Here is a 40,739-nt window from a genome sequence, read left to right as displayed (position 1 = left end):
TCTTCAAAGAAATCTTTAAAAGAAAATATAGTTTGTTTATGAAGAAATTACTAGTAACTTCAATCTTTTGTTTCTCTTCATTATTTACCGTTGCCCAATCGGGTTATGAAATTACCATCAATCTAAAGAATGCTCCTGATACATTAGCGTATCTTACCTATTACCAATTTGACAAAACGTTAATCAAAGATACCTGTACCAATATCGAAAACGGGAAAATCGTTTTTAAAGGAAAAGGAAAACTCGATAAAGGAATTTACTCTTTAGTAAGCCAAGCCAAAAGCATCTACTTTGATTTCTTCATAGATGATAACACCCAAAAACTGGAACTCAAAACGGAAGCGAGTCCTAATATTGGAAAAGAATTAACAGCACTTAATTCGCCATTGGAAAATGATTTCTTTAGCTATGTGCAATATATAAACCAACAAAACAAAGACTTTCAGACCTACAAACAAACTGTAAAATTAGTTACCAAAAAAGATACACTTGCACTAAACAGCAGACAAAAAGAGATCGAAAAAAGCATTAACGATTTTGAAGAGAAATTCATAGCCGATCACAAAGGAACTTATATTGCTGATGTGATGAATTTGAAATCAGAAAAACTACTCAAAGACATACCAAAAGCTTCAAATGGAAGACCTGACAGTATTCAGGTATACAACTATTACAGAAAACACTATTGGGACAATGTTGATTTCAAAGATGACGGTGTTATTAGAAATCCATTTTTTAACACTAAAATAAAAAGATATTTCGAATCGGTTGTCGTTATGCATCCCGACTCTATTAGTGTTGAAATTGATAGAATCATGAACAAAACCAAACCCGGAAGTCTGACCTACAAACTTCTATTGGCGCATTTTACGTACACCTATGAAACCACGAAAATTATGGGATTTGACAAAGTTTTTGTGCATATGTCTGACAACTATTTTAAAACCGGAAAAGCAAATGGCATATACGATGATGAAGATGTGGTACAAAAAATCATCAAACGTGCTGATAAATTGAAACCCTTATTAATTGGAGCTACTGCCCAAGATTTATTTATGATTAGAGCTGAAGATTTCCCGAAGATGAAAGCTATGGGATTTGAAGATGCTAAAAACAGTGAAGAAATGACCAATGTTTACTATAAAAATGTTGATCAAGTTTCTAAAATGTACGTCAAGTTAAGCGATGTCAAAGCCGATTATACAGTCCTTCTTTTTTGGGATGTTGATTGTGGTCATTGCCAAAAAGAAATTCCCGTATTGTTGGAACAATATAATGAATTATTAAAAGAAAAGAAAGATATAAAAGTATTTAGTGTTTATATGCAACACGAAGGCGACAAGTATTTGAAATATATTGATGAACACAAATTACCTTGGATAAATGTTTATGATGGAGCACACTACAACAATGCAGTTGAAAAATATGATGTTTACTCCACACCGGTAACTTACATACTAGATAAAAATAAAGTTATTAAAGCCAAACGAATTGATGCCAATCAATTAAAAACGATAATTAATGCTATAGAGTATGAATCAAAAAAAGGAAAATAAGCTATTCTTCTGAGTTAATATACTTCCCTTTTCTGCTGCCTTCATACATTTCGTACTTCACCAAACGTGCTTCTAGACTTCCGTTAAAAAGTTTTATTTTACGTGAAGGTCGAAGTCCGACAAATTTCATAGCTTCCAAATTCGCTGTGATAAACCAAGCATTGGTATTCGGATATTTATTCTTCAACGTATCTCCAATTTCTCTGTAAAAACGTTCCAACTCTATAGTTAAACGTTCTCCATATGGCGGATTGAAAACCATATGCAATGGTCCAGTGTTTTCCTTTTTACTTTCAAAAAAATCACCTTGAATGATGCTTATATAGTCTTCTAGATTGGCATTTCGAATATTGTCTTTCGCCTTCTGAACAGCGCTTGGCGCCTTGTCGTAACCAATTACAGTATGGTGAAACTCTTTGGTGCGTTTCATTAATGCATCAATAATTTGATCAAACAAATCGTTATCCCAATCGTCCCATTTTTCAAAAGCAAATTCTTTTTTGTTGATATTTGCAGGAATATTACAAGCAATCATGGCAGCTTCAGCTAATAATGTTCCCGAACCACACATTGGATCTAAAAAATCAGAGCTTCCATCCCAGCCCGAAAGCAAAAGCATTCCAGCAGCTAAAACTTCATTAATTGGTGCAATATTCGTTGCTGTCCTGTAACCACGATGGTGCAGTGAAGCTCCCGAAGTGTCAAGCGCTACAGAAACCTGATCTCTGTCAATGTGGATATTAATTCTTAAATCGGGAAAATCTTTATCAATGCTTGGGCGTTGTCCAGTTTTCTCACGAAATTGGTCAACGATGGCGTCTTTAGCTTTCTGGGAAACAAACTGCGAATGCTTGAAATTATCCGAATGAATTGTTGTGTCAATTACAAAAGTTTGGTTTTCAACAATATAATTTGACCAATCAATACCTTGTATACCTTTGTATAAATTTTGGTCATTTGTGGCTTTAAAATAGTAGATAGGCTTTAAGATCTTTAAGGCGGTTCGCAAAGACAAATTGGCTTTATACATAAAGCCTTTATCTCCTTTGAAACTCACTGCACGCGTTCCAATTTCAACCTCTTGTGCGCCTAATAGTTGTAATTCTTTGGCAAGTATTTCTTCAAAACCAAAAAAGGTTTTAGCAATCATTTTAAAATTCTCCATGGTCAATTTTAATTCAAACTTTAAATTTGAAATTCATCAGCAAAAATACATTAAATTTGCGCGTTCAGAATTCATTTGAAAAGAATAAATGTCAGAAGCGATAAAACCAAAAACAATAAACGCCAAACCACAAATAAATACTTGGTATGCTGACTGGTTTGACACACCTTATTATCACATACTATACAAAGACAGAAATTACCGTGAAGCTCAGCTTTTCATGGATAATCTTACGCATTATTTAAACTTGCCGGAAAAAGCAAAAGTTTTGGATTTAGCTTGTGGCAAAGGAAGACATGCTATTTATTTAAACCAATTAGGTTTTGATGTTGTTGGTGCTGATTTATCTGAAAACAGTATTGCAGAAGCTAGCAAGAATAGCAATGACACATTGCATTTCGTGGTGCACGACAAACGAGAACCTTATGATGAAAAGTTTGATGCAATATTTAATTTATTTACCAGTTTTGGCTATTTTGAAAACAAAGAAGATGACATTAAAACTTTGATAGCAATCAAAGAAAGCCTCTCAGAATATGGTTTTGCAGTGATTGATTTTATGAATTCACAAGTGGTAATTGACAATTTAATTCCAGAAGAAACCAAAGAAGTAGATTGTATTACTTTTCATATCAAGCGCTTTTTAAAAGATGGTTTTATTATTAAAGAAATTGATTTCGAAGATAAGGGAGAACAGTTTCACTTCACAGAAAAAGTTAGAGCTTACAAACTTGAAGATTTCCAAACTATGATGAATGAAACCGGGATTTATTTGTTGGATACTTTTGGTGATTATAAACTAAAGAAGTTCCACAAAAATACAAGTGAACGTTTAATAATGATTTTTAAATAAAGTGGTTATGGTTATTTGTAGATTTGGTTATTTGAAAGCCAAATAATCAAATAACCGAATAAACAACAAATGAATTACTTACTACCTTTACTGTCAGTACTTATTGGTTATTTAATTGCCGTATTGCTTAAGCCAAAAGCAAAGCAAAATCTAAAACTGTTATTGGCATTTAGCGGTTCGTTTTTACTATCGTTAACTGTAATACATTTGCTGCCCGATGTATATGAAAGTGACAAAAATAGCGTTGGGATTTTTATCATGTGTGGAATATTATTCCAAATTATTTTGGAGTTCTTTTCCAAAGGTGCCGAGCACGGTCACGTTCACGGGCATGACAAACTCACACAAATGCCTTGGTTACTATTTATCAGTTTGTGTATTCACGCTTTATTAGAAGGTTTTCCTGTGGGACGACATCATGATTTGGCTTACGGAATTGCTATTCACCACTTACCTATTGCCATTATCTTAACAACATTTTTCCTGAATGCTCAGTTGAATAAAGTAGCGCTTTTCATTTTCATGTTGACGTTTGCCATAATGACGCCATTAGGCACATTGGTTTCCGACAGTTTTCCTATACTTAACGAATACTACACTCAAATAACCGCTGTTGTCATTGGTATATTATTTCACATTTCATCAACCATTATCTTTGAAAGCAGCGAAGGACATAAGTTCAATATCGCTAAAGTTTCGATGATTATTTTGGGAATTGTATTGGCGAGTTTTTTGTAAAACTCAGTATCTTAGCAACTCAGAACCTTAGCAACTCAAAAATGTCTTTCACCAAAACCACCGAACAATCCTCACATTATGAACATTTAGAAAAAATGTCGGTAGCCGATTTGTTATACAATATCAATAAAGAAGATAAAACCGTTCCACATACTGTAGAAAAATCATTACCACAAATTGAAGATTTAGTTACTAAAATTGTCGAGAAAATGAAACTCGGTGGACGACTTTTCTACATTGGCGCCGGAACTTCGGGAAGATTGGGAATAGTAGATGCCTCAGAATGTCCGCCAACCTTTGGTGTTCCGTTTGATTTGGTTAACGGACTTATAGCTGGTGGAGACAAAGCTATTCGCCGTGCGGTAGAAAATGCCGAAGACGACAAACTTCAGGCCTGGATTGATTTACAAGAACATGGTGTGACAACTAATGATGTCGTTATTGGTATAGCTGCTTCGGGAACAACTCCTTATGTTATTGGTGGATTAGAAAAATGCAATTCAAAAAATATTTTGACGGGTTGCATCACCTGCAACGAAGGAAGTCCGATAGCCTTGACTGCAAAGTTTCCCATAGTAGTAGTTGTTGGTCCTGAATTCGTAACTGGAAGTTCTCGAATGAAAGCCGGTACGGCTCAGAAATTAGTTTTAAACATGATTTCTACCACAACAATGATTCAGCTAGGAAAAGTCAAAGGCAACAAAATGGTGGATATGCAATTGAGCAACGACAAACTTGTGGATCGCGGGGTGAAAATGATTATGAGTGAAATTCCGATTAGCTATGAAAAAGCGGCTGAATTACTAAAAGAATTTGGCAGCGTTAGAAAAGCAGTTGATAATTACAATAAATAAACTCAGATTTACAGATTGGCACAGAAAATTTGCAGTATTCTGTAAAATCTGTGTTTAAAAGAAATATACAATGAAAAAATTACTTCTTGCATTTACATTATTAATTGGATTTACAGCATTTTCGCAAGGACTTACATTGGGAAAAGAGCCTTCTAAAGAAATTAAATTAGAAAAAGGAAGATTTTATATTGATGGAACTCAAATTCCAAGCTATCAGATGAAAAAGGTTTTTGCTTCTAATATTCATTCATTAAATCTCTACAAAAAAGCAAAAACAAAAGAAACTCTTGGTGGAACACTTTTCGGTTTAGGAGCAACTGTTTGTGTTATTGATTTAGCTGTTGGCTTATTCTCAGATGTAAAATATCCAACAGCCTTAACCTATGCAGGTTTAAGTGCTGTAGCTATATCTATTCCAATACTTTCAGGAAGAGCAAAAAAAATGGAAGAAGCAGTTAAAACCTATAACGATGAACTCAAAGATTCGGGTTCGACTGATTTTGACTTAAACGCTTTGGCAAATCAAAACGGTATCGGAATTCAAATAAAATTTTAAAATGCCCATCAATAAAAAACTTTTAGACAAAGCCATCAAATATTTGCTATACGCCTTGCCTCTGATGTTCATTGGTCCAAGCTTGATTTATAATGCTTTTATCAATAAACACAATGTGTGGCATTATTTGGTTTTAGCTTTTGGAATTATGTTCTGTTTTTTAGCTGTCTATTTTATGTTCAAAGGAATAAAAATGTTAACAGATTCACTTTTTAATCATGATAAATAATATCTACATAGAAAGCATGAAAAAATTATCAATGCTCCTACTTACAATTTTACTAGTTTCCTGCAACAACCACGAACGCAACTGCAAAGATTTCAGAACCGGAAAGTTTGAATTCACACAAAATATTGATGGTAAAAAAAATACGTCTACTTTTATCCGAACTGAAAAACTACAAATCGAGACTTATAATGGAAAAACTGATACGGCTTCTGTGCGTTGGGTAAATGATTGCGAATTTATTTTACAAAAACTACATCCCAAAAACATGAAAGAACAAAAGGCTATCAGCATGAAAATCTTGTTTACTGAAAAGAATAGCTATACTTTTGAATACGCCTTTGTGGGAAGTAATAATAAACAACGTGGCATAGTAACAAAACTCGAATAACAAAATTTAACCGAAATCCAGGACGCAGACGACACGATGCTTTTGCGAATTGTCGAATCAATTGTATGGTTCGTAGCGACTAGAGCGAATCAACAACCGAAGAAAATAAAACTAAAATAATAAAATGGATATCTTATTTACGCCAAATGCATTACTTGCACTATTAACATTAACCTTTTTGGAAATCATCCTCGGAATTGATAACATTGTCTTCCTTTCTATAGTTTCCGGAAAATTAAATACGGAAGACCAACCGAAAGCACGACGCATTGGTCTTTTATTAGCAATGGTTTTTAGAATAATTTTATTGTTCGGAATAACTTGGGTTTTAAGTTTGCAAGACACGCTATTTTCAATTGATTTAGGTGCTTTTTTTCAAGCACATGTTACAGGGCAAAGCTTAATTATTTTTGGTGGTGGATTATTCTTGTTATACAAATCTGTTTCTGAAATTCACCACAAACTTGAGGGAGAAGAAGAAGGAACAACCGGAAAAGCAAGTAATAGTTTGTCGAAAGCCATCATTCAAATTGCATTATTAAACATAGTTTTTTCGTTTGATAGTATATTAACAGCCGTTGGAATGGTTAGTATGAAAGAACCTATAGAAGGTGGTTTTGGCTATGAAGGTGCCTTGATTATCATGATTTTATCCGTTGTTATTTCTATAATTATCATGATGGTTTTTGCTGGTCCAGTTTCCAAATTTGTAAACGAGCATCCAACGATACAAATTTTGGGTTTGTCGTTCTTAATACTTATTGGAGTAATGCTTTTAGCAGAAGGTTCGCATTTAGCACATTTCCGATTTGGCAATGATGTAGAAGTGACTAGTATTCCAAAAGGATATTTATACTTTTCAATTTTCTTCTCCTTGTTCGTTGAATTCCTGAATCTGAGAATGAAGAAAACCAAAAAACCTGTCAAGCTTCATAACAATAAAATAATTGATAAGGATTTGACAAATACTGATATTACGGATTAAAAATTAAAAACTCCTCTCAATTACGAGAGGAGTTTTTGTTTTCATTTGTCTTTCCCGCTCAGTTTGGATAGTTTTGTATTTACGCATTAGCAAAAATGACAAGAATGTTATTCTAAAGACAACGTTATCTGCCCATCATCTCCCGTTTCTGTTTGAATATCATCAGACATTTCGGTTTCTTCTGTTCCTTCTATTTCTTCAGACTGCTCCGGTTCCGGTTCTTCATATGGTAATGGCTCTAACAAATTCACCTGTTTCAGTTTATCAGTTGTTAGTTGATTTCCTAATGCTTTAATTCCTTTTACCGCAATGAATTCTTCGAGGTTTATTGTCTGATTGTCTTTCTGTACACCTTTTACTTTGGCATAAATAATTTCAGCCATTGGTCGCCAATCAGTTGAAACGATTTCTAATTGGGATTTTTCGTGTTCGGTGATAAATATTTCTTCTTTGTTTTCATTTTCGACTAAGAAACGCTTAATAAAATAACGCTCTTTATCTCCGTCGTAATAAATCGCAGAAATAGGTTTGTTTGGATTCCACTTTTCCATCACCACGATATCTTCATCAAAATGCGTGGTAAGTTCCGGAATAATAGTTTTTAGTTTTCCTGACTGATTGATAAGTAACAATCTATCGTTTGGCCTGAATTCACCTAATAACTCACCTCTTCCATCTACATTCAAACGTTGCACCGTATCATCAAACCAAACTTTTCTCGGGCGCAAAGTCGAAATTCCTTTTTCCTTTAATTCGATTTTCTTAATTGGATATTTGGTTACAGTATTGCCACGCGAAGCTCTTCCTTTAATAGCAATATCAGCAAAATCTAAATCCCATTTCAGTTTTTTAATACTTCCTACCTGACGCAGTAAAACCGTAATAACTTCGGCTTCACCATTTGGATTATGTGAAAAATACAATACTTGCGAACCGGCTTTTTCCTGAGTCAAATCGTAAAACTTATCTCGTGTAACTCCTGAAACATTAAAACGCTTGATGAAAGTCGAGCCATTTTTTCCGTCACGATAAATCATGTTGTAAATGGTACGTTTGTCGTTCTTATCAAAAACTGCAATGTGAATAATGTCTTTACCCACAAACTTCTTGTCATCTACTTTAGAAATCATCATTTTTCCATCGCGCAAGAAAACAATCACATCATCAATATCGGAACAATCGGCAACATATTCATCTTTCTTCAAACCAGTTCCAAAGAAACCTTCTTCTTTGTTAACATAGAGTTTAGTGTTTCTTAAAACTACTTTAGTGGCTTCGATATTGTCAAAACTTCTAAGTTCCGTTTGTCGTTCACGTCCTTTTCCATATTTGTCTTTTAGCTTTTGGAAAAAGTCGATAGCAAAGTCAATGATATTATTTAGATGATGTTTCACTTCTTCCATTTCGGCTTCCAATTTGGAAATCGCATCATCTGCCTTATCAGAATCGAAACGCGTAATACGAATCATCGGAATCTGAGTCAGTTTTTGCAAATCGTCATCATTTATTTCTCGTACGAATGATTTCAAAAATGGTTTGAATCGTTCATACATATAGACGTAAAGCGCTTCTCTATCAGAGTATAATTTGAAGTCGATATACATTTCTTCTCGAATGAAAATCTTTTCGAGTGTAGCAAAATGCCATTTGTTTTCAAGTTCGTCTAACTGAATTTCGAGTTCTCGTTTGAGCAATTCAACGGTTCGTTTTGTTGATATTTTCAACATTTCTGAAACGCCAATAAACAATGGTCTGTGATTCTCAATCACACAGCCTAAAGGTGAAACTGAGGTTTCGCAAGCGGTAAAAGCGTACAACGCATCAATGGTTTTATCAGGAGAAACACCAGGTGGAAGATGAATTAATATCTCTACTTCGGCAGCCGTATTGTCTTCTATTTTTTTAACTTTTATTTTTCCTTTCTCATTGGCTTTTAATATACTATCAATTAGTGTTGAAGTATTGGTTGAAAAAGGAATTTGGGTAATTACCAAGGTTTGTTTATCTAATTGACCTATTTTAGCACGAACACGAACTCGCCCACCGCGAAGTCCATCATTGTAATTAGAAACATCGGCAATTCCAGCTGTTGGAAAATCAGGATAAAGTGTAAATGGTTTGTTCTTTAGAACTTTAATAGAACAATCTATCAATTCGTTATAATTGTGTGGTAACACTTTCGTTGATAAACCAACGGCAATTCCCTCAGCACCTTGTGCTAAGAGCAACGGAAACTTAACTGGAAGATTTATGGGTTCCGCACGTCGACCGTCATAGGACATTCCCCATTGGGTGATTTTTGGAGAATATAAAATATCGTGGCCTAACTTAGAAATTCGTGCTTCAATATAACGAGAAGCAGCTGCACTATCGCCAGTGAGAATGTTTCCCCAGTTTCCTTGCATATCGATAATTAAATCCTTCTGCCCGATTTGCACCATCGCGTCACCAATACTGGCATCTCCGTGAGGATGATATTGCATAGTGTGCCCAACAATGTTCGCGACTTTGTTATATCGACCATCATCCAATTCTTTCATCGAGTGCATAATGCGACGCTGCACCGGTTTGAAACCGTCTTCAATAGCAGGAACAGCTCGCTCGAGAATTACATAGGAAGCATAATCGAGAAACCAATCCTTGTACATTCCGGTAACTTTGGTAATGGTATCTTCCGGATTGTTTTCATCTTGGTCGTAAAAATGATCTCCCGAAGACTTGAGGTCTTCGAAACCTTCTTCAAAAGTATCTTCTGACGATTGGATGTTGTCGTTCTCTTCTTCGTTTGGGATAATGTCGTCGTCTTCGTCGTCTTTCATTTATGCAGATTATTCAATACTAATTCGTAATTCGTATTTTTTTAATTCTTATCCACCACATCCAATTCCACTTTCAAATTATTGATAATAAAAACCTGTCTGTCCGGAGTATTTTTACCCATGTAAAATTCTAATAAGGTTTCTATTGATGTGGCTTTGTCTAACATTACAGGATCAAGTCTTATGCTTTCACCAATAAAATGTTTGAACTCATCAGGTGATATTTCTCCCAATCCTTTGAATCGCGTAATTTCCGGTTTTGGTTTTAGTTTTTCTATGGCATCAATACGTTCCTGATCTGAATAGCAATAGATGGTTTCCTTCTTATTTCGCACACGGAATAATGGCGTTTGTAAAATATATAAATGTCCGTCCTTAATCAACTCAGGAAAAAACTGCAAGAAGAATGTAATCAAAAGCAATCGAATGTGCATTCCATCGACATCAGCATCAGTAGCGATTACGATATTATTATAACGTAAATCGCCCATATCTTCTTCAATATCTAAAGCAGCTTGGAGTAAATTAAACTCTTCGTTTTCGTATACAATTTTCTTTGACATTCCATAAGAATTCAAAGGCTTTCCACGTAAACTAAAAACCGCTTGTGTATTTACATCACGACTTTTGGTAATGGAACCAGAAGCCGAATCTCCCTCAGTGATAAAAAGCGTACTCTCTAAACTTCTCGGGTTTTTGGCATCGGTTAAATGTACCCTGCAATCGCGCAGTTTTTTATTGTGTAAACTTGATTTCTTGGCTCTGTCTTTTGCCAGTTTACGAATTCCTGAAAGTTCTTTACGCTCGCGTTCGGCTTGTAGAATTTTGCGCAATAATAAATCAGCAACTTCCGGGTTTTTATGTAAATAGTTATCGAGTTTAGTTTTGATAAAATCATTAACAAACGTGCGCACCGATGGCCCTTTCGGACCAATATCTGTAGAGCCTAATTTGGTTTTCGTTTGACTTTCAAAAACAGGTTCTTCCACTTTTACTGCAACAGCTGATACAATAGATTTACGAATATCAGAAGCTTCAAAAGGTTTGTTATAAAACTCTTTTATGGTTTTGACAATCGCTTCACGAAAAGCTCCTAAGTGCGTACCTCCTTGTGTGGTGTTTTGACCATTTACAAACGAATGATATTCTTCTGAGTATTGCGATTTACTGTGTGTTAAAGCAATTTCGATATCATCACCTTCTAAGTGAATCACCGGATATTGCATATCCTCTTCTGTAATCGTTTCTTCTAATAAATCTTTTAATCCAAATTCGGAGAGGTATTTTTCACCATTATAATAAATTGTTAAACCGCGATTTAAGTAACAATAATTTTTGAGCATCTTGATGATGTACTCATTTCTGTATTTATAGTTCTTGAAAATCGTTTCATCGGCAACGAAAGAAACTTTTGTTCCTCTTCGTTTAGTGGATTCGACTACCTCTTCTTCAATGGTTAAATTTCCGGCGGAAAACTCAGCCGCTTTTTGTTGGTTGTCACGAACTGATTCAACACGGAAATAATTTGACAGCGCATTAACGGCTTTGGTACCGACTCCATTCAAACCAACGGATTTCTTAAAAGCTTTAGAGTCGTATTTTCCACCTGTATTCATTTTGGAAACCACGTCAACCACTTTCCCTAATGGAATTCCACGACCATAGTCGCGCACGGTAACCATTTTGTCTTTGATGGTAACTTCGATTACTTTTCCAGCTCCCATTACAAACTCATCGATACAGTTGTCGATTGTTTCCTTAAGAAGAATGTAGATTCCATCATCGGGAGAAGAACCATCACCGAGTTTTCCGATGTACATCCCAGGTCGCATCCGGATGTGTTCTTTCCAGTCTAGTGAACGAATATTGTCTTCGGTATATTGATTTGGCTCTTGCATTTTAGATTTATCGAATTAACATCATTCTATTCGGCCTATATTTTTGCGTAGGTCTCGTGTGGTGCTAATATATGCAAATCATAGTATTTTAAAAATGATTATTACCAAAGTTATTAAGAATGATATTAACGATAGAACTAAGCAAATAATCCAATTAAATAAAGAAAACTAAGTCTTTAATTTAATCTAAAATGTTCTTAAAATGCTTTCTTAATTTAAGATTTAATTCTTTTGGATTAAAAGGTTTTAGAATGTATTCATTAATGCCAAGAAGTGCGGCTTTCTCTAAATACCCATAAGATGCAGATGCCGTTAAAGCAATAATTGGTATAGAAACATCTTTTAATCTGATATTAATGGTTGCTTCATAACCATCCATTACGGGCATGGCCAAATCCATTAAAATTATATCGTATTTTCCAGGTTCATATTTTTCTGTAGCTAATAAACCATTTAAAGCCACATCAACTTTAACATTCCATTGAGAGAGAATCTTTTCTGCCACTTTTACATTTATCAAATTATCCTCAACCAAAAGCACTCTTAACCCTTCTAGATTCTCTTCTATGTAGTCGTGGTATAAAACATCATTTTTTAAATCCTCACTATTAGTATAGTATGGTAAATTTAAAACAAAACTAAAATTAGAACCTTTGCCAATTTCACTTTCTAATTCAATATCGGAATCTAATAATTGTAATAGTTTTTTTGAAATGACCAACCCTAAACCTGTCCCGCCAAACTTCCTAGTAGTTGTTTTTTCAGCTTGTTCAAATTTTTGAAAAATTTGATTGAATTTATCTAATTCAATACCTATTCCGTTATCAATAACTTGAATTCTAAATTTAGTATTGTTTTTACTTGTTTCTATATGGTCTACTTTTATTTTAACAACACCACCTTTAGTAAACTTAATAGCATTTGAAACTAGATTAGTTATAATTTGCCCTAATCGCAAAGGGTCGCTGATAATATTTTTATTGAAATTTTCATCAAATTCTATTTCAATTTTGTTAGAATTCTCTTCTGCATTAACTTGTAATGACTTACTAATTTGCGTGATTAATTCTTTTAAGTCAAAGGGAATATTTTCTAACTCAATTTTACCAGCTTCTATTTTATTAAAATCTAAAATGTCATTAATAAGCAGATATAAATTATGAGATGAATGCTTTAAAACTTGAATGTTTTCTTGAAAACCTGGTAATAAATTTTCTTTTTCCATAATGTAAATCATTCCGATAATTGCATTTAATGGAGTTCGAATCTCATGGCTCATTATGGATAGAAAATCGGATTTAGCTTCGTTTGCTTTTTCCGCATATAATTTAGCATCAAACAATTGACTCTCAAATTCTTTTTTTAAGTCAATTTCGTTATGCAGGATTTGCAGCAATTCAGTCAGATTATCATCCCCTAATCCTATGACACTTTCATTATTACTCAATAATTTGATAGCTTGAATTAATTCAGACTGTATCTTCTTATTTTTCTCTAATTGATCTTTAATTTCGGCATTAATTTTATTAAATTCTAAATCATTTAATCGAATAGATTGCTCGAACAATTCAGCATCCTTTTCGTAATTTTCATAGGTTTGACTTACAACCTCAATGAATTTTTGAATTGATGGATTATATTTAATAATATCATCAGATAAATATTTATTGATTTGTCTATTTAAATTTCTATTTAAATTATTGTTTGTCATAAACAGAAATAGATTTAGCTTTCGCTAATAGTCAAAATGGCTATAGTTTGATTATGTAATTCACAAAATTCATGATTTTTAATGGGTGAAATTTCACCATAAGAATAAAATCCACAAAGAAGTGTGTTTCCTGAAACTTCCTTAACGGCTTCAAATTCTTCTTCAACTCGATTTCCCAAAACAATCTTTCTTCCAACACAACTTACAATAAGAGCTAGTTCCGGATCCTTAGTATGGCTCGAAAAAGCCGCGGAAGCTGCACTATATGAAGCATCGATAAGTTTATCGAAATTACCTTTCATTAATCTCACAAAAGAACCTTGAGGAATATTTCCGGCGAAGGTCATTGATTTAGTTTTTTCGTCTATTGATAAAATTGTTCTTACAACTGGTGAAGAATCTTTGTTTTCTTTCATAGAAAGCGGAAAATACAAAGCTGAACTAGGCAAATCATCTGCATATTTACCCAAGTATTCTTTATAAATATCTAAGGCATAACGATCTCCTATTTTATATAACACATTCTTTTCCGAAAGTGTCACTTCTCTTTCGGGACCGTAATCAGTCCAACCACCTTCACAACCCGAACTAAAATTTATTGCATCCCCGTAAAGACCAATAACTACAACTTTACCTTCTTCAGCTTCCTTATTTAGACCTACAATAGTTTTTAGAAATGCAACCCTATCGCCTGCAAGACCTCCAAAAATAGGAAGTGAATAATTTGATTGCTTTCCTAACTCGTTTACTAATTCAGTACCGTTAACGTAACTACCTTCCGATAAAACCACTAATAATTTTAAGTTATCATTGAAAAGTTCGTTTTTTACTACAAGACCTAATTCTTCGATATTTTTATTTTTTAAAAGGTCAATTTCTACAGTTTTTATTGTTGATTTTTCAAATTCTATTGCAGTGGAAACAATCTTGTTTTCAACTAAGTTAAAATTAGAGATCTGTCCTGAAGTAGAACAAATAACAATTTGTGCTTCAGAATATAATTCTCTTAATTTTCTATAAGGTTGAGAGCATTCAAGTAACTCTCTCTCTCCAAAAGCTAAAACGAGATTTGCTTTTGTAGCATTAAAATCAGGTGATGTAGAAATAATTTGATTTTCACTTTGATCATCAATCAAAATTTGTTGTAGTTTCATATTAGTAGGTATTTTTTAAGATTATAAATGAACTAAAAATAATTTAACAAAAAACAAAAATTACTAAAATTTATTTGTAATTTATGTATTCTTTTTTTTAAAAATAATCCTAACTTAATAATAATCTAAACATTAAATCTAAAATGCATCACATCGCCATCTTTTACTATATATTCTTTTCCTTCTACCCTTAGTTTACCTGCTTCTTTCACTTTGGCTTCAGAACCATAATTGGAGAAATCTTCGTAAGAAATAACTTCAGCACGGATAAATCCTTTTTCAAAATCGGTGTGAATAACTCCGGCCGCTTTTGGAGCAGTATCGCCGATGTTGATTGTCCATGCTCTAACTTCTTTTACACCCGCAGTAAAGTAGGTTTGTTGTTTTAGTAATTTATATGCAGCTCTAATCAAAACGGCTGAACCGGGCTCTGTTAATCCCATATCTTCAAGAAAAACCTGACGTTCTTCATAGCTTTCTAATTCGGTGATATCTGCTTCTGCCCCAACCGATAAAATGATTACTTCTGCCTCTTCGTCTTTTACTAATTCACGAACTTGGTCAACATATTTATTTCCATTAACAGCTGCACTTTCATCAACATTACATACATAAAGTACTGGTTTGGTAGTAATTAATTGAAAATCTTCCATTAAAGCTTCTTCGTCAGCATTTTGAGGAAGCACTGTTCTAGCTGATTTTGCTTGCAGTAAAGCTTCACGAATTCTATCTAAAAAGGCTTTTTCCACTTGAGCTTCTTTATTACCTGTTTTGGCAGCTCTATTTACTTTTTCTAATCGTTTTTCAACCGTTTCTAAATCCTTTAATTGTAATTCAATATCGATTGTTTCTTTGTCTCTAATAGGATTTACATTACCATCAACATGCACTATATTATCATTATCAAAACAACGTAAAACATGAATTATTGCATTACATTCTCTAATGTTTGCCAGGAATTGATTTCCTAGACCTTCTCCTTTACTTGCTCCTTTTACCAAACCGGCAATATCAACAATATCTACAGTTGCCATCTGAACACGTTCCGGTTTTACTAATTCTTCCAATCTGTTTATTCTTGGATCAGGAACATTTACCACACCAATGTTTGGTTCAATAGTACAAAATGGAAAATTGGCACTTTGCGCTTTTGCATTTGACAAACAATTAAAAAGAGTTGATTTTCCAACATTTGGTAATCCTACAATTCCTGCTTTCATAATTCTTGAATATTTGCTTTTATCGATAGTATGTAATGCTAAAGCATTTCATCGTGATAGTAAGTTGTTTTATTAATAATTATTCATAAAAAGTGCGCAAATATAAGGTTTATATTGTTTTTAAATTCGTTATTGGAATTATTTATACGACACTAAAATCATTTAAAATATTACACTTTAAACTAAATTTAATTATTTGATATTATTTTTAATCAATAAATACGGAATAGTTATTCATTATGATGCTTCTTAGATTGGCTTAAATAAAGACTTAACTCCAAGTTCTAACTAAATTTCAATCTAAATGAACATAAAAAAACCTGAGTTTGCGCTCAGGTTTTATGATTATTCATTATGGAGGAATGCTTGCCTATTGAGAAGTGTTTCTTCGCTTTCAACATGATTATCATCAGGAACACAACAATCAACTGGACAAACAGCAGCGCATTGAGGTTCCTCATGAAATCCTTTACATTCGGTACATTTTCCAGGAACTATATAATAGATGTCATCAGAAATAGGAGTTTGTGCAGCATCTGAATCAACTTCAGTTCCATCAGGTAAAATTACTTTTCCTCTAAGTTTGGTTCCTTCTTTATATCTCCAATCATCTGCGCCTTCATATATTGCAGTATTTGGGCACTCCGGTTCACACGCACCACAGTTTATACATTCGTCAGTTATTATGATTGCCATATCTTTAGTCTTAAAGTTAGAAAGCTTAAAGTCTTAAATTACAAAAGAACATAAAAGTAAAGCGATTTGCATCTTTTGACTTTCGACTTTTGACTTTCGAGTAAATTAGCCTTATTTTTGCGCAAAATTACAATCAAAACCCTTTATAAACAAATCTAAATGAATTCTATTAACACAAAATTGTCTTTTGTTGAATTAGGAAAGTTTTTAAGTCAATTTACGTTGAACGAACAGAACCATCGCACTGATGTGCTTCATAATGATTTGTATTTTGAAAAATTCAAAGACTTGCTATCACTTTCTCAATCACATAATGGTTGGTTCACACCAGAGCAAGTTTATTTTGCTGTTGAGTCTTGGGCGAAAGCTTTACGAGAAGACAATATTAATAAATGGTTATCAGCTTATCACATCGACTACGCTCAGGGTGACAAAGCGGTAAAAACTATCGGTTTGATTCTGGCAGGAAACATTCCTTTAGTTGGGTTTCACGATTTTCTTTCGGTATTAATCACCGGACATAAAGTGTTGGTAAAAGCATCTTCAAATGACCAGCATCTTATAGCGTTTTTAGCAAATTATTTGATCAGTATTGAACCAGAATTATCAAATTATATTTCATTCACCGATGGGAAACTAGAAAATTTTGATGCTATCATAGCAACCGGAAGCAACAATACCGCTCGTTATTTTGAATTTTATTTTAAAGACAAACCTAGTATTATTAGAAAAAATAGAAACTCGGTAGCGGTTTTAAATGGAAATGAATCGCACGAAGATTTGATGGGCTTGGGTGAAGATATCTTTAGATATTTTGGATTGGGATGTCGCAATGTTTCAAAATTATTTGTGCCAAAAGATTATAATTTCGATGCTTTCTTTAAAGCAATCTATGAATATAAAGATGTTATTTTTTATGAAAAGTATTCTAACAACTATGATTATAACAAAGCGGTTTTTCTGATGAGTAATTTTAAATTACTCGATAATGAATTTCTGACGCTAAAAGAAGACGCTAGCTTTTCCTCTCCTATTTCTTCTTTGTTTTATGAATATTATGATAACATTGAGGATTTACAAAAACGGTTAGAAATAGAATCCGACCAAATACAGTGCATTGTTTCTAATAATTTGATTCCAAATTCGATCTCTTTTGGTCAAACTCAACAACCAAAACTTTGGGATTATGCTGATAATGTGGATACCATACGGTTTTTATTTTCTTTGTAAAAAACAAATTATTGTTTGAACTAAGTTCAAATAGTTTAAGTCTAGTGGGATTTTATTCCGCTTTGGAACATACAGTTCGACCTAAAATCTCGAGATTCCTCTTAGTGTAAAATGTTATAAACTATATCGTTTTCGTTAATAACATCGTCCTAATATAACCAATTTCTAAATGTTTTTTAAAAAGGTGTTTACGAAATTTGCAACTCATTTTATTAGAAAACTGTCACCATGAAAAAACATAATTACAGTGCTGGTCCATGTATTTTGCCACAAGAAGTATTTGAAAAATCAGCGCAAGCCGTTTTAAATTTTAATAATTCCGGTTTATCTATTCTTGAAATTTCGCATAGAAGTAAGGACTTTGTTACCGTAATGGATGAAGCAAGAGCGTTGGCTTTAGAACTTTTGGGGTTGGAAGGAAAAGGATATCAGGCGCTGTTTCTTCAAGGTGGAGCAAGTTTAGAGTTCTTGATGGTTCCATATAATTTAATGAAAGTTGACGGAAAATCAGCCTATTTAGATACCGGAACCTGGGCGAATAATGCAATTAAAGAAGCCAAACTATTTGGAGAAACAGTTGTTGTTGCTTCATCAAAAGAGCAAAACTACAATCATATTCCTACTGATTATTCAATTCCAGGCGATGCAAGCTATTTCCATTGTACGAGCAACAATACAATTTTTGGAACCCAAATGAAATCGTTTCCAAAAACAGATATACCTGTAGTTTGTGATATGAGTTCAGATATCTTCTCCAGAAGTTTAGATTTTACTCAATTTGATTTGATTTATGCCGGTGCTCAAAAAAATATGGGTGCTGCTGGAACAACTTTGGTTATTGTAAAAGAAGAAATCTTAGGTAAATCAGGTAGAGCAATTCCGAGTATTTTGGATTACGAGAAACATATCAAAGCGGAAAGTATGTACAATACACCTGCTGTGTTTTCAGTGTATACTTGTCTTCTGACTTTGCAATGGTTGAAAAAAATGGGGGGAATCGCAGCAATTGATAAAATAAACGAAGCGAAAGCCAACTTACTTTACTCCGAAATTGATAGAAATCCATTATTCATTGGAACAGCTGATAAAAAAGATAGAAGTAATATGAATGCCACATTCTTATTGGTTGATGAAAAAAATCAGGAGACTTTTGATAAAATGTGGAGGGAAGCTGGAATTTCAGGAATTCCTGGTCACCGTTCTGTTGGCGGTTATAGAGCTTCTATGTATAATGCACTTCCATTAGAAAGCGTTCAGGTTTTAGTAGATGTGATGAAACAACTTCAGGAAGTAGTCAGTGTTAAGTCGCAGTTAGCAAAATAATTAGCCCCGATAGTAGTGGAAATCCTTTTTTTGAGATTCCTCCTTCGTCGGAATGATATAAGTAATAAACAAAAAAGATTGAAACGGATAGCGGGATGAGCTCCTAGAAAATAATTTAATAATAATGAGCATCGAAAGATGCTGAAATAAATTCAGCATAAAAAATGAAGGTATTAGCCAATGATGGAATTTCTAAAAGCGGAATTAAAGCATTAGAAAAAGGTGGATTTGAAGTGATAACAACCAAGGTTGCACAAGAACAAGTTGCCAATTATATCAATGAACATAAAGTTTCAGTAATCATCGTTAGAAGCGCAACCAAAGTGCGTAAAGATATTATTGACAATTGTCCAAGTCTAAAAATAATCGGTCGCGGTGGGGTTGGAATGGATAATATAGATGTTGATTATGCACGTGAAAAAGGTATTCATGTTATTAATACACCGGCTTCCTCTTCCGAAAGTGTGGCCGAATTGGTATTTGCACATTTGTTTACCGGTGTTCGTTTCTTGCAGGATGCAAACAGAAATATGCCTTTGGAAGGCGATACCAACTTTGATGGTTTGAAAAAAGCCTACGCTAACGGAATTGAATTACGTGGCAAAACGTTGGGAATTATAGGTTTTGGTCGTATTGGTCAGGCTGTAGCTAAAATGGCTCTGGGTCTTGGAATGAAAGTAATTGCTGCCGATAAATTTGTGGATAAAGCTGTAGTTAAAGTAGATTTTTATAATGGTCAATTCATAAATGTTGAGTTTGAAACAGAACCAATGGAAGACGTTTTCAAACACTCTGATTTTATTACACTTCACGTTCCTGCTCAAGACGGTTATGTGATTGGTGCATCGGAATTTTTGCAGATGAAAGATGGTGTTGGTATTGTCAATTGTGCTCGTGGAGGTGTAATTGATGAAGTGACGTTGATTGAAGCTTTAGATTCAGAAAAAGTATTATTTGCCGGATTAGATGTTTTTGAAAATGAACCTAGTCCGGAAATCAAAATATTAATGCATCCGAAAATCTCTTTAACTCCTCATATTGGTGCTGCTACTTTGGAGGCACAAGACCGAATCGGAACTGAATTAGCAGAACAAGTAATCAGTTTATTGAAATCTGAGAAAGTATAATTTTATATACATACTATTTATATAAACCACGCTAAAAGCGTGGTTTTTTATATGTTAAAATAAAAAAATCAGACTTTGATTATAGTAATTTTATACCAAGTAAACAGTTGTGAAAATGATTGTAATCTCAATACTTTTAATTACCAACAAACAACAGTTGGGCAATTTGCTCCAAGACCATAAATTAAGTAGCTTTGTACAACTTTTAGAATAAATGGCAAATTTTAAAGAACGTTGGAATATTAAATCAAACTGGCAGTTATTTGTCATCATTTTGGTATTTGCAATTACTGGTTCCAGTGCTGCATATCTATCAAAACCAATACTTTTAACTTTTGGCATCAGTAAAGATAGCGTTTCAGCTTGGGAATATTATCCACTATACATCTTACTAATTTTTCCAATTTATCAAGTATTGTTGGTTGCTTACGGATTTATATTTGGTCAATTTACATTTTTTTGGGCTTTCGAAAAGAAAATGCTGAAAAGTTGTGGTTTGGGTTTTTTATTACCTAAAAAAGAAAATCCCAAATAAATTGGGATTTTCAGATATAAAAATTCTCTAACCAATAAAAAACTTTTATTTTTCTTGTTGAATTAAATTAAAGAAATCATTTCTATTTTCTTTTTCGTTAAAGATTCCTCCATATTGTATAGTTGAAGTAAAACTACTTTCATCTTTTATTCCTCTACTTGAAACACATAAGTGTTTAGCTTCCATAACTACAATAACATCCTGAGTATCTAATACTGACTTCAATTCGTTAAAAATTTGCATAATCAATCGTTCTTGAACTTGTGGTCTTCTAGAATAGTAATCTACAATACGGTTTAATTTAGATAAACCTATAACTTTTCCGCTTGAAACATAACCTATATGGGCCTTACCAATTATTGGTAAAAAATGATGTTCACAAGTTGAATTGAAGCTAATATTAGCTTCGACCAACATTTTGTCATAATGATATGAGTTTTCAAAAACAGAAATTTTAGGTTTGTTTGCGGGATTTAAACCGGAAAATATTTCCTGAATAAACATTTTGGCAACCCGATGCGACGTTCCTTTTAAGCTATCATCTGTCATGTCTAAACCCATTTCCTCCATAATAATGTGAAAATGTTTCTCGATGGTAGACATCTTTTGCTGATCTGTTTTGATGAATGCGTCTGGTCGCATTGGTGTTTCTGCAGAAGTCATTTGATGATTGTCGCCTATCAATTCAAATAATTCTTTTTCAATGGTTTTGTTCATAAGAAATATTTTTTGTTTAACAAATATACAATTTAATTAAACAAAACAATTTAATTTAAAAAACTTTTTTAAATATTCTTGGATAAATAAATCTACACGCTCTAATAAATAAAAATACTTTGTTACTTTGTGAAAAATTAATTCCATGATTATTGCTAAAAACATCCACAAATACTACGATAATTTACATGTTTTAAAAGGCGTTGATTTGCATATAAAACAAGGTGAAATAGTTTCTATTGTTGGATCATCAGGAGCTGGAAAAACTACCTTGTTGCAAATATTAGGCACTTTGGATATTCCTAAAAAAAACGACAATACATCTCTTGAGTTAAACAATCAGAATGTATTGTTGATGAAAGACAATGCATTATCTAAATTTAGAAATAAACATTTGGGTTTTATCTTTCAATTTCATCAATTGTTACCCGAATTTACTGCATTGGAAAATGTATGTATTCCAGCCTTTATTGGCGGAAATGACAAAACTACAACAGAAAAGGAAGCCAAAAAATTATTAGATTATCTAGGTTTATCAGATAGAATACATCACAAACCCAATGAACTTTCTGGTGGCGAACAACAACGTGTATCAGTTGCGAGAGCTTTGATAAACAAGCCTAATGTTATTTTTGCCGATGAACCTTCGGGAAACTTAGACACCGCTTCTGCAGAAAACCTACATCAATTGTTTTTTAAACTGAGAGATGAATTTGGACAAACTTTTGTCATTGTTACTCACAACGAAGTTTTTGCCAATATGGCTGACAGAAAACTGGTTATGAAAGACGGACTAATTGTTTAACAATATGCTACTAATTATACTAAGTTGGCTTTATATTTTTTTTTCTGCTGCAAGTTTTGGAATTACTTTTTCTAAATTATTACGCCTACAACAGTTTGATGGTGTTGTAACCATTATTTTGGGATTATTTTCAATTACGATTTTAGCTACTATTTGGGCCTTCTTTGTACCAATATCTATTGGATTTCATGTTGTTTTATTGTTGCTCTCTTTATTTTTTTGGTATAAAAACAAAACAACTTTTAATTCCATTTTTGAAAAGATTGTAATCCAAATCAAATCATTTTACTTCCCTTTTAAAATACTGTTTGTAATTAGTAGTTTATTAGTACTTGCCCAAAGCGCCACTTTGCCTTTTATAATTGACAATGAAAGTTATTATATTCAAACAATCAAATGGCTAAATGAATATGGTTTTGTCAAAGGGTTGGCCAATTTACATCTGTTCCTTGGTCAAGTTAGTGGTTGGCACATTACACAAAGTGTGTATAGTTTTTCGTTTCTATATTATAAATTCAATGATTTGAATGGCTTTTGTTTGCTTTTGGCGAATTTCTTTGCATTCCAAAAGCTGCATTCCTATTTCATCAAAGGAAACCGAATGGATTTACTCTTTGGTTTGTTACCCTTGGCATACGCATTTTTGTTTCAGTTTATCAGTTCGCCTTCTCCTGATCTTCCTGTGTATGTTTTTGCTTTTGTTTTGTTTTCAATGTATCTTCAAAATGATGTAACTAAAGATACTTTTGTTATCATTACCATTTTGACCCTATTTACCATTTTTATTAAGATTACAGCTGCTATTTTATTACTATTCCCTTTCATATTATTGCTTAAACACTTTGCTGTTTTAAAGAAACAACTGCTTTTGGTTACTACTTTGGGTAGTTTGGTTTTACTGCTATTTGTTTTAAAAAACACCATGCTTACAGGCTATCCTTTGTTTCCATTGCTTTGCTTTAGAATAGATGATCTCGACTATACGATTCCAGCCATAATTATGAATTTCTTCTTTAGTAAAAGTGTTATGCATTCTTTTTATATAGATAATGCGGCTTTTCCTAGCGCATCGCTATTGGATCTTGCTAAACATTACTTTTTATATAATGGTCTGTCGGGCTATATCGGCATTGCATCATTGTTTTCACTTTTGGTTACTCCGATTGTTATCATCAAAAAACAATTGTCAAAAGCACTTTGGACCATTTATTTTGCTTTTTTAGTATTGGCAGTAGCGCTTTGCTTTAGTTCTCCTCAGTATCGATTTTATGTTTATTTCACTTTGTTCTTTTTATTGCTATTACTTTCGTTATATATTAGTAGCCCAAAATGGATACTTCGTTTCTATATCGTAAACCAAATAATAATTGGAGTTTTGACCTTTATTCCTTTATCATTTGGTAGCTTGACAAAAAATACGCTTCTTTCTCATAACACTACATTTCATTTAAAGAATATTGTTGTACCTGAACCAAACTCTAAATGGAAACCCGAATATAAAGGTGGTAGCATCGGTAACATGTCCTATCGTTCTCCGGTAGATAGTTCATTCTTTTGGGTAACAGGTAACGGAAATTTACCTTGTGTTAATGAAGTTCAACTAAAGTACTTTGAACATGGATTTTTCTATATACCTCAACAGCGGAGTACTGATTTGAATGATGGGTTTTATGCTCAAAAAATCAGTGGACATGAATAATGCTGAACTCAAAGAATTCCTTGACATAAAAGTAATTCAATACAATACTTTAGATTTTATCGATAGCGACCCCATTCAGATTCCGCATCTTTTCACATTAAAAGAAGATATTGAAATTGCAGCTTTTTTAACTGCAACCATTGCTTGGGGTAACCGAAAAATGATTATCAACAATAGCAAGCGAATGATGGAAATGTTAGGAAATTCACCTTATGACTTCATCATGTCGCACAACGATTCTCAATTAGATAAGCTCGATAATTTTGTTCACCGTACTTTTAATAGTGAAGACTTTAAAACGTTTATCAAAGCATTGCAACATATTTACATTAAACATAATGGTTTGGAAATGGCTTTCGCCAAAAACCAGACACCATTATCAATGCAACAAAGCATAGCCGAATTCAAGAAGCTGTTTTTTGAAGTGGCTCATGAACCTCGAACGATGAAACACGTATCTGATCCAATGCAGGGTTCGGCAGCCAAACGCATCAATATGTTCCTTCGTTGGATGGTTAGACAAGATAACAAAGGAGTCGACTTTGGCATATGGAAAAGCATTTCGCCTGCTTCGCTTTCGTGCCCACTCGATGTACATTCCGGAAATGTAGCGCGCAAATTAGGTTTACTTACGCGAAAGCAAAATGATGGTAAAGCCTTAGCTGAATTAGGCTCTGCCTTGCGTAAATTAGATGCTAACGACCCAGTGAAATATGACTTTGCGTTATTTGGATTGGGCGTTTTTGAAGGATTTTAATAATAACATAGTATAAAGATTACCTTAATCTCTTTTGGTAAAATGTTAATTCCAAAAGAAAAGTTATAACCGAGTGAAAAATTTTATAGTGAACCATAAGAATTAATTTTTATTTTTGAAAAGAATAAAGCGAAATAAACCTTCGTGTATACAACCTAATTTGGGTGGATAAGTCTGATTTTATCAGACTTATATAAAAGTTATATGCAACCCGTTTCCACACGAACCGTTGAAAGGAAAGAGAAAAAAAGAAAAGGAAAAGAGGAGTAACTGCTTCGCAGTTACTCCTCTTTTTTTATAGGCTATAATTCAAATTAACACTCCACCTATATTTTGCTTCTACTCTTCCGCTAGCCAAATTTTGATTTATCGGCAACATTGCATTGGCACCAACTGAAAATTTCTTTTTACCTATTTCAAACCCCAGTTTACCAAAAAGAATATCCCCCGAAGTCTTTCTGACCACTTCCGAATATTGGTGGTTACTACCATAAACCTCTCCTGCCAAACCAAGTTGAGGAGCCATGGATAGCTTCTTTTTTTCATACAAATAAAAGAATGTTCCCGAATAATTGAACTGATTCCCAAATTGGTATTGTTTGTTATTTTCCGTCTTAATTGTATAACTCAACATCGTATTCAGCCCAAAACGTTTTCTTTTTACGATATATTCTGTAGCCAAAAGATAATCCCAACTTCCTGTACCAACTTGAAAACTTGGGTTTACAGCCCCTGCGTTAGCTTCATCAAACTTGCCTGTTGGCATTTTAACACCTCCACCAACTTGTAAGGTATGAACCAAGAAAGTACTATCCTTATGGGTTTGGTACAATCGGTACATCGCCAAAACAGTTATATCTCCTATTCCGCTAATATCTTGATTTCCTGTTGCCGTTTCACGGCTGTGGAAATGATAAGGGAACAAAGCCGAAATTTGAATGTTCTTATAAACCGGAATTCTTGCCCATACCTGAACTGTATTAAAATCCTCATTATACCAAGGCGAATTACTATAAAGCCCGTCCGAACTTTTATAGTGCTGGTTAAAATATCTTATCCCAATAAAGTTTGTGTTGAGCATCGAGGCAAAACCCATACTTCCACCACTGGCAGAACAGCCACAGGCATCACACTTTGCCATTGCTGGTAAAACGTAGTTGTAATATTCCTTAAAGGGGTTTGTTCCCGAAATACTGTCTTTCTCGGTTGCATTGGCAAACTGGGATGCAATCAATAAAATTATTATATATTTTTTCATATGTTTAATTTTCAGAAAATCTAGTATCCGTCAGATACTGACTATCGGTTAATGTTTTTAAAAACGCTATGATTTTAGTTTTCTCTAACGCAGTTAATGCTATTCCTAAAGTCCCTCCATTATTCAAACTCGGGTCAAGCGTTGCCGAATTCACTATTCCAGAACTGTAATAGTCTAAAACCGCTTCGAGCGTAAAGAATCTCCCATCATGCATATACGGCTTTGTCTTCTCTACATTGCGTAAACTTGGAACCTTAAATTTATATTTATCTGCATCATTTAGTGTAACCCTATATCTGCCAACATCATTAACAATCGGATTTACAGCCAATCCATTATTCCTAAAAGAATTATCGGTAAATAAATCCGTAGCATGGCAACTCGCACATTTTTGATTAAAAATGGCATAACCATCCAATTCATCCTGTGTCAATGTTCCTCCAGCTTCATTTCTTCGGTATTTGTCAAACCTTGAATTGGAAGAAGTAACCATGACCAGAAACTGCCCCATTGCTTTAAGCATATTTTCAGTATTGATTGGCTTACCCCGAAAAGCCAAGCTAAACAATTTTCGGTATTCTGCATCTCCATTCATCATAGCTACAATCTGCGAAAAATTCCCGTTCATTTCTACTGGGTTTGTAATAGGAAGTATCGGCTGTAGGTTCAAATGTTCGGTTGCCCCATCATACATAAAAGAAGTCTGCCAACCTAAATTCTGAATAGAGGGCGTATTTCTCGTACCTGTTTGTCCATTTACACCTTGACTAACGGTATGCCCATGATGCGTAAAGGCATTCTGTTGTTCGTGGCAAAAACCACAGGAAATAGTACCGTCAGAAGACAATCGCCCGTCATAAAACAGCTTTCTTCCAAGTTCAAACCCCTTTTCGGTTATCGGATTGTTTTGTATATCATAAGCCAAAGGCGGAAAATTACTCGGAACCTTAAATGTTATGGGAACATCCACATACTTGTCGTCTTGATCAGTACAACTAAACAACAACGGCAAAATGAACAACAATATATATTTTGCTTTCATTTTTAAATGTATTATAAAAGCAGTCAGCCATTACAGCCAACTGCTTTTTAATTCAATTAGTCGTTATGAACATGATTAACCGAAAACATTTCAGGTAAGTTAGCGGTAATCTGTGTTAAAATATCGCCACTCATAATCATAGCACCCATTCCCCCCATATTGTTATCGGTCAATTTGATTTTGTTGGTACCATCAATAATTTTAGCGACATCCGCAAAAATATGAACGTCTGGAGTAATATTGGTTCTTATCAAGGCTTTATCAGGAAAATCTAAAGTAACTGTTGTGTAGTTATAATGAGCTCCCGATTTACCTGTATGAACCATAAACATGGTTGGTGTAGTAACCGTTGCAGAAGTAAACATACCTTCAAAAAGCAAATGCTTGTACCCCGCACTCCACGTCCATGCCATATTTTCATTTTGTGCAGCAGCAAAGAAATCTCCTTGCACTGTTTCGCCTAAATTGTATTGGGTTTCATCAACACCAATCCCAAATTTAATTTTAGTATAATTCCCAGCAGGGATATTCTCTAACTGTAACACCTGTGAAGCAGCATTAGCTTCGCTTACGATAAAATAACTTTGCGCTTTTGGATATACGAATACAGTACCATCTTCTTTGGTTAGTTCTATATTACTAATAATATATTTTACATCCGAAACATTTAAAGTTTCGCCTTGTGAAGTAACATTGGCTTGAGAATTAAGGATTAAATTAGAACTGCCAAAAACATTATCAAATTCTACATCTATTTTCCCTTGACCCGTAACGGCATTATTATCATCACTTGAACAAGAAACCATAGTAAGGGCTATTGCCATTATGGCAACTATATTTTTTAATTGAAATTTCATTTTTTTATTATTTAAAGTTTATAATTATTTAGTTCGAAGAAAAAATCTTCAAACAATTTTGAACATAAGCTCATCCAGTTCTCAAATAATGGAACTGTAAAAAGCACAAAAATTGTGCTGACAACTTTAAACAATACTACTCGGTGGATGAAAAACAGAACAACTATTCAAATAAGTATATAAGTTAGAATAGTTTGTATTTAATACAGGGTTTTGTGAAACTGGCATTTTAGGAAATTCAATGGTCTTTATTTCCTGAAAAAATAAAATTTCAATCTGCTTAACTACAATTTTTTTATCGGAAATAGGTTCCTCGCCCTTTGCCATCCTTGCCAACTCACTATAAAGATAACATTTACCATTACATCCTATAATCGAGTTATTTTTGTTTACACAAAGAACCTTTGAGATATAATCATAATTAACATAATACTCAACTATTGGAAACAATGGCTTGAATAAAATAAAAAATGTTACTATGAGGATAGTTTTTTTCACATCGCAAAAGTATTCTATAATTCTGTTTCTCGCAAAATTTACCCTAAATAATAAGCGAGAAAAATTCTTATAAAAATAAAATTTAATTATTTTTGAGTATTACTAATCCAAAACTTACAAACTATGGCATCTACTTCCGAAACGGGACATGCAAAGAACGTTGCAAACTTCCAAGATTTAATCGCATTCGTAACAGGTTAAGGAGCAACTTACAACCCAAACAAAAACGCATTAAAGTTACCGCAACTTAATGCATTGTACACAGCATCACAAGCAAGTATCGCCGATGTCGTTACAAAGAACACCGCCTACAATAATAAGGTCAACGAGCGAGTTCTAACGTTCAAAGATTTAAAATCGTTATCAACAAGATTAATTAACGCATTACAAACCACCGATGCTACACCAGAGAAAATTGCAGATGCAAAAGCATTCAACAAAAAAATGCAAGGCATAAGAGCCAAAGCAGTCGAAACGCCAGCCGACCCAAGCACACCATCACCAGCAACAATTTCAACAAGTCAGCAATCTTACGACCAACAAATTCAGCATTTAGCGGGTATTATTTCAGTTTTACAAACTGAACCGAGTTATGCACCAAATGAAAACGATTTGAAAATCGTAACACTCACAGCAAAACAAGCAGACTTAACCGCTAAAAATAGCGCAGTTGCAACAGCATACACTAACGTAAGCAATTCAAGAATTGCAAGAGATACCACAATTTACGGAACAGACACAGGATTATTTGACATCGCAGCCGAAGTAAAGAAATACGTTAAATCAGTTTACGGCTCAACAAGTCCTCAATTCGCACAGGTAAAAGGAATAGAATTTACCAAGAAAAGAAAATAACAAAGCGTAATACTTAAATATGGCAAGCAGAAACATAATACCACCTACCCTACTTATATTTATTGTTACCACAAGCATATATATAAGTTTCGTAGTTATGTAAATGCGTTCCGCATTTATATTTTTGTTTGTCATATTTATATTTATTTAACCACCGTTTATATTTATTGCTATCCGACTTATATTTATACCTATCCGATTTATATTTATGCCTATCCGACTTGCAAATATGGAAAGCCGAAAGAGAAATATAGCAGGACTTGAAAACAGAAGCGAAACAAGAAAAAAAAACGGGCAGCATATAACAGCAGTTTTGCGCAATGGCTGCATTATAGTAAGTTCACGTTTTTTCTTTCCGAAAAAACCATATCTTTAACCGAATAAAATCGTTCCGCTACTCGCCACTGCGCAAAGCCGCGGAACGTTATGAGCTATAGCGTTGGAAATTCGAATACAATTCATATCTTTGGTAGCATCAAATGATAGCATCAATGAAACAACCATATGAAATTACACAGAACATTTTAAAACTGATAACTTCAATTTCTGAGAAGATTGGAGAAGTAAATGCTAACTATTTAAATAAGCAATCTCCAACTCTACGCAAGCAAAACAAAATAAAGACAATTCATTCATCACTTCAAATTGAAGGAAATACACTTTCTCAAGAACAGATTACGGCATTGATTGAAAACAAAAGAGTATTTGGTCCTGAAAAAGATGTAACCGAAGTTCTCAATGCAATTAAAGTATATGAAAATTTAGAGAGCTTTAGAGCAAGTGATGAAAAATCATTTCTAAATGCGCACCAAATAATGATGAAAGGATTAATTGCTAATCCGGGAAAATATAGAAACAAAAGTGTCGGGATTGTAAAAGGTTTAGAAGTTGCGCATGTTGCGCCGCCATTTGAAAATGTTCCTTTTTTGATGAAAGATCTATTTACTTTTCTAAAAAAATCAGATGAAATTACTTTGATTAAAAGTTGTGTCTTTCATTACGAAATGGAATTCATTCATCCATTTTTTGATGGAAACGGAAGAATTGGAAGGTTGTGGCAAACAATTATTCTAATGGAAAAATATCCAGTTTTTGAGTTTTTACCTTTTGAAACCTTAATCAACAAAACACAAAAAGATTATTACGAGTCTTTAGCACTAAGTGATAAAGCTGGAAACTCAACTATATTTATTGAATATATGTTGCACGTAATTGATCAATCTCTTCGTGAACTTCTAAATTTTAAAAATCGTACGCTTCGAGAAATGGACAGGATTGAATATTTTTTAAAAATTTCATCAAACCAATTTACAAGAAAAGATTACATGAACATCTTTAAAGATATATCGACAGCTACTGCTTCTAGAGATTTGAAAAAAGCAACAGAATTAAATCTTATAACAAAGCAAGGAAAAGATAATCAGACTGTCTATAGTAAAAATAGCTACAGCTCATAACACTTTCTAAAACTCATGGCTAGTTTTCGGTAAAATGTTCGTTTACATTTCATAACTTCGCTTGGTCGGTTATGGAAAAAAGCTATCCATAAGTCGTTAGTCATAAAAATTTCTACAAATCCCATTTCTATTTAAACTCTAAATTAGAAAGATTACCTTTGCCATCACCCGAGACCAAAAATTGGTCGAACGGACGAAGTAAATTTCAATTCTAATGAGCACTTTCGAGCAATTCAATCTTCCTAAATCATTACAAAAAGCCATAGACGAATTGGGGTTAACCACTCCAACACCAATACAAGAAAAATCCTTTTCGGTAATTATGTCGGGCCGCGATGTGATGGGAATTGCACAAACAGGAACGGGTAAAACTTTTGCTTATTTACTGCCGATACTAAAACAATGGAAGTTTATAGCTACCGATACACCAAGAATTGTAATCTTAGTGCCAACACGTGAATTGGTAGTTCAAATCGCTGCTGAAGTTGAAAAACTGACAAAATATATGTCGGTTAGAACATTAGGCGTTTACGGTGGTGTAAATATCAACACGCAAAAGAAATCCGTTTATCAGGGAATTGATGTTTTGGTTGGTACTCCAGGTCGTGTAATGGATTTAGCTCTAGACAATGTTATTCGTTTTGACAGCCTTCAAAAACTTGTGATAGATGAGTTTGATGAAATGCTAAACTTAGGTTTTAGAACTCAGGTAACTTCCATCCTATCGATGTTAAAAAATAAACGTCAGAACATCTTATTCTCGGCTACCATGACAGATGAAGTTAATGATATGCTTGAGGATTACTTTGACTTTCCGGAAGAAGTTACGTTGGAAAAATCGGGAACACCCTTAGAGAAAATAGAGCAATTGGGTTACTTTGTACCAAACTTTTTGACAAAGATAAACCTGATTGTTGAGTTACTAAAAGATGACGCTTTAGAAAGAGTGTTACTTTTTGTAAACAATAAAAAAACGGCCGATTTGCTGGCTGTACAATTGGAAGAGCATTATCCTGAACAATTTGGAATCATCCATTCAAACAAATCACAGAATTACCGTCTGCAAACAATGGCATCCTTTCAAGCTGGCGAAATCAGAGGAATTGTTACTACCGATGTAATGGCAAGAGGTTTGGATATTTCGGATGTGACTCACGTTATAAATGTAGAGTTTTCGGAAGTGCCTGAACAATACATTCACCGCATTGGGCGTACCGGTCGAGCAGATAAATCGGGTATTGCGATTAGTCTAATTGGCCCTAATGAGCAGGAAATTCAAATAGAAGCAGAAATGTTGATGGATAAAGAAATCAAGATTTTAGCCCTGCCAACAACCGTTGAAGTAGCTACTCGCCTATTGGAATTTGAAAAAGACAAAAAGAAACAGAAGGTAATTTTAAAAACCAACAAACTAGAAGGTGGCGCATCATTTCACGAAAAGGCAAAGAAAAATACAAAAGTAAACCTTGGAGGTCCATCAAAAACCAAGAAAAAAACCGGAACGTCAGTTAATAGAAATATATTGAAGACAAGAGCGGCGAAGAGGAAGAAGAAATAATTGATAATTGATAATTGATAATTGACAATTGATTACTATTTTTGACACATCGCAGATGCATAGTTTACCGATAACCAAAAAACTTACCATGAGGTAAATCAAAATTAGAAATGAATTTCAAACACCCAGAAGTCCTTTACTTTCTTTTCTTATTGGTCATCCCAATTCTGGTTCATTTGTTTCAACTGCGTCGTTTCAAGAAAGAATATTTTACCAATGTACAATTCCTTAAAGAACTTTCGATACAAACCCGTAAAAGTTCGACCATAAAAAAATGGCTCTTACTTCTCACACGTTTATTACTACTAGCCTTTTTGATTTTTGCTTTCGCCCAACCTTTCTTTGCTGCTAAAGAAAGTAAAAAGAACACTAACGAAATGTATATTATTATGGATAATTCCTATAGTATGCAGGCAAAAGGCAAAAAAGGAGAATTGTTAAAGCGTGCCATTCAGGATTTACTGGAGCATACACCCGAAGTGCAGAACTTTTCTCTAATTACCAATTCTGATAGCTATTGGAATACCGACATCAAATCCATCCAAAAAGATTTACAGGATTTGAAATACAGTGCGTCGCCATTTCGTTTGGATAATTTGATTGCTAAAGTGAATGCACGCAAATCTGCTTTCAACAAAGATATCATCGTGATTACTGATGCGGTTGGTTTAGAAACCAATCAGACTAAAAGCTTTAGAAAAGAAGATAACGTTTACTTTATAATTCCCGAAGCGGAACAGAAGAACAACATTGCCATTGATAGTGTTTATATTCAACAAACATTAGACAGCTTTTATGAAATTGGTATAAAACTATCTGCAAATGGAGACGATTTCAATGACATTCCAATTGCGTTATACAATAAAAATAAGTTAGCGGCTAAAACGCTTATTAACTTTGAAACAAATACTAAAACCATCAACTTTACAATTCCGAAGGAAGATTTTCATGGTTATGTTTCCGTTGTCGATAAAGGTTTGGCTTATGATAACACCTATTATTTCAGCATATCTAAACCAAGCTTGACCAATATTTTCAGCATTGGCGATGAGGAGAAGAGTAAATATTTGGCGCGAATTTATACGAATGATGAATTCAATTACAATAATTTTCCAATTGCCAATTTAGATTACAACTTATTGGAAAAACAGGATGCGATTGTGCTAAATGAATTAAAAGATATACCTCAGGCATTACAGACTACATTAAAATCGTTTGTAACCAAAGGAGGAAATTTAATTATTATTCCGGCACAGGAAAGCAATGTGTCGAATTTGAATACGTTTATGGCCAATTTTGGTCCGCTACAATTCAAAACGGCATCTCAATCAGATAAGAAAGTAACAAAAATCAATTTCAATCACCCGCTATTTAGTTCGGTATTTGAAAAGCGAATTGATAACTTTCAATATCCGTCAACAAAGACAGCTTTTGAATTAAACAGTGCTACACCATCAATATTAAGTTATGATGATCAAAGTCCGTTTCTGACTTCTTTGCCAAATGAATTATCATCAGTTTATGTTTTTGCAGCACCAATCAACAAAACCAATAGCAATTTCCAAAACTCACCTCTAATTGTTCCAACATTCTACAACATGGCACAAAGCAGTCGAAAAACAGGTGTAAATGCGCTTATCATTGGAGAAGACCAATCTTTTGTAGTGGATGCTTTGTTATCAAAAGATGAAATTCTAACAGTAAAAAACAACGCTGAAAGTTTTATTCCGGTACAACAATTACTGAATACCAAAGTCAAAATGACTTTTAATGAAAGTCCGTCAGAAGCTGGAAATTTTGGTATCTTTAACGGATCGAATCTGGTAAAGAACATCAACTTTAATTATAATCGTACCGAAAGTAATCTGGCATTGGCAAATCCTGATGCCGCAAATAAATTTAAAGAAATTGATGATATTGAAACTGTTTTCGATACCATTCAGACCGATAGAACTGATACACAAATCTGGAAATGGTTTGTGATTTTAGCCTTACTCTTTTTAGCATTAGAAGTACTCATTCAAAAATTTGTAAAATGAACCTAATCCTCCGAAAAGCTACTATTATTGACCCAGAAAGTCCGTTTCATAATCAGACAGTCGATATAAAAATCACAAATGGGATATTCGAGAAAATTGGAGTTTCATTACCAAAATCTGCATCACATCAGGAGTTTGATCATAAAGGACTATATGTTTCACAAGGCTGGTTTGATACCAGTGTTTCGCTCGGTGAACCGGGTTTTGAAGACAGAGAAACTATTGCCAATGGGTTAGAAGTAGCTGCCAAAAGTGGATTTACCGGCATAGCTTTGCAACCCAACTCCTATCCTATTATAGACAATCAATCACAGGTACATTTTGTTAAGCAGAAAGTTAAAGGTTTTGCTACTGAATTATTTCCGATTGGTGCTTTGACCAAAGCCAGTGAAGGAAAAGATTTAGCAGAACTCTTTGATATGAAAAACGCTGGAGCTGTTGCTTTTGGAGATTATAATAAGAGTTTGTCGAATGCGAATCTGATGAAAATAGGATTGCAATATGTACAGGATTTTAACGGATTAGTAATAGCTTATTCACAAGATGAAAATATCAAAGGAAATGGTGTTGCCAATGAAGGTATTATTTCGACACGATTAGGATTAAAAGGAATTCCCAATCTGGCTGAAGAACTAATTGTTGCCAGAAACCTATTCTTACTGGAATATACTGGCGGAAAATTACATATTCCAACGATATCCACAGCCAAATCTGTAGCGTTAATCAAAGAAGCTAAGAAGAAAGGACTAAAGGTTACATGTAGCGTTTCGGTGCATAATTTGGTTTTAACAGACGAAAAACTAGAAGGTTTTGATTCGAGATATAAAGTATCGCCACCATTGCGAAACGAAGAAGATAGAAAAGCTTTGCTTGAAGGTGTTATAGATAATACGATTGACTGCATCACTTGCGACCATAATCCGATTGACATTGAAAATAAAAAGATGGAATTTGATTTAGCTAAAAATGGAACCATTGGTTTAGAAAGTGCATTTGGAGCATTGCTAAGCGTATTGCCTTTAGAAAAAATAATAGAAAAATTAACTTTCGGTAAAGCTATTTTAAATATTGAAAATCAAGAAATTGCAGAAAATAATAAAGTTTCTATTTCATTATTTACCACTGACGATAATTGGACATTTGACGCATCACATATATTATCTAAATCAAAAAATTCGGCTTTCTTAGGTCAACCAATGAAAGGAAAAGCAATCGGTATCTACAATCAAGGAAAATTAGTATTAGCATAAAAAGATTATGGAAAATTCAAGTAATATAAAGAATACTGCAATTATAGCATACTTAACCATTATTGGAAGTGTAATTGCCATTTTTATGAACCAAGAAGAAAACAAAAGCGAATTTGCTACTTTTCATATTCGACAAGCTTTAGGATTGTTTATTTCGTTCTTTTTGTTGGGCTATTTTGTAGGTTACGCCGACAGTTGGACCGCTACATCAGCATTTTATATTTTTTATTTTATCCTTTGGATTTATGGGTTTGCAGGAGCTTTGCAAGGTCAGAAAAGATTGTTGCCATTAGTTGGCACTTTTTTTCAAAATTTATTTAAAAACTTGTAACAATAAACAAAGATTGTTACAAATGGTGCAAACCAATTTCAGATGAAATATTATTACTTCTTTTTTTTACTAGCCTCAAGTTTTCTAAACGCCCAATCGTTTTCAATCAACGGTAAAATCACACTCGAAAATAACGAAAAAACTGCCGTTACTTCGATATTTCTTTATCCAGAAAACAGTCAAACACTTGTAAAAGCAGTGGTTACTGATAGTAATGGAAATTTTATATTTTCTAATATAAAAACTGGAAATTACTTAATCAAAATCAACTATGTAGGTTATCAAAGCTATAATTCTAATGTTTTCTCAATTACTGACAAAAACATTGAATTGCCTCTTATAGCATTGCAAAAATCGACTGAAGTTTTAAAAGAAGTAGTTATCAAAAAACAGAAACCCATGGTTCAAGTGCTTGCTGACAAAACTGTTTTTAATGTTGAAAATACAATTAATGCAACCGGAACTTCGGGATTTGAATTATTGCGTAAAGCTCCAGGCGTTGTAATTGATAACAATGACAATTTGATTGTAGAAGGTAAATCAGGTGTGTTAATTTATATCGATGGAAAGCAATCGTTTCTATCAGGTGCTGATTTAAGTAATTATTTAAAAACAATTCAAGCTACTGATATTGAGGCAATAGAGATTATTACACAGCCTTCTTCAAAATATGATGCGGCTGGAAATGCAGGAATTATTAATATTAAGCTTAAAAAAAATAAAAACTTTGGCACTAATGGCAGTGTAAGTTCTGGATATAATATTGGCAGATTTGGCACATCTCTAAATTCGTTATCTTTTAATAACAGAAATAAAAAAAATAACTTTTATGGTAATTATAGTAACCGATTTGGAAAAAATTATAATTTCATAAATCTTAATCGACTTCAAAGCAATATCCTTTTTGACTCTAGATCTTCGAGTGTAAATGAAACAAATGCTAACAATATAAAATTAGGTTATGATTATTATGCCAATTCAAGAAACACTTTTGGCATAGTGTTAAGCGGTAATTTTAATAATGGTATTAATAACGGAAAAACAAGAACTCCAATTAGATCTTTTACAGCTTCAACAATCGATAGCATTTTGGTTGCCAAAAGTGACAGTTATAATAAAAATTACAATTTGTATTCTAATATTAATTATAGATTTCAAGATACTACTGGAACCTCTTTTAATGCTGATTTTGATTATGGAAAATACAATAGTGACAGAACAAATTATCAACCCAATTTTTATTATAACAATGACGAAAGTACGATATTGAGTCAATCTATCAATTCGCAAAACACGCCTATTACTATTGACATATTTTCATTAAAAAGTGATTACGAGCAAAGATTATTTAAAGGAAAGTTTGGAACTGGATTTAAAACATCTCTTGTTAAAACAGATAATACCTTTGAAGTATTTAACTATCCTGATGGTTTGCCAATTTTTAATTCACAGTTAAGTAATCGATTTGAGTTCAATGAAAACATTAATGCTGTTTATGTAAATTACAATCGACTTTATAAGAAGTTTAATTTTCAATTTGGGTTAAGGGTAGAAAACACAATTTCAGACGGAAATTTAATTAGTACACAACAAACATCTAATCAAAGAGTAAAAAGAAGCTATACTGACTTTTTTCCCAGTGGTGGAATTACCTATCAAGTTAATGATAGAAATAGCCTTGCTATACTTTATAGTAACAGAATTGAAAGACCAAGTTATCAATCGCTTAATCCGTTTGAGTTTCAAATTGACGAATTGTCTTTTCAGAAAGGAAATCCATTTTTAAGACCACAATACACTACAAACATAAAAATAAACCATACTTATAAATATACTTTGAATACCTCATTAAGTTATAGTTATATCAGTGATTTCTTTGCTCAAGTAACTGAGGCTGAAGGCGACACTAGAAACTTTTTAATTACAAGAAATGTCGCCAATCAGCAAATTATTAATCTTGGAATCTCTTACCCTTTTAAAGTCAAAAAATGGTGGAGTGTTTACATGTCAGTTAACGCATATCAAAGCAAATACATGGCAACTAATGATACCTTTACTGGCATTACTCAAGAAACCTTAAGTTTGTATGGTCAAAACAATTTTTCATTACCAAAAGACTTTAACTTAGAAATTTCAGGTTGGTTTAGTTCTCAATCGGTTTGGGGTGGAACCTATAGAACTAGGAGTTTAGGTTCATTAGACATCGCTATTCAAAAACAATTTTTGAGTAAAAAGTTGACAACTAGATTAGCATTTTCTGATGTTTTGTTTACATCTCCATGGAGAGCTAATGCAACATTTCCTAATTTAGTTATTACAGGTGATGGTGGAAATGACAGCCGACAAGTCCGATTTAATTTGAGTTATAATTTCGGAAGTGAGCAAATTAAAAAATCTATAAATAGAAACTCTGGATTAGAAGACGAAAAAAATAGAATTGGAAATTAATATTATGAATTTAACCTTATATTATTTAGTTAAAGAACCAAAAATTAAAAAAGATAAAAATCCTTTACTTCTATTGCTTCACGGTTATGGTAGTAATGAAGAGGATTTATTCTCGTTTGCTTCTGAACTTCCTGAAGAATATTATGTGATTTCTGCACGTGCGCCATATGATATGATGTATGGAAGTTACGCTTGGTATGCCATTAATTTTGATGCCGATGAAAATAAGTTTTCAGATATCGGACATGCAAGAACATCAAGAGATATTATAGCTAATTTTATCGATGAATTGGTCGCTAATTATCCTGTAGATTCTCAAGATGTTGCATTGATTGGTTTTAGTCAGGGTGCAATTTTGGGTTATGCCATCGCGTTATCTTATCCTGAAAAAGTACAGCGATTAGTAGCCATGAGTGGATATTTAAATATAGAAATTGCTATTGATAACTTCAAGAACAATGATTTTAGTAATCTAAAAATATTTGCTTCACACGGTTCAGTTGATCAAGTAATACCGGTAGAATGGGCAAGAAAATCGATACCTCAAATAGAAAATTTGGGAATTCCGATAGTGTATAAAGAATATCCTGTGGGTCATGGAGTTGCACCGCAAAACTTCTTTGATCTTAAAAATTGGTTGCAATCTTAAAACACAAAAAAAAATCTTGAAAATCAGGACCTTTTTGTTATTGTTCGGTATCAGTTTCTATTTCCTTCTTCCCTATTTCGCCATCGCCCGAAAACATAGTTACTGCTCCTTTTTTAAGTATATAACCATTCGATGGCACAAGCTGCCAGTCTTTTAAAAACCAAGGTTTTCCTTTTAAAACTCTTGTTAAAATTATAGATGTAGTATCTTTTGGAAGGAAAACTTCTGCCGAACTAGCATCTTCATTAAACAATACATAAGCGCTTAAAGTTTCGTCCTGATTATTTGGTTTGTCAACTGGATTTAACTGAATGCCGGAAAAACCTTTTATACATTCTTTATTCACTTTTGACCAAACATAACCTGCAGAAGCCAAACAACCGTTTTCATCTTTATCATTAACTATAATAGAGTCTTTTGATGTTTTATCAACATTCGTGTTCTCATCTGCATCGTCATTTTGGTCGATTAGTTTGCATGAACTAACGAACAATACTATAATTAAAAACGTAATTATTTTTTTCATATTTAGTTGAGTCAACTGCTAATTTAAATTGGCCGGGTATAAATAAGAATTCATAATCTCAAATGAAATACTGCCATTGTTTTCTACAAAATATTTCAACAAAACTTCTCCCCATAGTTCTCCATTACTATAATTAGCAATGATCCAACGGTGGTTTAAAAGTTTCACACTACTAATAATAAATTTTTGACTACCCATTTTAACCTGGTCTGTATATTTATTTCCTTCCGAACTGTCATTATAACTCAACAGCGCTTGTTTCACTTTTTCAGCAAATACCGGAACATTATTTATTTTGTTACTTTCATACAAATAATTTTGTGCTCTGTCATTATTTTCCAATGAAAAAGTATTGGCATCATTTAGTTTATCATACAAACGAGTAATACTATCAGTCATGACTTTGGAAGAAGTTACAGAAGAACTATCGTTAGTTTCTGTGGATGATTTTTGCTCACTACTTTCTTTCGAAGTAAAATATTTATAAGTAAAAATATTAAAAAGAGCAGCGATAATAAAAAGATATAAAAACAGTGATTTTTTCATAAAACTAAAGCGTAATTATTAAATTGTCATAAGCCAAAAATACATTTTTTGGCAATCGTTGTTGAACTTCTTCGTGAAATCCCATAAGATGGCTTATATGTGTCAAATAAGCTCTTTCTGGTTGAACCAAATGTATAAAATCTAATGCATCCTGCAAACTAAAATGTGTTTGATGTGGTTCTTCTCTTAATGCATTCACAACCAATACTTTTACACCAATTAGTTTTTTGATTTCAGCAATATCAATAGTTTTTACATCTGTTAAATAAACAAAATCCTGAATTCTATAACCAAAAACCTGTAGATTACCATGATTAACTTCTATAGGTGTAATATAAGTTTGACCGATTTTAAAATCTTCATTGTTGTTTACAACAAAAGTCTGAACTCCAGGCGCACCAGGATATTTA

37 protein-coding genes are annotated in these 40,739 nt (G+C 33.3%); 23 read left to right on the top strand and 14 right to left on the bottom strand.

Annotation, left to right across the window (positions count from 1 at the left end; all coding sequences use genetic code 11):
- Window positions 1-1,556: redoxin domain-containing protein (locus ACOYLP_RS01420; RefSeq protein ID WP_422854389.1), on the top strand; the 1,556-nt coding region annotated here is incomplete at its 5' end.
- 1 nt (window position 1,557) lies between these two features.
- Here the strand turns inward: ACOYLP_RS01420 and ACOYLP_RS01415 are convergent.
- Window positions 1,558-2,721 (bottom strand): THUMP domain-containing class I SAM-dependent RNA methyltransferase, encoded by a 1,164-nt coding sequence (locus ACOYLP_RS01415; RefSeq protein WP_422854388.1) that lies wholly within the window; start codon window positions 2,719-2,721, stop codon window positions 1,558-1,560.
- Between the two features lie 88 nt (window positions 2,722-2,809).
- Between ACOYLP_RS01415 and ACOYLP_RS01410 the strand changes: the two genes are divergently transcribed.
- From ACOYLP_RS01410 to ACOYLP_RS01380, 7 genes are all read left to right on the top strand, one after another.
- Window positions 2,810-3,574 (top strand): class I SAM-dependent methyltransferase, encoded by a 765-nt coding sequence (locus ACOYLP_RS01410; RefSeq protein WP_422854387.1) that lies wholly within the window; start codon window positions 2,810-2,812, stop codon window positions 3,572-3,574.
- A 69-nt stretch (window positions 3,575-3,643) separates the two neighbouring features.
- On the top strand, window positions 3,644-4,312 hold the full coding sequence (locus tag ACOYLP_RS01405) for a ZIP family metal transporter (protein WP_422854386.1): 669 nt from the start codon (window positions 3,644-3,646) through the stop codon (window positions 4,310-4,312).
- A 41-nt stretch (window positions 4,313-4,353) separates the two neighbouring features.
- Window positions 4,354-5,166: an N-acetylmuramic acid 6-phosphate etherase gene (gene murQ, locus ACOYLP_RS01400; RefSeq protein WP_422854385.1), complete on the top strand. Its 813-nt coding sequence runs from the start codon at window positions 4,354-4,356 to the stop codon at window positions 5,164-5,166.
- Window positions 5,167-5,236: 70 nt separating this feature from the next.
- Window positions 5,237-5,722 (top strand): hypothetical protein, encoded by a 486-nt coding sequence (locus ACOYLP_RS01395; protein ID WP_422854384.1) that lies wholly within the window; start codon window positions 5,237-5,239, stop codon window positions 5,720-5,722.
- Window position 5,723: 1 nt separating this feature from the next.
- Window positions 5,724-5,951: a DUF6095 family protein gene (locus ACOYLP_RS01390; RefSeq protein WP_422854383.1), complete on the top strand. Its 228-nt coding sequence runs from the start codon at window positions 5,724-5,726 to the stop codon at window positions 5,949-5,951.
- Between the two features lie 16 nt (window positions 5,952-5,967).
- A complete protein-coding gene (locus ACOYLP_RS01385) occupies window positions 5,968-6,339 on the top strand; it encodes a DNA topoisomerase IV (RefSeq protein WP_422854382.1) in 372 nt (123 codons plus the stop codon).
- A gap of 124 nt (window positions 6,340-6,463) precedes the next feature.
- Window positions 6,464-7,324 carry a TerC family protein gene (locus ACOYLP_RS01380; RefSeq protein WP_422854381.1) on the top strand — a complete coding sequence of 287 codons (861 nt, stop codon included), beginning with the start codon at window positions 6,464-6,466 and terminating at the stop codon, window positions 7,322-7,324.
- 107 nt (window positions 7,325-7,431) lie between these two features.
- On the opposite strand, the gene ACOYLP_RS01375 is transcribed toward ACOYLP_RS01380, so the two are convergent.
- The 6 genes from ACOYLP_RS01375 to ACOYLP_RS01350 all read right to left on the bottom strand — a co-directional run bounded on the left by ACOYLP_RS01375 (window position 7,432) and on the right by ACOYLP_RS01350 (window position 16,822).
- Complete coding sequence (locus tag ACOYLP_RS01375) at window positions 7,432-10,143, bottom strand: DNA gyrase/topoisomerase IV subunit A (protein ID WP_422854380.1); 2,712 nt, start codon at window positions 10,141-10,143, stop codon at window positions 7,432-7,434.
- Between the two features lie 41 nt (window positions 10,144-10,184).
- A complete protein-coding gene (locus ACOYLP_RS01370; protein WP_422854379.1) occupies window positions 10,185-12,041 on the bottom strand; it encodes a DNA topoisomerase IV subunit B in 1,857 nt (618 codons plus the stop codon).
- 181 nt (window positions 12,042-12,222) lie between these two features.
- Window positions 12,223-13,752, bottom strand: a complete 1,530-nt coding sequence (locus ACOYLP_RS01365; RefSeq protein WP_422854378.1) for an ATP-binding protein — start codon at window positions 13,750-13,752, stop codon at window positions 12,223-12,225.
- A 14-nt stretch (window positions 13,753-13,766) separates the two neighbouring features.
- Complete coding sequence (locus ACOYLP_RS01360) at window positions 13,767-14,906, bottom strand: FIST signal transduction protein (protein ID WP_422854377.1); 1,140 nt, start codon at window positions 14,904-14,906, stop codon at window positions 13,767-13,769.
- Window positions 14,907-15,031: 125 nt separating this feature from the next.
- Window positions 15,032-16,126, bottom strand: a complete 1,095-nt coding sequence (ychF, locus tag ACOYLP_RS01355; protein WP_422854376.1) for a redox-regulated ATPase YchF — start codon at window positions 16,124-16,126, stop codon at window positions 15,032-15,034.
- Window positions 16,127-16,471: 345 nt separating this feature from the next.
- The gene (locus ACOYLP_RS01350) at window positions 16,472-16,822 is read right to left on the bottom strand and encodes a 4Fe-4S dicluster domain-containing protein (RefSeq protein ID WP_422854375.1); all 351 of its coding nucleotides are present in this window, start codon (window positions 16,820-16,822) and stop codon (window positions 16,472-16,474) included.
- A gap of 159 nt (window positions 16,823-16,981) precedes the next feature.
- Here ACOYLP_RS01350 and ACOYLP_RS01345 point away from each other — a divergent pair, with 159 nt between their 5' ends.
- From ACOYLP_RS01345 to ACOYLP_RS01330, 4 genes are all read left to right on the top strand, one after another.
- Window positions 16,982-18,052 (top strand): acyl-CoA reductase, encoded by a 1,071-nt coding sequence (locus ACOYLP_RS01345; protein WP_422854374.1) that lies wholly within the window; start codon window positions 16,982-16,984, stop codon window positions 18,050-18,052.
- Window positions 18,053-18,280: 228 nt separating this feature from the next.
- Window positions 18,281-19,375 carry a 3-phosphoserine/phosphohydroxythreonine transaminase gene (gene serC / locus ACOYLP_RS01340; protein ID WP_422854373.1) on the top strand — a complete coding sequence of 365 codons (1,095 nt, stop codon included), beginning with the start codon at window positions 18,281-18,283 and terminating at the stop codon, window positions 19,373-19,375.
- Between the two features lie 164 nt (window positions 19,376-19,539).
- On the top strand, window positions 19,540-20,502 hold the full coding sequence (locus ACOYLP_RS01335) for a D-2-hydroxyacid dehydrogenase (protein WP_422854372.1): 963 nt from the start codon (window positions 19,540-19,542) through the stop codon (window positions 20,500-20,502).
- Between the two features lie 214 nt (window positions 20,503-20,716).
- Entirely contained in the window at window positions 20,717-21,037 is a 321-nt protein-coding gene (locus ACOYLP_RS01330) for a DUF6787 family protein (RefSeq protein WP_422854371.1), read from the top strand.
- A gap of 45 nt (window positions 21,038-21,082) precedes the next feature.
- Here ACOYLP_RS01330 and folE read toward each other — a convergent pair whose 3' ends face one another.
- A complete protein-coding gene (folE, locus tag ACOYLP_RS01325) occupies window positions 21,083-21,754 on the bottom strand; it encodes a GTP cyclohydrolase I FolE (RefSeq protein WP_422854370.1) in 672 nt (223 codons plus the stop codon).
- Between the two features lie 145 nt (window positions 21,755-21,899).
- On the opposite strand from folE, the gene ACOYLP_RS01320 reads away from it, so the two are divergent.
- Genes ACOYLP_RS01320 through ACOYLP_RS01310 form a run of 3 tightly spaced genes read left to right on the top strand, consistent with a single transcriptional unit; the run spans window position 21,900 to window position 25,015 of the window.
- The gene (locus ACOYLP_RS01320; protein WP_422854369.1) at window positions 21,900-22,559 is read left to right on the top strand and encodes an ABC transporter ATP-binding protein; all 660 of its coding nucleotides are present in this window, start codon (window positions 21,900-21,902) and stop codon (window positions 22,557-22,559) included.
- 4 nt (window positions 22,560-22,563) lie between these two features.
- Window positions 22,564-24,258, top strand: coding sequence for an LIC_10190 family membrane protein (locus ACOYLP_RS01315; RefSeq protein ID WP_422854368.1), 1,695 nt, complete (start codon window positions 22,564-22,566; stop codon window positions 24,256-24,258).
- Entirely contained in the window at window positions 24,251-25,015 is a 765-nt protein-coding gene (locus ACOYLP_RS01310; protein ID WP_422854367.1) for a TIGR02757 family protein, read from the top strand. The genes ACOYLP_RS01315 and ACOYLP_RS01310 overlap by 8 nt, the downstream gene beginning before the upstream one ends.
- 295 nt (window positions 25,016-25,310) lie before the next feature.
- Here ACOYLP_RS01310 and ACOYLP_RS01305 read toward each other — a convergent pair whose 3' ends face one another.
- From ACOYLP_RS01305 to ACOYLP_RS01295, 3 genes are read right to left on the bottom strand one after another with little or no spacing between them, the layout of a single operon-like run.
- Window positions 25,311-26,273, bottom strand: a complete 963-nt coding sequence (locus ACOYLP_RS01305) for a transporter (protein WP_422854366.1) — start codon at window positions 26,271-26,273, stop codon at window positions 25,311-25,313.
- Between the two features lie 4 nt (window positions 26,274-26,277).
- Window positions 26,278-27,315 (bottom strand): cytochrome-c peroxidase, encoded by a 1,038-nt coding sequence (locus ACOYLP_RS01300; protein WP_422854365.1) that lies wholly within the window; start codon window positions 27,313-27,315, stop codon window positions 26,278-26,280.
- 56 nt (window positions 27,316-27,371) lie between these two features.
- Window positions 27,372-28,172 carry an MbnP family protein gene (locus ACOYLP_RS01295; RefSeq protein WP_422854364.1) on the bottom strand — a complete coding sequence of 267 codons (801 nt, stop codon included), beginning with the start codon at window positions 28,170-28,172 and terminating at the stop codon, window positions 27,372-27,374.
- Window positions 28,173-28,925: 753 nt separating this feature from the next.
- On the opposite strand from ACOYLP_RS01295, the gene ACOYLP_RS01290 reads away from it, so the two are divergent.
- The 8 genes from ACOYLP_RS01290 to ACOYLP_RS01255 all read left to right on the top strand — a co-directional run bounded on the left by ACOYLP_RS01290 (window position 28,926) and on the right by ACOYLP_RS01255 (window position 39,257).
- Window positions 28,926-29,525 carry a hypothetical protein gene (locus ACOYLP_RS01290; RefSeq protein ID WP_422854363.1) on the top strand — a complete coding sequence of 200 codons (600 nt, stop codon included), beginning with the start codon at window positions 28,926-28,928 and terminating at the stop codon, window positions 29,523-29,525.
- A 491-nt stretch (window positions 29,526-30,016) separates the two neighbouring features.
- A complete protein-coding gene (locus ACOYLP_RS01285) occupies window positions 30,017-30,982 on the top strand; it encodes a Fic family protein (protein WP_422854362.1) in 966 nt (321 codons plus the stop codon).
- A gap of 214 nt (window positions 30,983-31,196) precedes the next feature.
- The gene (locus ACOYLP_RS01280; RefSeq protein WP_422854361.1) at window positions 31,197-32,540 is read left to right on the top strand and encodes a DEAD/DEAH box helicase; all 1,344 of its coding nucleotides are present in this window, start codon (window positions 31,197-31,199) and stop codon (window positions 32,538-32,540) included.
- Between the two features lie 110 nt (window positions 32,541-32,650).
- A complete protein-coding gene (locus ACOYLP_RS01275; protein WP_422854360.1) occupies window positions 32,651-34,579 on the top strand; it encodes a vWA domain-containing protein in 1,929 nt (642 codons plus the stop codon).
- On the top strand, window positions 34,576-35,829 hold the full coding sequence (locus tag ACOYLP_RS01270) for a dihydroorotase (RefSeq protein ID WP_422854359.1): 1,254 nt from the start codon (window positions 34,576-34,578) through the stop codon (window positions 35,827-35,829). Before ACOYLP_RS01275 ends, ACOYLP_RS01270 begins: the two co-directional genes overlap by 4 nt.
- Window positions 35,830-35,836: 7 nt before the next feature.
- Window positions 35,837-36,160, top strand: coding sequence for a hypothetical protein (locus ACOYLP_RS01265; protein ID WP_422854358.1), 324 nt, complete (start codon window positions 35,837-35,839; stop codon window positions 36,158-36,160).
- 42 nt (window positions 36,161-36,202) lie between these two features.
- Window positions 36,203-38,608, top strand: coding sequence for a TonB-dependent receptor domain-containing protein (locus ACOYLP_RS01260; protein ID WP_422854357.1), 2,406 nt, complete (start codon window positions 36,203-36,205; stop codon window positions 38,606-38,608).
- Between the two features lie 4 nt (window positions 38,609-38,612).
- Complete coding sequence (locus tag ACOYLP_RS01255) at window positions 38,613-39,257, top strand: alpha/beta hydrolase (RefSeq protein WP_422854356.1); 645 nt, start codon at window positions 38,613-38,615, stop codon at window positions 39,255-39,257.
- Between the two features lie 37 nt (window positions 39,258-39,294).
- Here ACOYLP_RS01255 and ACOYLP_RS01250 read toward each other — a convergent pair whose 3' ends face one another.
- From ACOYLP_RS01250 to ACOYLP_RS01240, 3 genes are all read right to left on the bottom strand, one after another.
- Window positions 39,295-39,783, bottom strand: a complete 489-nt coding sequence (locus ACOYLP_RS01250; RefSeq protein WP_422854355.1) for a hypothetical protein — start codon at window positions 39,781-39,783, stop codon at window positions 39,295-39,297.
- Between the two features lie 18 nt (window positions 39,784-39,801).
- On the bottom strand, window positions 39,802-40,329 hold the full coding sequence (locus tag ACOYLP_RS01245) for a hypothetical protein (RefSeq protein ID WP_422854354.1): 528 nt from the start codon (window positions 40,327-40,329) through the stop codon (window positions 39,802-39,804).
- A 4-nt stretch (window positions 40,330-40,333) separates the two neighbouring features.
- Window positions 40,334-40,739, bottom strand: a 406-nt coding sequence (locus ACOYLP_RS01240; protein ID WP_422854353.1) for an MBL fold metallo-hydrolase, incomplete at its 5' end; no start/stop codon positions are given.

It is taken from the genome of Flavobacterium sp., from assembly GCF_049318325.1.
In the GTDB taxonomy this organism is placed as follows: Bacteria; Bacteroidota; Bacteroidia; order Flavobacteriales; family Flavobacteriaceae; genus Flavobacterium.
The sequence above is the reverse complement of the archived record's forward strand: the minus strand, read 5'-3'. Positions and strand labels throughout refer to the sequence as shown.

Excerpts from the sequence above, each read along its gene's own strand:
- ACOYLP_RS01415 (WP_422854388.1), bottom strand. The coding sequence starts at position 2,721 with ATGGAGAATTTTAAAATGATTGCTAAAACCTTTTTTGGTTTTGAAGAA.
- ACOYLP_RS01410 (WP_422854387.1), top strand. The coding sequence starts at position 2,810 with ATGTCAGAAGCGATAAAACCAAAAACAATAAACGCCAAACCACAAATA.
- ACOYLP_RS01405 (WP_422854386.1), top strand. The coding sequence starts at position 3,644 with ATGAATTACTTACTACCTTTACTGTCAGTACTTATTGGTTATTTAATT.
- murQ (WP_422854385.1), top strand. The coding sequence starts at position 4,354 with ATGTCTTTCACCAAAACCACCGAACAATCCTCACATTATGAACATTTA.
- ACOYLP_RS01395 (WP_422854384.1), top strand. The coding sequence starts at position 5,237 with ATGAAAAAATTACTTCTTGCATTTACATTATTAATTGGATTTACAGCA.
- ACOYLP_RS01390 (WP_422854383.1), top strand. The coding sequence starts at position 5,724 with ATGCCCATCAATAAAAAACTTTTAGACAAAGCCATCAAATATTTGCTA.
- ACOYLP_RS01385 (WP_422854382.1), top strand. The coding sequence starts at position 5,968 with ATGAAAAAATTATCAATGCTCCTACTTACAATTTTACTAGTTTCCTGC.
- ACOYLP_RS01380 (WP_422854381.1), top strand. The coding sequence starts at position 6,464 with ATGGATATCTTATTTACGCCAAATGCATTACTTGCACTATTAACATTA.
- ACOYLP_RS01375 (WP_422854380.1), bottom strand. The coding sequence starts at position 10,143 with ATGAAAGACGACGAAGACGACGACATTATCCCAAACGAAGAAGAGAAC.
- ACOYLP_RS01370 (WP_422854379.1), bottom strand. The coding sequence starts at position 12,041 with ATGCAAGAGCCAAATCAATATACCGAAGACAATATTCGTTCACTAGAC.
- ACOYLP_RS01365 (WP_422854378.1), bottom strand. The coding sequence starts at position 13,752 with ATGACAAACAATAATTTAAATAGAAATTTAAATAGACAAATCAATAAA.
- ACOYLP_RS01360 (WP_422854377.1), bottom strand. The coding sequence starts at position 14,906 with ATGAAACTACAACAAATTTTGATTGATGATCAAAGTGAAAATCAAATT.
- ychF (WP_422854376.1), bottom strand. The coding sequence starts at position 16,126 with ATGAAAGCAGGAATTGTAGGATTACCAAATGTTGGAAAATCAACTCTT.
- ACOYLP_RS01350 (WP_422854375.1), bottom strand. The coding sequence starts at position 16,822 with ATGGCAATCATAATAACTGACGAATGTATAAACTGTGGTGCGTGTGAA.
- ACOYLP_RS01345 (WP_422854374.1), top strand. The coding sequence starts at position 16,982 with ATGAATTCTATTAACACAAAATTGTCTTTTGTTGAATTAGGAAAGTTT.
- serC (WP_422854373.1), top strand. The coding sequence starts at position 18,281 with ATGAAAAAACATAATTACAGTGCTGGTCCATGTATTTTGCCACAAGAA.
- ACOYLP_RS01335 (WP_422854372.1), top strand. The coding sequence starts at position 19,540 with ATGAAGGTATTAGCCAATGATGGAATTTCTAAAAGCGGAATTAAAGCA.
- ACOYLP_RS01330 (WP_422854371.1), top strand. The coding sequence starts at position 20,717 with ATGGCAAATTTTAAAGAACGTTGGAATATTAAATCAAACTGGCAGTTA.
- folE (WP_422854370.1), bottom strand. The coding sequence starts at position 21,754 with ATGAACAAAACCATTGAAAAAGAATTATTTGAATTGATAGGCGACAAT.
- ACOYLP_RS01320 (WP_422854369.1), top strand. The coding sequence starts at position 21,900 with ATGATTATTGCTAAAAACATCCACAAATACTACGATAATTTACATGTT.
- ACOYLP_RS01315 (WP_422854368.1), top strand. The coding sequence starts at position 22,564 with ATGCTACTAATTATACTAAGTTGGCTTTATATTTTTTTTTCTGCTGCA.
- ACOYLP_RS01310 (WP_422854367.1), top strand. The coding sequence starts at position 24,251 with ATGAATAATGCTGAACTCAAAGAATTCCTTGACATAAAAGTAATTCAA.
- ACOYLP_RS01305 (WP_422854366.1), bottom strand. The coding sequence starts at position 26,273 with ATGAAAAAATATATAATAATTTTATTGATTGCATCCCAGTTTGCCAAT.
- ACOYLP_RS01300 (WP_422854365.1), bottom strand. The coding sequence starts at position 27,315 with ATGAAAGCAAAATATATATTGTTGTTCATTTTGCCGTTGTTGTTTAGT.
- ACOYLP_RS01295 (WP_422854364.1), bottom strand. The coding sequence starts at position 28,172 with ATGAAATTTCAATTAAAAAATATAGTTGCCATAATGGCAATAGCCCTT.
- ACOYLP_RS01285 (WP_422854362.1), top strand. The coding sequence starts at position 30,017 with ATGAAACAACCATATGAAATTACACAGAACATTTTAAAACTGATAACT.
- ACOYLP_RS01280 (WP_422854361.1), top strand. The coding sequence starts at position 31,197 with ATGAGCACTTTCGAGCAATTCAATCTTCCTAAATCATTACAAAAAGCC.
- ACOYLP_RS01275 (WP_422854360.1), top strand. The coding sequence starts at position 32,651 with ATGAATTTCAAACACCCAGAAGTCCTTTACTTTCTTTTCTTATTGGTC.
- ACOYLP_RS01270 (WP_422854359.1), top strand. The coding sequence starts at position 34,576 with ATGAACCTAATCCTCCGAAAAGCTACTATTATTGACCCAGAAAGTCCG.
- ACOYLP_RS01265 (WP_422854358.1), top strand. The coding sequence starts at position 35,837 with ATGGAAAATTCAAGTAATATAAAGAATACTGCAATTATAGCATACTTA.
- ACOYLP_RS01260 (WP_422854357.1), top strand. The coding sequence starts at position 36,203 with ATGAAATATTATTACTTCTTTTTTTTACTAGCCTCAAGTTTTCTAAAC.
- ACOYLP_RS01255 (WP_422854356.1), top strand. The coding sequence starts at position 38,613 with ATGAATTTAACCTTATATTATTTAGTTAAAGAACCAAAAATTAAAAAA.
- ACOYLP_RS01250 (WP_422854355.1), bottom strand. The coding sequence starts at position 39,783 with ATGAAAAAAATAATTACGTTTTTAATTATAGTATTGTTCGTTAGTTCA.
- ACOYLP_RS01245 (WP_422854354.1), bottom strand. The coding sequence starts at position 40,329 with ATGAAAAAATCACTGTTTTTATATCTTTTTATTATCGCTGCTCTTTTT.